Below are 57,671 nucleotides of genomic sequence, written 5' to 3' on the forward strand. Positions count from 1 at the left end.
GGTGTTCCATGCTCCCGGGCATGACCAGCGCCGGTTCCTGGAACTGTTCAAACGCGATCTGGAACCGCGGCTGCGCAAGCTAGCGTGATGCCGGTGCCGCTGGTGGCGGTCAGCCGCACCCGGTCGGCCCGGAACAGGTCATAGGCGTATTCGAATGGCCTGCCGGATTCGGCGCGGGCCAGCCGGGTGATCGCCAGCAGTGGCTTGCGGTGCGCGATGTCGAGGCATTGCGCCTCCCGCGGGCTCGCGCTGACCACCTCGATGGTCTCGGTCGTGGTGGCCGGAGCCAGCCCGTAGCGGGTTTTGAACAGCTCATAGAGCGAACCGCCCAGCGGCTGCTCCAGCAGGTCGGGCGCCTGCTCGGCAACGAAGCAGGACTGGTCCACCGACAGTGGCACCCCATCGGCGTAGCGCAACCGGCGGATGACGAACACCGCCGCGTCCGGAGCGATCTCCAAAGCGACGGACTCGGCAGCGGTCGCCGGCCGGCTGTCGGTCGCCAGCACCTTCGTGTAACTGCTGTGCCCGCCGCTGTGCAGCAGCGCCGGCAGCCCGGCCTGCTCGGCGGCGTTGCGCTGCACCATGTCCGCGCGCACGAAGGTCCCACCTGCACGGCCGGTGCGGCGCTCGAGGACGCCGGCCTGGCTCAACGGCAGCAACGCACTGCGCAGCGTCGCCCTCGACACGCCGAACTGTTCGGCCATCTCACGTTCGGTGCCCAGCCGCGAACCCGGCCGCAGCGCACCGCTGGACAACATGGACAGAATCCGGCGGCGCACATCCTCGGCGACCGCTCCCCCCGCGGTTTCCTCCACGATCAGGTGGCCATTGCGTCCAGTGACTCGGGCAGGACCTGCCCACCGTCGACGGCGATGGCCTGCCCGGTGATGTAGGCGGCCTCCCGGGTGGCCAGGAACGCCGCCAGGTGACCGATATCCTCCGGGGTGCCCAGCGCGCCGGCCGGGATGGACCGCGCCATGCTGGCCAGATAATCCTCACCGTTGTCGAGCAGCCCCTCGGTGAGGATGTTTCCCGGCAGGATCGCGTTGACGGTGATGCCTTTCGGTGCGAGTTCGATTGCGGCAGTACGCATGAAGCCCAACTGCGCAGCCTTGGTGGCACCGTAGTGCGACCACCCGGGATAACCGGTGATGGGCCCGGTGATCGACGAGGTCAGCACGACCCGGCCGGAGCCCGAGGCGATCAGCGCGTCCAGGCAGGCCTGCACCGCGTAGAAGGTGCCGTTGACGTTGACGCCCATGATCTCGTTGAGCTGCTCCGGGGTCATGGTGGCCAGCGGTGCGTCGGGAAAGATCCCGGCGTTGGCGCACAACACATCCAGACCGCCGAACGTGTCGATCGCGGCCGCGGCCATCTCCGCGCAGGACTGCCGGTCGCTCACGTCGACACGTACCCCGAGCACCTTGCCGTCACCGAGTCCGTCGAGGGCGGCCACGGCCTCGTCCAACCCGGCCGCCGACCGGGCCGCAATCGCCACGTTGGCGCCCGCCTTGGCGAACACCGAGGCGATACCGCGGCCGATTCCCTTACTGCCGCCGGTCACCAGCACCGAGCGGGACTGCAGGTCGAACATCTGTCTCCTTAACGTAGCCAGGTCTGATCATGGAGGTACCGCTCGGCGAGCCGAGCGGTACCGAGCGCATATCCGGGACCGATCGCGATGGCGGCGTCGGCGTCGGCATGTGAGGCGATCCAGGCGGTCAGCTGGATACGCCGCAGCATCACGAAGGTAGGGATGAGGGCCAGGTGCTCATCGGACAGTGCCCGCACCTTCGTGTATCCGCGCAGCCACTCGGCCACGATGCGCTCGGCATCAGGGGTGTCCTCGATCCAGGACACCACCGCGCCGAGATCGGCCAGGTTCCAGCCCCATCCGGCATCGTCGAAGTCGATCACGGTGATGCCCGCCGACGGTGCGGCCGGGTCGACCATCAGGTTGGACAACCGCAGATCGGCGTGGATCAGGCCGAATCGGTCGGGGCCGGTGCCGTATTCGGCCAGCTGCTCGGTGATCTGATGTGCGGCGCGCTGAACCCAGGTCCGGTCCTGCTCTGACAGACCTGGTGCCTCTCGCCAATCGCCCCACCGGGCGCCGGGGCCCAGGATGTCGTCCAGGTCCCACCGGAAACGGGTGAAGTCCGCCGGTGCCGCCCAGCCCAGCACGTGCTCGTGCATGATCGCCGTCAGTTCACCGAGCTGGGCGAAACCGACCGCGTGCGGCACCTCCTCGGCGGTGCACCCGGAGATCAAGGAGACGGCGTCGACGTGCAACTCGCGGTCGTCCACCGCGGCGCCGACGACGTCCTCGCCGGACTGCGAACGCACCAATTCCGGGGTCTGGACGGTGGTGTCGCGGCGCAGTGCGGCCATCCAGGCCAGCTCCGAACGGATCGCCTGCGCGGAGTGGTACCCAGGTCGGTGCACGCGCAGCACGATCGGGTCGTCGTCGCACACCAGGTAGGTGGCGTTCTCGGACAGGCTCAACAGCCGCAACGGGGTGTCGGGCGCACGGCCATAGGCGGATAGTGCCGCCCGGGCGAAGCGCTCATGATCGGAAGGCAGTCCCGGCATGACGGACAGTGTGGACCAATTGTCGGGGCAAAGCAGACCAAATCGCGGATTTTTACGTGGCTGTTGCAATATTCTCAGCTTCGAAACGTGCCCGAAACACAGCGGAATGTCAGTCGAATTTCCCAGTTGACCAAGCGATCTGAGCGGGGTAACAATTGCCGGCGTCGTTCTCTGTCATCGGCATCGAAGCCGGCGACGCTCCTAAAACCAGACCAAATAGTGGTCCGGAACATGCCCTCAGATTGGGATCCTATGAGTGAGACTATCCAGCGCCTCAAGCCGAATGCGGTCGGCTTGATGGGTGTGCTGTTCATGGCGGTCGCCACCGCCGCCCCCATCACCGCCATGGTCGGCAACGTGCCCATCGCCGTCGGCTTCGGCAACGGCGCGTACGCGCCCGCCGGCTATTTCGTCGCGACCATCGTGCTGACGCTGTTCGCCATCGGCTACGCGGCGATGAGCAAACACATCACCGCCACCGGCGCGTTCTACGGTTACATCTCGCACGGGCTGGGTCGCATCGTCGGACTGGGAGCCGGCTTCCTGACCGCGCTGGCCTACATGGTCTTCGAGGCATCGCTGATCGGCATCTTCTCGTTCTTCGGTACCGACCTGTTCTCCTCGCTGTTCGGCATCGACGTGCCGTGGCTGGTGTTCGCGCTCGTCATGCTGGCCGTCAACGCGCTGCTGACCTACTTCGACATCAACCTCGCGGCCAAGGTGCTCGGCGTCTTCCTGGTCACCGAGATCGTGATGCTCGCCGCGATGGCTCTGTCGGTGCTCTTCACCGGTGGCGGGCCGCAGGGCTGGTCATGGGGATCGCTCAACCCGCTCAACGGTTTTCAGAGCCTTTCCGGCGTGGTCGAGGGCGCCGACGGCGCCACCATGGCCGTCGTCGGATCGGCCGGTGTCGGCCTGTTCTTCGCGTTCTGGTCGTGGGTCGGTTTCGAATCCAGCGCCATGTACGGCGAGGAGTCGCGCAACCCCAAGAAGATCATCCCGATTGCCGTGGTGAGCTCCGTGATCGGTATCGGCGCGTTCTACGTCATCGTGTCCTGGCTGGCAATCGTGGGCACCGGACCGGAGAATGCCGTTGCGCTGGCCCAGGATTCGGCGACGGCCGGCAACATCTTCTTCAACCCGGTACATGACCACCTCGGGCAGTGGGCCGTCGACCTGTTCAAGATCCTGCTGATGACGGGTTCGTTCGCCTGCGGCATGGCCTTCCACAACTGCGCGGCTCGGTATCTCTACGCACTCGGCCGCGAGGACGTCATCCCGGGGCTGCGCAAGACCCTGGGCGCGACCCACGACAAGCACGGTTCCCCGCACATCGCCGGCTTCGTGCAGACCGGGTTCGCCCTCCTGGTCGTGCTGTTCTTCGAACTCACCCAGCGCGATCCCTACACCGGGCTGTACGGCCTGATGGCCCTGCTGGGTACCACCGCCATCATGATCGTGCAGGCGCTGGCGGCCTTCTCGGTGATCGCCTACTTCCATGTGCACAAACGGCATCCGGAGACCGCCAACTGGTTCACCACGTTCCTGGCCCCGCTGCTCGGTGGCCTCGGCATGATCTACGTCGTCTACCTGCTGGCCAAGAACGCCTCGTTCGCAGCCGGTGCGGCGGCCACCGACTGGATATTCGCGGCCATCCCGTGGGTGGTGGGTATCGTCGGCATCGGCGGTGTGCTGCTGGCCGTGTTCCTCAAGTACAAGGACCCGCAGCGGTACGCCGAACTGGGCCGTACCGTGTTGGAAGAAGCCCACGAGCGCTGATTAAGGAATCATGCCTTTCTCCAACATCATGGACTCCAACAGCTATCAGGGTGGTCGGCTGGATGACCCCCTGATAGCTGCTCGGGGTCGTGTCCTGGGCCCGGCGTACCGGTTGTTCTACGACGAACCGGTTCATCTGGTGCGCGGTCAGGGCACCCGGCTCTACGACGCCGACGGGCAGGTCTACCTGGACGCCTACAACAACGTCGCCAGCGTCGGACACTGCCACCCGCACGTGATCGACGCGGTGACAAGGCAATTGAGCACGCTCAACACTCACACCAGGTACCTGCACGAGGGAATCGTGGAGTACTCGCAGCGGCTGTTGGCGACCTTCCCAGAGCCGCAGCAGGCCGGTGCCTACCAAATCATGTACGCCTGCACCGGCAGCGAGGTCAACGATCTGGCGTTGCGGGTGGCCGGTATGTACACCGGCGCCCGCGGCGTCATCGTCACCACCGAGGCATATCACGGAAACACCGAAGCGGTGACGGCCATTTCGCCGTCACTCGGCGGTGCGGCCACACTGGGTCCGCACGTACGCACCGTCGAACCGGACCTCAAGGGTCTGCCGGCGGCCATCGCCGATCTGCAGGCGTCCGGGCACGGTGTGAGCGCCCTGATCGTGGACACCATCTTCTCCTCCGACGGCATCTACCCCGATCCGACTGTCCTGGCACCGGCCGCCGAGCTGGTGCGGGCGGCCGGCGGGGTGCTGATCGCCGACGAGGTGCAGCCCGGTTTCGGGCGCACCGGGGCGGGCATGTGGGGATTCAGCCGGCACGGTGTGGTCCCCGAGCTGGTGACCACCGGCAAACCGATGGCCAATGGTATGCCGGTGGCGGCGATGGCCGCTCGCAGCGAGGTACTGGCACCGTTCGCCGAGACCGTGCCCTACTTCAATACGTTCGGCGGAAACCCGGTGTCCATGGCGGCCGCGTCGGCGGTGCTCGACATCATCGAGGACGAGAAGCTGATCGCCAACGCGGCAAGTGTCGGTGCCGCGCTGCGCTCGGCGGTGTGCAACCTGGCCGACCCGCGCATCGGTGCGGTGCGGGGCGTCGGTCTCTACCTCGGGGTGGAACTGCCCGACCGGGAATTCGCCCGTCGGGTGGTCAACGGCATGCGGGCGCGGCGGGTGCTGATCTCGGTGTGTGGGGCCGGGGGCAACGTCCTCAAGATCAGGCCGCCGATGGTGTTCTCGCTCTCGGACGTGGACTGGTTCATTGCCGAATTCGCGGAGGTACTGGCAAGCTTGGCGGAGTGACCGCGCCCGCAGCTTCGGCCATCTACATCGCCTCACCCGAGGGTGACACCGGAAAATCGACCATCGCGCTGGGCATACTGCACCGGTTGGCGGCCACCGTGGCACGTGTCGCGGTGTTCCGGCCCATCACCCGCCAGGGCGATCGTGACTACATCCTGGAATTGCTGTTGGCCCACACCACCGCGGGCCTGAGCTACGACGAGTGCGTCGGCGTCGGGTATCAACAGCTGCACGAGGATCCCGAGGCGGCCATCGCCGAGATCGTCGAGCGGTTCCACCATGTCGCCGAACGCGCCGACGCGGTGCTGATCGTCGGCAGCGACTACACCGATGTGGCGACGCCGAGTGAACTGAGCGTGAACGCCCGTATCGCGGTCAATCTCGGCGCGCCGGTGGTGCTCGCGGTCAAGGCCCAGGACCGGACCCCCGACGAGGTCGTCCAGGTGGTCGAACTGTGCCTGGCCGAGCTGGCCGCCCAGCACGCCCACACCGCCGCCGTGGTGGCCAACCGCTGTGACCCGGCACAGCTCGGCGCGGTGGCTGCGGCCCTGGGCGAGTTGGTCCCCACCAGCTACGTGCTGCCGGAGGAACCGCTGCTGGTGGCGCCGTCGGTGGCCGAACTGCGCGCGGCCGTGCACGGCGAACTCACCGGCGGCGACGAGGAATTGCTGGGCCGCGAGGCGCTGAGCGTGCTGGTCGCGGGGATGACCGCCGAGCACGTGTTGGAGCGGTTGCGGGACGGGATGGCCGTCATCACCCCCGGTGACCGCTCCGATGTGGTGATGGCGGTGATGGGAGCGCATGCGGCAGCGGGCTTTCCCTCGTTGGCCTGCGTCGTGCTCAACGGTGGACTGGCGTTGCATCCCGAGATCGCGCGGCTGGTCGACGGTCTCGGATCACGGCTGCCGATCATCAGCACCGACCTGGGCACCTATGACACCGCGCGGGCGGTGGCCAACACCCGCGGCCGGGTCACCGTGCACACCCAGCGCAAGATCGACACCGCGCTGGCGCTCATGGAGGAACACGTCGACACCGGCGATCTCATTGCGCGGCTGTCCATCCCGATCCCCAGCGTGGTCACCCCGCAGATGTTCACCTATCAGCTCATCGATCAGGCCCGCGCCGACGCCCAACGGATCGTGCTGCCCGAGGGCGACGATGACCGCATCCTGCGGGCGGCCGGCCGGCTGCTGGCACACCGGGTCGCCGAGCTGACGATCCTGGGCGACGAGCCGGTGGTCCGGGCCAGGGCGGCCGAGCTCGGTGTCGACCTGTCCGCGGCGACGGTGCTGAATCCGAAGACCAGCGAGCTGTGCGATCAATTCGCCGAGCAGTACGCCGAGCTGCGCAAGCACAAGGGCGTCACGGTCGACCAGGCCCGCGAGATCATCCACGACGTCTCGTATTTCGGCACCATGCTGGTGCACAACGACATGGTCGACGGCATGGTGTCCGGCGCCCGGCACACCACCGCGCACACCGTGCGGCCGTCCTTCGAGATCATCAAGACGCTGCCGGGGGTCTCGACGGTGAGCAGCATCTTCCTGATGTGTCTGGAGGACCGGGTACTGGCCTACGGCGACTGCGCCATCGTGCCGGACCCGACGTCGGAACAGCTCGCCGATATCGCGATCTCCTCGGCGCGGACGGCCGCTCAGTTCGGCATCGATCCGCGGGTGGCCATGCTGTCCTATTCCACCGGTACATCCGGTACCGGTGCCGATGTCGACAAGGTCCGCGCGGCAACCGAACTGGTCCGCGAGCGCGAGCCGGACCTGCTGGTGGAGGGGCCGATCCAGTACGACGCCGCGGTGGACCCGGCGACCGCGAAGACCAAGATGCCCGACTCGCCGGTGGCCGGCCGGGCCACCGTGCTGATCTTCCCGGACCTCAACACCGGCAACAACACCTACAAGGCGGTGCAGCGCAGCGCCGGTGCCATCGCGATCGGGCCGGTGCTGCAGGGGTTGAACAAACCGGTCAACGATCTGTCCCGCGGTGCACTGGTGGAGGACATCGTCAACACCGTGGCCATCACCGCCATCCAGGCGGCCCGCCGATGACCGCGCGTTCGGTGCTGGTCCTCAACAGCGGCTCCTCCTCGGTGAAATACGAACTGCTGGAACCCGAATCGGGCACGTCGCTGGCCGACGGCATCGTCGAGCGGGTGACCGACTACAGCAAGGCACTGGCCGAGGTGTTCGACGCGCTGCCCAGCCTGGACGGGCTGGTCGCGGTCGGGCACCGGGTGGTGCACGGTGGCGACAGGCTCTACCGGCCCACTCTCATCGACGATCAGACCATCGCGACCATCAAGGAACTGGCCCCGCTCGCGCCGCTGCACAATCCGCCGGCCCTGCTCGGCATCACCGAGGCCCGCAAGGCACTGCCGGACCTGCCGCACATCGCCGTGTTCGACACCGCGTTCTTCCACGATCTGCCCGCCGCCGCGGCCGAATACGCCATCGACCGCGACATCGCCGAGCAGTGGCACATCCGCCGCTACGGCTTCCACGGCACCTCGCACCGCTACGTCAGCGAGCAGGCCGCACTCTTCCTGGGCCGCCCGGTCGGGGACCTGAATCAGATTGTGCTGCATCTGGGTAACGGTGCCTCGGCATCGGCCATCCGGGGTGGCCGCGCGGTGGACACCTCGATGGGCCTGACACCGATGGAGGGCCTGGTGATGGGCACCCGCGGCGGTGACATCGACCCGGGCATCATCATGTATCTGTGGCGGACGGCGCAGATGAGCGTCGAGGACATCGAGACGATGCTCAACCGACGCTCGGGCGTGTACGGGCTCGGCGGCGAGGTCGACTTCCGGGAGCTGCACAAGAAGATCGATGCCGGTGACGCGGCGGCCCGGTCGGCCTACGCGGTCTACATCCACCGGCTGCGCAAGTACGTCGGCGCATACCTGGCCGTCCTGGGCGGCACCGATGTCATCACGTTCACGGCCGGGGTGGGCGAGAACGACGCCGCGGTGCGCCGCGACGCGCTGACCGGGCTGCAGAGCCTGGGCATCGAGCTCGACGAGGACCGCAACATCGCCAAAGACCGTGCTGCCCGCCGGATCTCGGCCGATGACTCGCCGATCAGCGTGCTGGTGATCCCGACGAACGAGGAACTGGCGATCGCGCGATCCTGTCTTGCCGTGCTCGACGCTCGGTGATGCCCAGCGCGATCAGCACATCGGCCGCGGTGATCACCAGTCCCCACCAGTACATCCACTTCATGTCGTGGTTCGGGGTGGCGCCGAAGTAGATGAGCAGGAAGATCGGACCGACGATGCCGTACACGAACAGCTGGCCCTGGATCTTCAGATAGATCTTGAGGGTGTCCACGTCAGAAGGTGCTCATCGGGCGCACGCTGTTGGCCAGGTCGACCAGGGCATACCGATGCTCCTGGGTCGGCGCGACACGTGCCAGCTGACGCAGGGCGGCCTCCACACCCAGTTGCAGACCGTGCTGGGTGAACGGGAAACCGAGGATGTGGTTGGTGCTGGCGGTGTTGTCGGCCAGCCAGTCCATCGCGGTGCCCAACACCAGTGCCCGGATCTGCAGCACCCGCGGCTCGGTGTCCGGCAGCGCCTCCACCCGCCGCGCGGCGCTGCGGATCTGTTGTTCGGTGACCTCGTTTGCGGAGCGTCCGGACAACAGCGTCACCGAGCTCGTCAGTCGCGCCGTGGTGAAATGCCTTGAGGTCGGCGGAACTTGGTCCAGGGTGCGCACCGCGTCATCGCGCTCACCGGCCGCCGACTGCGCGCGGGCCAGTCCGAAACCGGCCGAGATCACGCCGTTGTCGGTGCGCCACACCGTCTGGTAGAAGCGGCGCTCGTCGGAGGTCCCGGCCAGTTCGGCGGTCGCGGCCAAGGCCAGCTTGGGCGCCAGCTCGCCGGGCAGGGTGTCCAGTACCTCGGTGAAATACTTTGTCGCCGTGTCGTAGTCGGCGGTCAACATGGCGGCCACACCGCGGAACCAGGCCAGCCGCCAGCGCCAGCCGACGCGTTCGGCCAGCTCGTCGAGCTTGCGGGTGGCCTTGGTGACATCGCCGAGGTCCAACAGGGCGCGGGCCTCCATCAGCGGCAGCTCGACCGAGTCGGACAGGTCGACCCCCTCGGAGTCCAGCGTGCCGTGCCGGGCCGCGCGCAACGAATCCAGCGTCTGCACCGGCTGGCTCAGCACGGTCGCCGACAGGATGGGTGCGCCCACGTCGGCGGGATCGACCAGCGGGACCTGCAGTGCTTTGACGATTTCGGCGGCGGTGAGCTTCTCCGAGTGCACCTGTCCGTCGAGGTACACGTCGGTGTGTGCCACCAGCAGGTCCACCCCGAACGTCGAGCGCGGCGGGCTGAACACCGTGGACAGACCGGACCGGGCCACCCCGGTGTCCTGGGCGACGACCTCGCGCAGCACGCCCAGCAGCTGCCCGGACATCTCCTCGGCGCTGGCGAAGCGTCGCAGCGGGTCGGGGTCGATGGCGCGGCGCAGCAGCCGGCCGAACGAATCGTATTTGGCCAGCACCGGATCATCCTCGGGCAATCCGTCGACATACCGGCCCTTGCGGGTGCGCAGGTTCAGCGTCAGCGCCGCCAGCGTACGGCCCACGGTGTAGATGTCGGTCTGCACCGTGGGGCCGGTGCGCACGATCTCGGGCGCCTGGTATCCCGGTGTGCCGTAGAGGAATCCGAACGAGTTGATCCGCGAGACCGCGCCCAGGTCGATGAGCTTGAGCTGCTCCTCGGTGACCATGATGTTCTCCGGCTTGAGGTCGTTGTAGACCAGGCCGAGCGAATGCAGGTAGCCGAGGGCGGGCAGGATCTCCAGCATGTACGCGATGGCTTGTGCCACTGGCAGTTTGACGCCCTTTGCCTGCTTGAGCGAGGTGCCCCCGACGTACTCCATGACGATGTAGCCGACCGGTTCGCCGTGCTTGTCGTCATGTTCGACGAAGTTGAAGATCTTGACGATGGCCGGGTGGGTCACCTCGGCCAGGAACTGCCGCTCGGCCATCGCGGTGGCCTGGGCCTCGGCGTCACCGGAGTGCACCAGGCCCTTGAGAACCACCGGCCGCTCGTTGACGTTGGTGTCGTAGGCCAGATACACCCACCCCAGGCCGCCGTGCGCGATGCAGCCCTTGATCTGGTACTGGCCCACCACCATGTCGCCGGGACTCAACTGGGGCAGGAACGAATACGGGCTGCCGCAGTGCGGGCAGGTCCCTTCCGAGCGAGCCGGGCCGTCGGCGGTGGCGCGGCCGACGCGCTTTCCGCAGTTCCAACAGAACCGTTTGGACTCGGCCACCACCGGGTTGGTCATCAACGCGGTCAGCGGGTCCCGCTCGAAGACCCGCGGCACCTCGACCAGCCCGCCACCCAACCTGCGGACGCGGGACCGCGGCCGGGTCAGTACGCCGAGGGTGGTCGCGGACGGCTCGGTCGACGCGGTGGTGGTGCGGTCGGTGTCGTCGAAGTCGGGGCGGTAGACCGCCTGGGTGGCCATCGGCCGCACGGTGGCCACGGACTCGTCGTCGAGATCATCGAGATCGGCCAGGCTGGCCGGCTGGGTGCCCGGGTCCTCACTCATCCGGAGTACCTCGCCACCGGCGGTGCGGGCGTGGGACCCAGCACCGTCAACCACTTGCGGTACAGCGTGTTCCAGGTGCCGTCGCGGCGGATCCGTTCCAGGGTGCCGTTGACGAACCTGACCAGAGGCTCGTTGTCCTTGTTGATCCCGATGCCGTAGGGCTCCTGATTCATGCTGGGCCCGACGATGTGCAGGTACGGATCCTGGCTGACCAGTCCGGCCAGGATCGAGTCGTCGGTGCTGACCGCGTCGACCTGCCGCTGCTGCAAAGCGACCAGGCAGTCCGCCCAGGTGATCACGTCGACCAGGTTGACCGGCGGCTGGATCTGCTGCACCCGCTTGCGGGAGGTGGTGCCCTTCACCGCACAGACGCGCTTGCCGGACAGGTCCGAGGCCTGCCGGATCCGCGAGTCGCGGGCGGCCAGGATGCGCTGGTTGGCCGACAGGTATTCGGTCGAGAACGCCACCCGCTCGCGCCGCTCGCAGGTCATGCTCATGGTCTTCACCACGATGTCGACCTGGTTGTTCTCCAGCGCCTCGATGCGATCGGCCGAGGACAGGATCCGGTACTCCATCTGCGACGGGGTGCCGAAGATGTCGCGGGCCACCTCACCGGCGATGTCGACGTCGAACCCGGTGATCTCGCCGGTGATGGGATCGCGGAAGGAGAACAGATTGCTGCCGATGTCCAACCCGACGATCAGTCGACCACGGTTGCGGATGTTCTCGACGGCCTCGTCGGCATCGGCCCGGTTGGGGAACGGGCGCAGGCTCGCGGTGCGATCGCAGTCGTCGTTGTCCGGTAGTTCGGGGGCCGGTTCGGGCGGCGCGGTCTCCATCCCGGCCGGCGTCGGTGGGGCCAGCGTCACCTCAGGGATCGGTTCCACCGGCGTGCTCTGCTGGCAGCCGGCCAGCACGAGGGTGACGGCCAAAGCGCTGAGGATCTTCTTCACTAGCGGTACTCGCTCAGCCTCGGCCACAGGCCCAGCGTCACCGCGAACGCGGCGATGATGGACAGCGCGGCGGCGCCGACGGTCGTGCCGGAGAGCACTCGGCGGGCGTTCACGATGTCGGTGCGCAACTGGCTGCGGCTCTCCTCGATGGCCTGCGACAGTGCGGCATCCAGTGTCCCGAACGCCGGGGTGGAATCGTCCTCACCAGTGCCCAGCGCCACCTGTGTCGCGGCCTGGTAATCACCCACCGAGATGTAGGCGTTGATCCGGTCGTTGGACGCCCGCCACTTGCGCAACAGGTCGTCGGCACCGGCCAGGTCGCCCTTGTCGATGTCGTTGTCGGCGCCCAGATAGGCGGCCAGCTGCTGCTGGATGGTCTCGATGCGCTGGTAGTAGGACTGCTTGCGGACGTCTTCGTCGCCGCGGCGCACCAGCGCCAGGGTCTCGTCGGCGCGGGCCTGCTGCGCGGTGATCTGCATCGTCGTCACCGTCTTGAGCGACTGCGCCGCAGTGTTTTTCGCACTGCGGCTGTCCGCGGTGGAGATAACCAGTGCAGTGCCCACCCAGACCACCATAATCAGCACCGCCAGTCCGCCCGCCACGAAACCCATGTTGATCCGGCGCCGTGTCCGCTTGCTCAGCCAGCGGTTGGCGAACAGGCCGAACATGATGGTGGCCAGCACCACCAGGATCACCGGGGCGGGGATGCGGGTGGATGCGGTGGTCTCGGTGTCCACCCGCGCCGAGGTGGCCTCGTAGAGCCGCTGCGCCTCGGGCAGGATCTTGCTCTGCATCAGGGCCGAGGCCTCGGACAGGTACGACGAGCCCACCGGGTTGCCCGCCCGGTTGTTGGTCCGGGCCGTCTCCACCAGACCGGTGTAGACGGCCAGCTCGGCGTTGACCCGGCCGAGCAGTTCGATCATCGGTTCGGTGGTCAGGCCGGCCGATGCCCGGGTGACGGCCACCGACGCGTCGGTGATGGCCTGCTCGTAGCGTTCGCGAACATCCTGCGGTTCCGCGCCGGCGATGAAGGCGGTGGCCGCGGCGGCGTCGGCGACCGACAGGGTGGTGTAGAGCTGCCCGGCCGCGAAGGCCAGCGGCTCGCTGTGGTCGAGCACCGTGGTCAGCGCTTCCTGCCGATCGGTGATCGTCGTCGACGTCGCGAAGGCACAGGCCATCACCAGTGCCGACAGCACGACGCCGATGGTGAGGATCCGGCCCGGGGTGGTCCACAGGAACCACCACCGCGGGTGTACGGGATTGGTCGGCGAACGTGACGCCAACGGTTCGGTCGACGGGTGCGCCAACTCCACGGTCACGTGTCCGCGAACCTCCTCCCGTTTCTAAGAAGTCTAAGAGACATTGGAGTGACGTGTGGGAATTCGCGAGCCCCTATTCTTGAACAGTGCGGGGAGACGGTGACGGTTGGGTGTTGTCGGACGGCGGTGCCCACTTCTGGGGCCGGCATGGAGCCGCCGGTCTGCTGCTGCGGGCACCTGACATCCACGGTAGCTTCGTGGTCCTGCTGCAGCATCGGGCGCCGTGGAGCCACCAAGGTGGCACCTGGGGTCTGCCCGGTGGAGCGCGCGACAGCCACGAGACGGTCGAGGAGGCCGCCGTCCGCGAGGCGGCCGAAGAGGCCGGTCTGGAGGCCGGGCAGCTGACCGTCCGCGTGTCCGTGGTCACCCACGAGGTGCCGGGCTGGAGCTACACCACGGTGATCGCCGACGCCGCCGAGCGACTGCCGACCGTCGCCAACCGGGAGAGCTCGGAGCTGCGCTGGGTGGCCGAGGACGAGGTCGCGTCCCTGCCGCTGCACCCGGGCTTCGCGGCCAGCTGGGACCGGCTGCGCGTGGTCACCGCCGAGTTGCCGCTCCGTCCCTGAGCGCGGCCTTCAGCATGCGCGCCGCCGCCGCCGGGTCCTCGGCCTCGGTGATCGCGCGTACCACCACGATGCGTGTCGCGCCGGCGTCGAGCACCTCGGGCAGTCGGTCGCCGTCGATGCCGCCGATGGCGAACCATGGCTTGGCCGGCGCCAGCGCCGCGGTGTGCCGCACCAGGTCCAGGCCCGGTGCGGGGCGGCCCGGTTTGGTCGGGGTGGGCCAGCACGGGCCGACGCAGAAGTAGTCGACGTCCTCCGCGACGGCGCGGGCCACCTGATCGGTGTCGTGCGTGGACCGGCCGATCAGTGCACCCGGGGCGACCGCGCGGGCGACATCCAGCGGCAGATCGTCCTGACCCAGATGCAGGACGTCCGAGTCGGCCGCCCGGGCGATGTCGGCGCGGTCGTTGACCGCGAGCAGTGCGCCGTGGCGCCGGGCGGCGTCGGCGAGCACCTCCAGTGCCTGGAGTTCCTGGCGGGCCTCCAGCCCCTTCTCGCGCAGTTGGATGATGTCCACCCCGCCGGACAGCGCCGCATCCACGAACTCCGCGAGGTCACCGCGTTCGGAGCGGGCATCGGTGCACAGGTAGAGCGAGGCGGATTCGAGTCGGGACACCCGAGTATCCTTTCAGCAGACACGGGAGTCCCGGGAGCGGGGACTGAGAGTGGGCGCGCACCTGCCCTGACCGTCGTACCTGATCCGGGTCATGCCGGCGAAGGGAGAGGAATGCGGAACAACATGTTGGCAGTCATCGGCGGCGGTGTCATCGGCCTGGCGGTCGCCCGGCGTGCCGCCGCCGACGGCTGGTCGGTGCGGGTGCACCGCACGGCGGAGCGCGGTGCGTCCTGGGTGGCCGGCGGCATGCTGGCCCCGCACAGTGAGGGCTGGCCGGGCGAGGAGGCCCAGCTCGCAATCGGACTGGAATCGCTGAAACTGTGGCGCACCGGCTTCCTGGAGGGCCTGCCCGAGGGCATCGTGACGGCCCGTCAGTCGCTGGTGGTGGCCGTCGACCGGGCCGATGTTGCCGATCTGCAGACGGTCGCGAAGTGGCTGTCCGCTCAGGGGCACCCGGTGACCCCGACCACCGCGGCGCGGGATCTGGAACCTCTTCTGGCCCAAGGTATCCGGCACGGCTTCACCGCCGACACCGAGCTCGCGGTCGACAATCGGGCACTTGTGGGTGCGCTGGAGCAGGCCTGCGAGGCCGCCGGCGTGCAGTGGGCGCCGCCGGTCACCGACCTGGCCGAGGTCGACGCCGATGTGCGGGTGATCGCCAACGGTATCGACGCGCCGACGCTGTGGCCCGGACTGGCGGTCCGTCCGGTCAAGGGCGAGGTGCTCCGGCTCCGTTGGCGTAAGGGTTGTATGCCCCTGCCGCAGAACGTTGTTCGGGCCCGGGTGCACGGCAGGCAGGTGTACCTGGTGCCGCGTCCGGACGGTGTCGTGGTGGGTGCCACCCAGTATGAGCACGGCCGCGACACCACTGTGGTGGTGACCGGTGTGCGGGATCTGCTGGACGACGCGTGCGCCGTGATGCCCGCCCTCGGTGAGTACGAGCTGGCGGAGTGTGCGGCAGGATTGCGCCCGATGACTCCTGACGGGCTGCCGCTGGTCGGTAGGCTCGACGAACGCACGCTGGTCGCCACCGGCCACGGGCGCAACGGATTTCTGCTGGCACCGTGGACCGCCGAGCAGATCGCCGCCGAGCTCAGAGGGACGAGATGATAGTGCTGGTCAACGGCGAGGATGCCGATGTTCCCGACGGCACCACGATCGAGGATCTGGTGACCCGACTGGGGTTTCCGGAGAAGGGGATCGCGGTGGCGGTCGACTGGGAGGTGTTGCCCAGGTCGTCCTGGCACACCGTGCTCACCGACGGCGCCCGCATCGAGGTCGTGACGGCGGTGCAGGGTGGCTGACTCGACACTCACGATTGCCGGTAGGGAGTTCGGCTCGCGGCTGATCATGGGGACCGGCGGGGCCGCCAACCTCGCCGTGCTGGAGGAGGCGCTGATCGCCTCGGGCACCGAGCTGACCACCGTGGCCATGCGGCGGGTGGATGCCGAGACCGGCACCGGTGTGCTGGACCTGCTGAACCGGCTCGGAATTGCGGCGCTACCCAACACCGCGGGCTGCCGAGGTGCCGCCGAGGCGGTGTTGACCGCGCAGCTGGCCCGCGAGGCATTGGGCACCGACTGGGTGAAGCTGGAGGTCATCGCCGACGAGCGCACCCTGCTACCGGATGCCATCGAATTGGTCAGGGCGGCAGAGCAACTGGTCGACGACGGCTTCATCGTGCTGCCGTACACCAATGACGACCCGGTGCTGGCGCGCCGCCTGGAGGACACCGGATGCGCCGCCGTCATGCCCCTCGGGTCACCGATCGGCACCGGCCTGGGGATCTCCAATCCGCATCACATCGAGATGATCGTCGACGCGGCGAACGTGCCGGTGATCCTCGACGCCGGTATCGGGACGGCCAGCGACGCCGCCCTGGCGATGGAACTGGGCTGCGACGCCGTGTTGCTGGCCACCGCGGTGACCCGCGCCGCCGACCCGGCCACCATGGCCGCCGCGATGGCCTCGGCGGTGACGGCGGGGCACCTGGCCCGGCAGGCCGGGCGCATCCCGAAACGCTTCTGGGCACAGGCATCCAGCCCGTCGCTGTAGGCCATCCATGACCCGATACGTGGCGCTCGGTTCGTCGATGGCCGCCGGCCCGGGGATTGCCCCGACGGCTGCCGGCGCACCGCGGCTGGCGATGCGCTCGCAGCGCAACTACCCGCACCTGGTCGCCGCACGCCTGGGGCTGGATCTGGTGGACGTGACCTATTCCGGGGCCACCACCGCCCACGTGCTGTGCGACTCCCAACACGGACAACCGCCACAGGTCGAAGCGCTGGACGGTACCGAGGCGCTGGTCACGGTGACCATCGGCGGTAACGACGTCGGCTATGTCCCGATGCTGTCGGTGGCCGCACTGCCCGCGCCGTTGCGTGGGCTCCCGCCGTTGCGCGGGCTGCGCGACGCCGGACAGCGCCGCCAGGCACTGGCGGAGGTCGCCGACAGCCTCGTCGCGGTGGGCCGCGAGATCCGGCGCCGCACGCCCGACGCGCGGGTGCTCTTCGTCGACTATCTGACGTTGCTTCCGCCCGCCGGATCGGCGCCGCCGCTGTCGGACCGCGACACCGACCTGGGCCGGGAGATCGCCGCCGAACTGGCCCGGCTGACCGCGGACGCGGCGGCCGCGACCGGCGCGAGTCTGGTCGGGGCGGCGGCGGCCAGCGGGCAGCACCACGCGTGGTCTTCACGGCCGTGGACGACGCGCCCCAGCAGGTTCCCGCTGCCGATCCCCGGTCGCACCGCGCCGTTGCACCCCAACGCCGAGGGCATGCGCGCGGTCGCCGAACTGGTGGCCGCCGAGTTCGCATCATGATCGAACTCATCGGTCTGACAAAGACGTTCGGACGCACCCGTGCAGTCGACGAGCTGACATGCACCGTCGAACCGGGTGTGGTGACCGGCTTCCTCGGGCCCAACGGGGCCGGCAAATCGACGACCATGCGGATGATCGTCGGGCTGGATCGGCCGACCGGCGGGACCGTCACGGTGGCCGGACGCCGCTACCACGAGCACCCGCACCCGCTGCGCACGGTGGGTGCGCTGCTCGACGCCCGGCAGGTGCATCCGCACCGCTCCGCACGCGCGCACCTGCGCTGGATCGCCGCGACCAACCGGCTGGCGACGGCGCGGGTCGACCAGGTGCTCGACGAGGTCGGACTCGCCGAGGTCGCCGGTAGACGGGCGGGGTCCTATTCGCTGGGCATGCTGCAACGTCTCGGGATCGCTGCGGCGCTGCTCGGCGACCCGCAGGTGCTGCTGTTCGACGAACCGGTCAACGGACTGGACCCGGAGGGTATCCGCTGGATCCGGACGCTGATGCGCACGCTGGCCGCCGAGGGGCGAACGGTGTTCGTGTCCAGCCACCTACTGGCCGAGATGGCCAACACTGCCGATCGGCTGATCGTGATCGGGCGCGGCCGCCTCATCACCGCGACGACGATGGCCGACTTCCTCAGCCGCGCAGCATCGGTGCGGGTGCGCAGTCCCGAGCTCGAGCGACTGGCCGCATTGTTGCCGGGCGCCCAGCGCGACGGCGACGCCCTACTGGTGGACGGCAGCAGCACCGAGCAGGTCGGTGAGCTGGCCGCCGCCAACGGTATCGCCCTGCACGAACTCAGCACGCAGCGTGCGTCGTTGGAGGAGGCCTACATGACCCTCACCGACGCGGCCGTGCAGTACCGCGCAGGTGGTGCTGACGCATGATCTTCGGGGCCGTCGACGCCGAACGCATCAAGTTGCAGAGTGTCCGTTCGCCGCTGTGGCTGGCGCTCACGGTGGCGGTGCTGAGTCTGGGCTTCGCCGCCGTTCAGGCTGCCGCCGCTCTGCCCTACAGCACCCTGGGCCCCGAGCGTGCCGCGCTCGGTGTCGCGATGTTCGGTGTCCCGGTCCTGATGATCCTGGCGGCGCTGAGCGTCACCGGTGAGTACCGCACCGGGATGATCCGCACGACGTTCATGGCCACACCGCACCGGTGGCAGGTGCTGGTGGCCAAAGCGATTGTCGGCATCACGCTTTCCGGGGTTCTCGCCGCACTGATGTCGTTGGGTTCGATGATCCTGATCCAGGCGATGGTCGACGGGCGGCAGGGCGAGCAGCTCGCCCTCACCGAGTTCGGGGTGTGGCGTACCACCGGGGCGGTCGCCCTGTACGCGGGGTCGGCGGCACTGCTGGCGGTCGGCCTCGGCGCCCTGTTGCGACACAGCGCCGCGGTGATCGCCGTCTTGCTGTTGCTGCCATTCGTCGTCGAACCGCTGCTGGGAGCCACCCCGGGTGTCGGATCGAAGCTCGGCCCGCTGCTTCCCTTCGCAAACGCCAATGCATTCACCGGTATCCCGTGGCTGCAGAGCTTTTCCATGTTCTGGGGGCCCGTTGGGTCGGCTGTCTACTTTGCCGGGGTGTCCGCGGCGATGTTCGTGGCGGCGGTCATGGTGGTCGGGCGACGCGATCCCTAGCTGAGCAAACGTGTTCCGGAGCTTTTCCCGTACGTCTGAGAAGTTTGCTGGTGCTTATCGGCGAAGAATGGGCCGAAAAACGAATTTCTTGCAGTGTCAATTCCGGCGAGCGGATCTCCTACCCCACTGAACTGGCATTAACTGCTTTTGTGGCTGGTTTCACCGGCCCGTATTCGTTGCGTATGCAACGGAATGAAATTAACGTCACCGAAAGTCGGGTGTAGTCTCCGTTCCGGAATTACGTTGCTCTCCTGGGGAGCTGCCGACAGCTGGGGATCGGCAGGGGCAACGCGTCTCGGAGGCGGATACATGTGCGCGAATACGTCAAGGCACCGTGCAGAACGTCTCCGGGAGGGCTCCGGCGCGTCCGATATCTGGCACGCGAAGGAGTTGCTGACCGGTGCCCGCGGCCCGCGGCACGTCCGGCCTGTCGACACGACCTATGCGAAGTTCATCGGCCGCGTCGGTGCGTTGGCGGTATCCCTCGGTGTGGGCGTCGCGGTGGCGACCACACCCGGGGTTGCCTTCGCGACCACCGACGACGCCGGTGCGCAATCGGAGAGCCCGTCGAAGGCCGGTGAGTCTCCCGCCTCTGCCGGTGAATCCGCCGCGCAGGAGCCCGCGGCCGAGTCGGTGGCGGGAGAGGAGCCGACGGACGACGAAGGCGCCGAGGAAGAGGACGCCTCCGAGTCCGAGGAAGACGATGACCCGGAGCTGGAGGAGCCGGCCGAACTCGAGCCTCCGACGCCGTCCTCGCCGACATCGAACAACGACAATGATGATGCGGAACCCGTCGACACGGAGCTCGAGGTGGAGGCGGAGCAAGAGGTGTCTGCGCCGCAACAACTGTCGCCGGCGGTCGCGCCGGACCGGCCTGCCGACAACAGCTATGCCTCGGATGCGGGGCCCGCCCCGAGTGCTGTCGAGTCAGCCCCCGCCGTGCCCGAACCGCCACAGCCTGCCGAAACCGGCACGCTCGGCATCGAGGTGTCCGATCCGACGGCCGAACAGACGGCGGGCGTGTTGCCTGCAGCGTTCACCGCGGCACCGTCTCTGAACTCGACCGCGGTGAATCCTGTCGACGCCCTCCTGGCGGTGCCGCGCACCCTGGTCGGCATGCTGTCGGGGGCCATCTCGACCATCTTCTCGCCGTTTCTCCTGGCGGGCACCGCCGTGCCGGTGCAGACGCCGCTGTTGTGGACGGTGCTTGCCTGGGTGCGGCGCGAGATCGTGCACACCTTCTTCAACCGCACGCCCGAGGTCAACGTCGTCAAGGTCTTGCCCGATATCCCGGGTGTCGCGATCTTCGACCTCAACGAGAAAGACCCCAACTGCGATCCGCTCACCACGGTGATCACCGATCAGCCCGAATTCGGCACGGTGGTGAAGAATCCGGACGGCACGTTCACCTATACGGCCGATGTGGAACACCTGCTCTCCGGCGTCACCGACAGTTTCACGGTCACCATCACCGATTCGGTCGGCACTCACCTGCCGGGCGTGCTCGGACACATCCAGAACTTCTTCCACCGCATCGCGCAGTTCGTCGGGTTGGCGAAGCCGGACACCATTCAGGTGACCGTGCCGGTGACCATTCCGGGAGTGGGCGCCAACATGCCGCCCGTACTCGTGGTGTCGCCGGCCGCGGCGGTCGGGGTCGGTGAATCGGTGGTCCTGTCGCCGACGGTGCTCCTCACTGATGCGGACTCCTCGCAGCTCTCGGGTGCGACGGTCACCATCACCGGTGCCGACCCCGGCGATCAACTGACGTTCACCGGTTCCAACGGGATCACCGGCGCGTACGCCGACGGCGTCCTGACGCTGACCGGCAACGCCTCGGCCGCGGCGTACCGGGCTGTCCTGCAGTCGGTGTCGTTCTCCACGGACGCTACCGGTCTCCTCGGACTCCGCACGGTCACCTGGTCGGTCACGGATGACGAGGGCGCGAGCAGCTCGCCAGGGGTGACCGAGGTCGTGGTCCTCGGTGAGCTCAACGCACCGCCCACGGTGGTGTCGACGCCTGTAGGTGTGGTGACGGCGGGCCAGTCGACGGTGGTGTCGCCGATCATTGTGATTGTCAATGAACCGGGTGAGCTGTTGTCCGGCGCGACGGTGACGATCACGTCGCCCGGTGGCAGCGATGAGCTGACGTTTGTTGGGTCCGGTGGGATTACGGGTTCTTACGCCAACGGCGTGTTGACGTTGACCGGTGACGCGTCCGCTGCGGCGTATCAGGCTGTGCTGCAGTCGGTGTCATTCTCCACGGGTGCTGCGGGCCTGGTGGGCGTGCGTACCATCGAGTTCTCGGTGACCGACGCGGTGGGTCAGGATTCGGTGGCCCCGGGAGTGACGCTGCTGACGGTGATCGGTGCGCTCAACGCGCCCCCATCGGTGGTGGCCACCCCCGTTGGAACGGTCACCACAGGGGGCTCGACGGTGGTGTCGCCGGTCATCGTGATTGTCAACGAGCCCGGCGAGTTGTTGTCCGGGGCGACGGTGACGATCACGGTGCCTGATGGCAGTGACGAGCTGACGTTTGTTGGTTCCGGTGGGATTACGGGTTCGTACGCCGATGGTGTGTTGACGTTGACCGGTGACGCGTCGGCTGCGGCGTATCGTGCTGTGCTGCAGTCAGTGTCGTTCTCCACTGATGTGGCGGGTGTGCGGACGATCGAGTTCTCGGTGACGGACGCGGTCGGCCAGGATTCGGTGGTCCCCGGGGTGACGCTGCTGACGGTCGTCTCCGGATTGAACGGTGCGCCGACGATTGTGGCGACGCCGGTGGGGGTGGGGTCGACCGGTCAATCGACCGTCGTGTCGCCGATCATTGTGATCGTCAACGAGCCCGGGGAGCTGCTGTCCGGGGCGACGGTGACGATCACGTCGCCGGATGGCAGTGATGAGCTGACGTTCACCGGGTCCGGTGGGATTACGGGTTCGTACGCCAACGGTGTCCTGACCTTGACGGGGGACGCGACAGCTTCTGCTTATCAGGCAGTTCTGCAATCAGTGGCCTTGTCCACTGATGCGGCCGGCGTGCGGACGATCGAGTTCGCGGTCACTGATGCGGCCGGCCAGGATTCGGTGTTGCCTGGTGTCACGCTGTTGACCGTCACTCCGGCGTTGAATGGCGCGCCGACGATCGTGGCGACGCCGGTGGGTGTGGGGTCGACCGGTCAGTCGACGACGGTGTCGCCGATCATTGTGATCGTCAATGAACCCGGTGAGTTGTTGTCCGGTGCGACGGTGACGATCACGGTGCCCGATGGCAGTGACGAGTTGACCTTCACCGGGTCCGGTGGGATCACGGGTTCATACCTGAATGGCGTGCTGACGCTGACGGGCGATGCCTCGGCTGCGGCCTATCAGGCTGTGTTGCAATCAGTTTCGCTGAGCACCGATGCGGCGGGTGTGCGGACGATCCAGTTCTCGGTGACCGATGCGGCGGGCCAGGAATCGGTGTTGCCTGGTGTCACGCTTTTGACCGTCACTCCGGTGTTGAATGGTGCGCCGACGATCGTTACGACGCCGGTGGGGGTGGGGTCGACGGGGCAGTCGACGGTGGTGTCGCCGATCATTGTGATTGTCAACGAACCGAGCGAGTTGTTGTCCGGGGCGACGGTGACGATCACGGTGCCTGATGGCAGTGACGAGCTGACGTTCGTTGGTTCTGGCGGGATTACCGGTTCGTACGCCAATGGGGTTCTGACGTTGACCGGGGACGCGACAGCGTCTGCTTATCAAGCAGTTCTGCAATCAGTGGCCTTGTCCACTGATGCGGCCGGCGTGCGGACGATTCAGTTCGCGGTCACTGATGCGGCCGGCCAGGACTCAGTGCTGCCTGGAGTCACGTTGCTGACCGTCACACCCACGCTGAATGGTGCGCCGACCATTGTGACCACGCCGGTCGGGGTCGGGTCGACGGGGCAATCGACGACCGTCTCGCCGGTCATTGTGATCGTCAACGAACCGAGCGAGTTGTTGTCCGGGGCGACGGTGACGATCACGGTGCCTGATGGCAGTGATGAGCTGACCTTCACCGGGTCCGGTGGGATCACGGGCTCATATGTGAATGGCGTGTTGACGTTAACCGGTGATGCCTCGGCTGCGGCCTATCAGGCGGTTTTGCAGTCAGTCGCTTTGAGCACTGATGCGGCGGGTGTGCGGACGATCCAGTTCTCGGTGACCGATGCGGCTGGTCAGGTGTCCGCCCTTCCGGGCGTGACCTTGTTTACGGTGACACCCGCTTTGAACGGTGCCCCGACGATTGTGGCGACGCCGGTCGGGGTGGGGTCGACTGGGCAGTCGACGACCGTCTCGCCGGTCATTGTGATCGTCAATGAACCGGGTGAGTTGTTGTCCGGGGCGACGGTGACGATCACCTCGCCGGATGGCAGTGACGAGCTGACCTTTGTTGGTTCTGGCGGGATTACCGGTTCGTACGCCAATGGGGTTCTGACGTTGACCGGGGACGCGACAGCTTCTGCTTATCAAGCAGTTCTGCAATCAGTGGCCTTGTCCACTGATGCGGCCGGCGTGCGAACGATCGAGTTCGCGGTCACTGATGCGGCCGGCCAGGATTCGGTGTTGCCTGGTGTCACGCTTTTGACCGTCACTCCGGCGTTGAATGGCGCGCCGACGATTGTGGCGACGCCGGTGGGGGTGGGGTCGACGGGTCAGTCGACCGTCGTGTCGCCGATCATTGTGATTGTCAACGAGCCTGGGGAACTCCTCTCCGGTGCGACGGTGACGATCACCTCGCCGGATGGCAGTGATGAGCTGACGTTTGTTGAATCCGGTGGGATTACCGGTTCGTACTCCGGTGGGGTCCTGACGTTGACGGGGGATGCGTCGGCGGCGGCGTATCAGACGGTTTTGCAGTCAGTCTCATTGAGCGCTGACGTTGCGGGTGTGCGGACGATTGAGTTCGCGGTCACGGACGCGGCTGGCCAGGAGTCCGCACTTCCGGGCGTGACACTCCTGACCGTCACTCCAGTGTTGAATGGTGCGCCGACGATCGTTACGACGCCGGTGGGAGTGGGGTCGACGGGTCAGTCGACGGTGGTGTCGCCGATCGTTGTGATCGTCAACGAGCCGGGTGAGTTGTTGTCCGGGGCGACGGTGACGATCACGTCGCCGGATGGCAGCGACGAGCTGACGTTCACCGAGTCCGGCGGGATTACCGGTTCGTATGTGAATGGCGTGTTGACCCTCACGGGCGACGCCTCGGCTGCGGCGTACCAGACGGTTTTGCAGTCAGTCGCATTGAGCACTGACGTTGCGGGTGTGCGGACGATTCAGTTCGCGGTGACCGATGCGGCTGGTCAGGAGTCGGTGTTGCCCGGCGTGACCTTGCTTGCGGTCACTCCGGTGTTGAATGGCGCCCCGACCATTGTGACCACGCCGGTCGGGGTGGGGTCGACGGGTCAGTCGACGACGGTGTCGCCGCTCATTGTGATCGTCAATGAACCGAGCGAGCTGTTGTCCGGGGCGACGGTGACGATCACGGTCCCTGATAGCAGTGACGAGCTGACGTTTGTTGGTTCTGGCGGAATTACGGGTTCGTACGCCAACGGTGTCCTGACCTTGACGGGGGACGCGACAGCTTCTGCTTATCAGGCAGTTCTGCAATCAGTGGCCTTGTCCACTGATGCGGCCGGCGTGCGGACGATCGAGTTCGCGGTCACTGATGCGGCTGGTCAGGAGTCGGTGTTGCCTGGTGTCACGCTGTTGACCGTCACTCCGGCGTTGAATGGCGCGCCGACGATTGTCACGACGCCGGTGGGCGTGGGGTCGACGGGGCAGTCGACGGTGGTGTCGCCGCTCATTGTGATCGTCAACGAGCCGAGCGAGTTGCTGTCGGGTGCGACGGTGACGATCACGGTCCCTGATAGCAGTGATGAGCTGACGTTTGTTGGTTCCGGTGGTATTACCGGCACGTACTCGGGCGGAGTGCTCACCCTCACCGGTGATGCGTCGGCGGCTGCTTACCAGGCTGTGTTGCAATCCGTTTCGCTGAGCACTGATGCGGCGGGTGTGCGCACGATCCAGTTCTCGGTGACCGATGCTGCCGGCCAGGCATCCGCCCTTCCGGGCGTGACCTTGTATACGGTGACACCCGCATTGAACGGTGCGCCGACCATTGTGGCCACGCCGGTCGGGGTCGGGTCGACGGGGCAGTCGAACGTCGTGTCGCCGATCATTGTGATCGTCAACGAACCGGGTGAGCTGCTGTCCGGGGCGACGGTCACCATCACGATGCCGGACGGCAGTGATGAGTTGACCTTCACCGAGTCCGGTGGGATTACGGGCTCATATGTGAATGGCGTGTTGACGCTGACGGGCGATGCGTCGGCAGCGGCCTATCAGACGGTTTTGCAGTCGGTTTCGCTGAGCACCAATGTGGCCGGTGTGCGAGCGATTGAGTTCGCGGTGACGGACGCGGCGGGCCAGGAGTCCGTCCTGCCGGGCGTGACCTTGTTTACGGTCACACCGGCATTGAATGGTGCGCCGACGATCGTCACGACGCCGGTCGGGGTCGGGTCGACGGGGCAGTCGACGACGGTGTCGCCGATCATCGTGATCGTCAACGAGCCCGGTGAGCTGCTGTCCGGGGCGACAGTGACGATCACCGAGCCGGACGGCAGCGATGAGCTGACCTTCACCGGCTCCGGTGGGATCACGGGCTCATATGTGAATGGCGTACTGACCTTGACCGGGGATGCGTCGGCAGCGGCCTATCAGGCTGTGTTGCAATCCGTTTCGCTGAGCACCGATGCGGCCGGCGTGCGGACGATTCAGTTCGCGGTGACCGATGCGGCAGGCCAGGATTCGGTGTCGCCCGGCGTCACGCTCTTGACCGTCACACCCACGCTGAACGGTGCGCCGACCATTGTGGCCACGCCGGTCGGGGTCGGGTCGACGGGGCAGTCGAACGTCGTGTCGCCGATCATCCTGGTTGTCAACGAACCGAGCGAGTTGCTGTCCGGGGCGACAGTGACCATCACCGCGCCCGATGGCAGCGATGAGCTGACGTTCACCGAGTCCGGCGGAATCACCGGTTCGTACTCCGGTGGTGTCCTGACGCTGACGGGGGATGCCTCAGCTGCGGCGTACCAGGCTGTGTTGCAGTCCGTCTCACTGAGCACCGATGTCGCCGGTGTGCGGACGATTCAGTTCGCGGTCACGGACGCGGCTGGTCAGGTGTCCGCCCTTCCGGGCGTGACCTTGTTTACGGTGACACCCGCACTGAACGGTGCGCCGACCATCGTGGCCACGCCGGTCGGGGTCGGGTCGACCGGTCAGTCGAACGTCGTGTCGCCGATCATTGTGATCGTCAACGAGCCCGGTGAGCTCCTGTCCGGGGCGACGGTGACGATCACGGTTCTGGATGGCAGCGACGAGTTGACGTTTGTTGGGTCCGGTGAGATCACGGGTTCGTACTCCGGTGGGGTTCTGACCCTCACCGGCGACGCCTCAGCTGCGGCGTATCAGGCCGTTTTACAGTCGGTTTCGCTGAGCACTGACATTGCGGGTGTGCGGACGATCGAGTTCTCGGTCACGGACGCGGCTGGCCAGGAGTCCGCCCTTCCGGGCGTGACCCTGTTTACGGTCACACCGGCATTGAATGGTGCGCCGACGATCGTCACGACGCCGGTCGCGGTCGGGTCGACTGGGCAGTCGACGACCGTCTCGCCGGTCATTGTGATTGTCAACGAGCCGGGTGAGCTGCTGTCCGGGGCGACGGTGACGATCACGGTTCCGGATGGCAGCGACGAGTTGACCTTTAATGAGTCCGGTGGGATCACCGGTTCGTACTCCGGTGGCATGTTGACGCTGACCGGGGATGCGTCGGCTGCGGCGTATCAGACCGTTTTGCAGTCGGTTTCGCTGAGCACTGATGCCGCCGGTGTGCGGACGATCGAGTTCTCGGTCACGGACGCGGCCGGCCAGAGTTCGGTACTGCCGGGCCTGACAACGCTGACCGTCGTCGCCGTACTGAACGCGCCGCCGACCGTCGTTGCGACGCCGGTCGGGGTCGGCACGGCAGGCCAGCCCACGACCGTCTCGCCGATCATCACCATCGTCAACGACCCCGGCGAACAACTCTCCGGGGCGACGGTCACCATCACCAACGCCGAGGGCACCGATGAGCTCACCTTCACCGGGTCCAACGGCATCACGGGCACCTATTCCAACGGTGTCCTCGCCCTGACCGGGAACGCCTCGGCGACGGCCTACCAAACCGTCCTGCAGTCGGTGTCCTTCACCGGTGACGTTGCCGGCCTGCGCACCATCGAGTTCTCCGTGACCGATATCGGTGGGCAGCCGAGCCTGCTGCCGGGCGTCACCGCACTGACGGTCGTCGGTGTCCTGAACACCGCGCCGACCATCGTTGCGACACCCGTCGGAGCCACCGCGGTCGGTCAGTCGACCACCGTGTCGCCGATCATTGTGATCGTGAACGACCTCGGCGAAAATCTGACCGGCGCAACGGTCACCATCACCAACGCCGAGGGCACCGATGAGCTCACCTTCACCGGTTCCAACGGCATCACGGGCACCTATGCCGACGGCGTCCTGGAACTGACCGGGAACGCCTCGGCGGCGGCCTACCAAACCGTCCTGCAGTCGGTGTCGTTCACCGCCGACACCGCCGGTGTGCGAAGCATCGAATTCCAGGTCATCGACGCGGCCGGGCAGGAGGCCGTCATCGCCGGAGTAACGCTGGTGACCGTGGTGGGCCTGCCCAGCATGTCCCCGACCGTCGTCGCCACTCCGGTCGCCACCACCACCGTGGGCCAATCGACCACGGTGTCGCCCGTCGTCACGATCGTCAACGACTCCGGGGAGAACCTGTCCGGTGCGACGGTGACCATCACCGTCGGGCTCGACGGCAGCGACGAGCTGACCTTCACCGGGGCGGGTGGCATCACCGGCAGCTACAGCAACGGTGTGCTGACGTTGTCCGGTGACGCATCCGCTACCGCTTATCAGACGGTGTTGCAATCGGTGTCGTTCAGCACCGACATCGCCGGCGTCCGCACGATCAGTTTCCAGGTGACCGATGTCGCCGGGCAGCAGGCGCTACTGCCGGGCAGCACCGTGGTGACGGTGCTCGCGGCGCTCAATGCCCCGCCGACGGTGCTGACCCTGCCCGCCGGGGTCGCCACCACCGGCCAGCAGACGACGGTGTCGCCCGTCGTGACAATCGTCAACGACCCGACCGAGAACCTGTCCGGTGCGACGGTCACCATCACCGCCGGGCTCGACGGCAGTGACGCACTGACTTTCACCGGGTCGGGCGGCATCACCGGCAGCTACAGCAACGGTGCGCTGACCCTGTCCGGCAACGCCACCGCCGCGGCGTATCAGACCGTGTTGCAGTCGGTGTCGTTCACCACCGGCGTTGCCGGCCTGCGGACCATCGAGTTCCAGGTCATCGACGCCGCCGGGCAACAGGCGCTGTTGCCGGGCGTCACCGCGGTCACCGCTGTCGCACCGGTCAATGCCGTGCCGACGGTCGTTGCCCTGCCGGTCGGCGTGGTGACCGCCGGTCAATCGACCACGGTGTCGCCGATCGTGACGATCGTCAACGACCCGACCGAGAACCTGACGGGGGCCACCGTCACCATCACCGCCGGGGCCGGCGGATCCGATGTACTGACCTTCACCGGGTCGGGTGGCATCACCGGCAGCTACAGCAACGGTGTGCTGACCCTGTCCGGCAACGCCACGGCAGCCGCGTATCAAACTGTGCTGCAGTCGGTCTCGTTCACCACAAACACCGCCGGTGTTCGTATCATCGAATTCTCGGTGACCGATACCGCCGGGCAGAGCCCCCTGCTGCCCGGGCTGACGACACTGACAGTGGTCGCGGCGATCAACGCGGCGCCCACCATCCTGGCCACCCCGGTCGCGGCAGTGACCGCCGGCCAGACCACGACGGTGTCGCCGGTCGTCACCATCGTCAACGACCCGGGCCAGAACCTGTCGGGGGCGACGGTCACCATCGGCGCCGGCCGCGACGCCGTCGATGTGCTGACCTTCACCCCCTCCGGCGGCATCACCGGCAGCTTCGCCGACGGTGTGCTGACCCTGTCCGGAAACGCTTCCTTGGCGGCCTATCAGACCGTGCTGCAGTCGGTGCAGTTCACCACCGGGTCGGGAGCGCTGATCGGGGTCCGCACCATCGAGTTCGCGGTGACCGACGTGCAGGGGGCCACCACAGCGCTGCCGGGTGTGACCGCTCTGACGGTGTCGGCGGTCAACCTGCCACCCACGGTGCTCACCTCGATCGTGGGAAATCTGGTGTACAACTCGGGCAGCCCGGCCATCACCGTCGACCCGCTGATCACGGTCTCGGACCCGACGTCGTCGAAGCTGTCCAGCGTCACGCTGGCGATCACCGTCGGGCACGACACCGACGACGTGCTGACCTACACCAAGCCGGCCGGCAGCCCGATCAACGGCAGCTACAACTCGGCGACGGGCGTCCTCACCCTCACCGGAGACGGCACCCCGGCCCAGTACCAGGAGGCCCTGCGCGCGGTGAAGTTCTCCACACCGCAGCTCCTCCTCGCAAGCACGCGGACGTTCACGGTCTTCGCCACCGACAACGGGGGCCTGTCCAGCCTGCCGCTGCTGATCGCGCTGGTGATCCTGCTGTAGACGGTTGCGGGTCGGCTAACGTGGGATTCCATGCAGCGCACCTCACGGTCCCTGGTGGCCATGCTGGCCCTGACGGCCCTCGTCGCGGGATGCGGTACCGACACCGCAGCGCCGCCGACCCCGCAGGCCGACGTCGACGCCGCCGGGTACGCCGAGGAGATCAGCCAGCGCCTGCAGACCGACGCCATGATGGCGCACCTGACCCGGCTGCAGGAGATCGCCGACCAACACGACGGTAACCGGGCGCTGGGCACCGCCGGCTACCAGGCCAGCGTCGACTACGTCGTGAATGCGCTGCGTGACAAGGGTTTCGACGTTCAGACCCCTGAGTTCGAGGTGCGAATCCCGTTCGCCGAGGAACCGACCGTCGAGGTGGCCGGCGCCAGGGTCGCCGCCTTGCCGATGAGCTTCACCGTCGGCACCCCGGCCGACGGCGTGCGCGGACCACTGGTCGCGGCGCCTGTCGACGACACCCCGGGCTGCGCCGACGCGGACTATGCGGGCCTGCCGGTGCAGGGTGCGGTGGTGCTCGTCGACCGCGGCTCCTGCCCGTTCAGTGACAAGCAGGCCATCGCCGCCAAGCGCGGCGCGGTCGCCCTGCTGGTGGCCGACAACGTCGAGCGGCCCGTTGAGGAGTTCGGCGGCACACTGGGTAGCGGCACCGATGTGAAGATTCCGGTGCTCGGCATCACCAAGGGTGAGGGAGCCCGGCTGCGTTCCGCACCGGGCGAGGCGTCGATCCGGCTGGAGGCCGGGGTGAACGTCGAGCGTAGCCAGAACATCATCGCGCAGACCAGCACCGGGGCAACGGACAACGTCGTGATGATCGGTGCCCACCTGGACAGTGTGCCGGAAGGCCCTGGTATCAACGACAATGGTTCCGGGGTGGCGGCGGTGCTGGAGACGGCCCTGCAGATGGGCAGCGCGCCCGAGGTGCGCAACGCCGTCCGCTTCGGGTTCTGGGGTGCCGAGGAGGTCGGCCTGGTGGGTTCGGATCGCTACGTCTCCTCGTTGGACATCGAGGCGCTCAAAGACATTGCGCTGTACCTGAATTTCGACATGATCGGCTCACCCAATCCGGGATACTTCACCTATGACGGCAATCAGTCGGCACCGCCGGCCGCCGACGGCAGCGTGCCGCGGGTTCCGGAGGGTTCGGCAGGTATCGAACGGATGCTGGTTGCGTACCTGGACGCCGCCGGAAAGCCGGCCCAGGACACCGGCTTCAACGGTCGGTCCGACTACGACGCCTTCACCAAGGCCGGAATCCCCTCGGGCGGAACATTTTCAGGGGCCGAGGAGAATATGACGGCCGAGCAGGCGCAGCTCTGGGGTGGGCAGGCCGACCAACCGTTCGACCCGAACTACCACAAGGCGACCGACACCTTGGACCGCATCGACGAGACCGCCATGGAGATTCTGGGCCGCGGCGTCGCCTACGCCGCGGCGCTTTATTCCCAGGACATCGGCGGCCGCAACGGGGTGCCGGTGCGCGAGGACCGCACCCGTCACGTGCTCTCCGGCTCATGAGGAAGCTGCTGGCGGCCATCGCCGCGGCGCTGCTGCTGGCGTCGTGCACCTCGGCACCCGAGCCCGAGCCGCTCGATCCGAAGGAGTTGGCCGGCGCGGTGACCGCCGATGCGATCTTCGCTCATCTGGAACGGCTCAACGGTATCGCCGACGCGAACGACGGCAGCCGGGCCGTCGGCACGTCGGGATACGATGCGACCGTCGATTATATCTCGGAAGTGCTGCGCGACAACGGGTTCGAGATCACCACCCCGGAATACGAATGGCTCAAGATGGGTGATCCGGGTAAGCCGACACTGGAGGTTGCCGGTCGCAGCTATCCGGTCACCCAGGCGTCGCCGCTGGCGTCCACTCCCCGTGGGGGAGTCCGCGGGTTGTCCCTGCGACCACGCGATCCGGCCGGTTGCAAGGCCGCCGACTACGGCAACATCCGCGGCGCGCTCGCGATCGTGGACGACACCGGGTGCTCGGTGGTCGTCAAGCAGAACGCCGCGGTGGCCAAGGGAGCGGTCGGCCTGCTGGTGGTCAGCGCCGGTGGCACCAAAGGACTCTTCGAGCCCGGCTACTACCAGAAGCTGACCCTGCCGGTCGCCGTCATCGACCGCACCATCGATGCCGCGCTGCGGCGCACCAACGATCCGGTGCGCTTGATACTCGATGCTCAGGCCAGCGTGGCCCGTAGCAAGAGTGTCATCGCGCAGACCTCCACGGGAGACAGCACCGATATCGTGGTCGCGGGCGCACACCTGGACAGCGCACCGCGCAGTCCCGGCGTCAACGACAACGGATCCGGGGTCGCGGCGCTGCTGGCCATCGCCGACGCGATGGGCTCGGCGCCCAAGATCGACAATGCCGTGCGGTTCGCGTTCTGGGGCTCGCAGCGCCTCGGCGCCGCGGGGAAGTACCTGGCCGGTCTGGATGACGGTGGCCTCGACGACATCGCGGCCTATCTCGATGCCACCATGATCGGCTCGCCCAATCCCGGTTACTTCACCCTCGACGGCGATCAATCCGGACAGCCGAACCCGGCGATTGCCGCGGACACCGTGCCGGAGGGGTCGGCCGGGATCGAGCGCACGCTGGCCGGGTATCTGAACGGCGCCGGGGTCCGGCCGGCCGACATGCCACTGGACATGGCCGGCGACTACGGACCGTTCCTGGCCGCAGGCGTGCCCGTGGGCGGTCTGACCACCGGTGCCAAACAACAGAAGACACCGGTGCAGGCGCGGTTGTGGGGCGGCCGCGCCGGCGCGCCCTTCGACCCGAACGCCGGTGGGCCGCGGGACGGGATGGACAACGTCGACCACCGGGCACTGTCGATCACCGGCCCGGCGATGGCGTTCACCATCGGCACCTACGCCCGCTCCATCGAGGGTGTCAACGGCCTCCCACCACGGGACAGCCGCAACCGACGCGGATAGGACGGGCCGCAGATCCCGAGTGGCAGCAGAGGCTGGCCGCCGCGCCGGCCTACGCACGTCGAGGTGCAGACCACCTGGCGGCGTCCATCGGGCACCATGTTCGGGTGAACAACCCCGGCGTACTCGAACGCCTCGCCCGCCAGGCCATGGCGACGCCCCGGCGGATCCTCGCGGCCACTGCGCTGATCGCCGTTGCTGCAGCAATTTTCGGGGTGCCGGTCACCGGGGAACTGAGTGCCGGCGGCTTCGCCGATCCGGATGCCGAGTCCTCCCGGGCCGCCGAGTTGCTGGCCGGGAAATTCGACCAGGGCGATATGCAGCTGCTGATCATCGTCTCCGATCCCGCCGGCGTGATGAGCCCGGCCGCCCGCCGGGTGGGCACCGAGATCGACACGGCACTGCGCGAATCCGACCACGTGGCCCGGGTGAGCTCCGCGTGGACCGCGCCCGAGCCGGCAGTCGCCCAATTGGTCAGCAGGGACGGTACCGCCGGGCTCGTCGTCGCCGGTATCACCGGCGGCGAGCAGCACGCCCAGGAACACGCCGAGGAGCTCACCGACCGACTGGTCCACGACCGCGACGGGGTGCGCGTACAGGCCGGTGGCGTCGCCATGGTCAACACCCAGATCACCGAGCAGTCCCAGCGCGACCTACTGGTCATGGAATCCATCGCCATCCCCTTCAGCTTCCTGGTGCTGGTATGGGTGTTCGGCGGCCTGCTGGCCGCGGCGGTGCCCGTGGTGGTCGGCGTGCTGGCGATCCTGGGTTCGCTGGCGGTGCTGCGACTGGTCACCCTCGCCACCGATGTCTCGGTGTTCGCGCTCAACCTGTGTATGGCGATGGGGCTCGCGCTGGCAATCGATTACACGTTGCTGATGGTCAGCCGCTACCGCGACGAACTGGCCGAGGGGGCCGCCGCCGAGGACGCCCTGGTGCGAACCATGGGGACGGCCGGTCGGACCGTGGTCTTCTCGGCGACGACGGTCGCGCTGCCGATGTCGACGCTGGTGCTGTTCCCGATGTACTTCCTGAAGTCCTTCGCCTATGCCGGCGTGGCAACGGTGGTCTTCGCCGCGGTCTCCGCCCTGGTCATCACCCCGGCGGCGTTGGTGCTGCTCGGAGATCGCGTCCGCGGACGCCGCAGCAAGGCTCCCAAGCCGGTGCAGCAACAGTTCTGGTATCGCTCGACGAAGTTCGTGCTGCGCCGGGCGATGCCGATCGGGCTCGCCGTGGTGGCGCTGTTGATCCTGCTGGGGCTGCCGTTCACCGGCGTGAAGTGGGGATTCCCCGACGACCGGGTGCTGCCGAGGTCGGCGTCGGCGCATCAGGTCGGCGACCGGTTGCGCGAGGATTTCGCCGACAACTCCGCCACCGAGATCAATATCGTCATCCCCGACTCGGTGGGCATTCCGGTCACCGAGCTGGACCGGTTCGTGGCGGAGTTGGCCGCCGCACCAGAGGTTTCGGGCGTCGCCCCGCCGGTCGAGCGCGACGGCAGCCTGTTCATCCGGGTGTCCAGTTCGGCGCCGCTGTTCTCCGAGGGCTCTGCGTCGCAACTGGACCGCCTGCACGCGATCCGGGGTCCCGACGACCGGCAGGTGCTCCTCGGTGGGGTCGCCCAGACCGATCGCGACAGCGTGGCCGCCATCGGCGCAAGGCTGCCGCTGGTGCTGGGGCTGATCGCGGGCATCACCTTCTGCCTGCTGTTCCTGCTGACCGGCAGCGTCGTGCTGCCCGCGAAGGCGTTGGTGCTCAACATCTTGTCACTGTCTGCCGCGTTCGGCGCGATGGTGTGGATCTTCCAGGACGGGCACCTGGGCGCCTTCGGCACCACCGCCACCGGGACGCTGGTGGCCAACATCCCGGTGCTGCTGTTCTGCATCGCCTTCGGCCTGTCGATGGACTACGAGGTGTTCCTGCTCGCGCGCATCCGCGAGTACTGGCTGGAATCGGGGCGTACCGCGGCCGATGTCGGCCAGAGTGTGGCACTCGGGTTGGCCCGTACCGGCCGGGTGGTAACCGCTGCGGCGCTGGTGATGTCGATATCGTTTGCGGCGCTGATCGCCGCCAACGTCTCCTTCATGCGGATGTTCGGCCTCGGCCTGACATTGGCGGTGCTGATGGACGCCACACTCGTGCGGATGGTGTTGGTGCCCGCCTTCATGCAACTGATGGGTCGGTGGAACTGGTGGGCACCCGCGCCGCTGGCCCGGCTGCATCGGCGAATCGGCCTGAATCATTGAACCGGACGGGGTAGCACCCCGTATCAGTGATATGTCAACTAATCTCGCCGAAATGCCCAGTTTCAGCACGATCGCCGGCGTGCACGGCGTTCTGCCCCCGCATCGCTACACCCAGGACGAGATCACCGAGGCGATCCTCGCGCTGCCCGGGTATGAGGGCGCCGAGGATGCGGTCCGCAAGCTGCACAAGAGCGCGAAGGTGCAGAGCAGGTATCTGGTCCGTCCACTCGAAGAGTATTCGCGGCTCACCGATTTCGGGGAGACGAACAACCTGTTCATCGAGCACGCCACCGACCTCGGCGCGTCGGCACTGCAGGGCGCGCTCGACGAGGCGGGCCTGCGACCGCAGGACGTCGACCTGATCATCACCACCACGGTGACCGGCGCCGCCGTTCCCTCATTGGACGCGCGAATCGCCGGCCGGCTCGGCCTGCGCCCGGACGTGCGCCGGATCCCGGTTTTCGGCCTGGGCTGCGTCGCCGGGGCCGCCGGCATCGCCCGTCTGCACGATTACCTGCGCGGTGCCCCCGACCAGGTGGCCGTGCTGGTCTCTGTCGAGTTGTGCTCGCTGACCCGCAAACATCATCCGTCGATGCCCACGGTGGTGGCCGGCGCACTGTTCGGCGACGGTGCCTCGGCCGTGGTCGCCGTCGGTGCCGAGCGTGCCGAACAACTCGCCCCGACCGGTCCGGACGTCCTCGACTCGCGCAGCCACCTGTACCCGGACTCGCTGGGCACGATGGGCTGGGACATCGGCTCCAAGGGGTTCGAGATTGTGCTCAGTGCCGAGGTGCCCACCTTCGTCGGTCGCTACCTCGGCGCCGATGTCACCGAATTCCTTGCCGCACACGACCTCACCGTCGCGGACATAAGCACCTGGGTGAGCCACCCCGGCGGCCCCAAGGTGATCGAGGCCATCATCGAGACGTTGTCGCTGCCCGCGGACGCGCTGGACCTGACCTGGCAGTCGCTGGCCGAGGTCGGCAACATGTCCTCGTCCTCGGTGCTGCACGTACTGCGCGACACCATCCGCAAACGACCGGCAGCGGGCAGCCCGGGCGTACTGATGGCGATGGGCCCAGGATTCTGCTCCGAACTCGTGCTGCTGCGGTGGCGCTGACATGCGTGCCTTCCTGACGCTGATCCTGCTGGTGGCCGTCGAACGCGTCGCCGAATTGGTGGTCTCCCGGCGCAACCTGGAATGGTCCAAAGCGCACGGCGGCAGGGAATTCGGGGCCGGTCACTATCCGGTGATGGTGGCGCTGCACACCGGGTTGCTGGTCGGCGCCGTCGCCGAGGCACGGATCCGCAAGCGGTGGATCTGGCCGGCATTCTGGGTCGTCGTCGCCGCCCAGTTGCTGCGCTGGTGGTGCATCACCACGCTGGGCAAGCAGTGGAACACCCGGGTGGTGGTCGTGCCCGGGGTGCCGCGGGTGACCGGCGGTCCGTACGGCGTTGTGCCGCATCCCAACTACGTTGCCGTCGTACTGGAGGGTGCCGCGCTGCCGCTGGCCGGCGGAGCCTGGGTCACCGCGGCCCTGTTCTCGGTGGCGAATGCGCTGTTGCTGCGCACCCGGATCCGGGTGGAAGACGAAGCGTTGCAGAGCCTCGCGTGATCGATCTGCTGGTCGCCGGCGGCGGACCGGCGGGCCTGGCCACCGCGCTGCACGCCGCGCGCGCGGGACTGGAGGTCGTCGTCGTGGAGCAGCGGCGCGGACCCATCGACAAGGCGTGCGGTGAAGGTCTGATGCCGCACTCGCTGGCGCATCTGGAGCGACTCGGCGTCGACCCCGGCGGGCATTCCTTCGGCGGTATCCGCTATCTCGACGGCCGGCGCACCGCCGAGGCCAGGTTCAGCCACGGGCCGGGCCGAGGCGTGCGGCGAACGGTCCTGCATGCCGCGCTGACCGACGCCGCCGAAGCTGCCGGGGTGACCGTCGTCCGCGGCGAGGTGGGGGAGGTCGGCCACGGCGCGACATCGGTGTGTGCGGCCGGATTCCGGGCGCGGTACCTGGCCGCCGCCGACGGTCTGCACTCACCGATCCGGCGCGCGCTGGGCCTGGCGGCGGGGGAGTCCAATCGACGCAGATGGGGGATCCGCAGGCACATTCAGATCGCGCCGTGGTCGGATTGCGTCGAGGTGTACTGGGGCCGCGACACCGAGGCCTACATCACCCCGGTGTCCGACGACTGCGTCGGGGTGGCGATCCTGACATCGTCGAAGGGCGGCTTCGAGCAACACCTGCAACAGTTTCCGGCCCTGATGGACCGGCTGCACGGTCGGCCGCACGGGCCGGACCGCGCCGCCGGACCACTACGGCAACGGGTGCGCCACCGCACCGCCGGCCGGGTGCTACTCGTCGGTGACGCCGCCGGATACGTCGATGCGCTGACCGGCGAGGGCATGGGGCTGGCCTTCGGGGCCGCCGAACTGCTGGTGGACTGCGTCCGCACCGACACGACGGCGCAGTACGACCGGCGGTGGCGACAATTGACCCGCCGTTACCGCTTCCTGACCGCCGCCCTGTTGCACGCCACCGCGATCCGTCCCGTGCGGGCGGCCATCACTCCGGCGTCGGCGGCGCTGCCCGCGGTGTTCGGCCGGGTGGTCAACGCACTCGGCGAGTAGCGCCCAACAGGTTCATCCCGTGAAACACCAGCAGTGCTGCGATGGACCCCAGCGCGATACCGGTGAACGTCAACGACCCTGCCTGCCAGGTGAAGTCGGCGATACCGATGATCAGCGGGATGGCGGCCGTCATCTGGTTGACCGGTTTGGCGAAGTCGACGTGATTGGTCAGCCAGATCCGGATGCCGAGCACACCGACCAGTCCGTACAGCACGATCGTCGCGCCGCCGAGAACGCCGGGTGGGATGGCCGAGATCGTCGCACCCACCTTGGGGCACAACGCCAGCAGGATCGCCACCACCGCCGCGACCCAGTACGCAGCGGTCGAGTAGATGCGCGTCGCGGCCATCACCCCGATGTTCTCGGCATAGGTCGTGGTGGCCGAGCCCCCACCGGCGCCGGCGAGCACGGTGGCCACCCCGTCGGCGGCCAGCGCGCGACCCATCAGCGGATCCAGGTCCCGGCCGGTCATCTGGCCGACCGATTTCACGTGGCCGATGTTCTCTGCCACCAGCGCGATCACCGCGGGAATGAACATCGGCAGCACCGCGAGGCTGAAGGCCGGCGTCTGGAAGTCGGGCAACCCGATCCACGCGGCCTGCGCGATCCCGGAGGTATCGACCTCGCCGAGCGCCAAGGCCAACAGGTAACCGAACACCACCGCCAGGAAGATGGCCAGTCGGCCGATGAGCCCCTTGAAGAATGCCAGAGCACCGACCAACAGCACCAGCGTCACGAGGCCCACCAGCGGGCCCTGCTCGAAGTTGTTCTTGGCCGCCGGTGCCAGGTTGAAGCCGATGAGCGCCACGATGGCTCCCGTGACCACCGGCGGTAGTGCCACATCCAACCAGTGCGTGCCGACCAGGTGCACGACGCCGCCGATGACGATGAGCAGCAGCCCGACGGCGATCAATCCGCCGAGCGCGCTGCCGGTGCCCTGCGCGGCGACGGCCGCCGTGACCGGGGCGATCACCGAGAAACTCGATCCGAGATAACTCGGAAGTCGATTGCCGGTGATGATCAGGAACAGGATGGTCCCGACACCGGAGAACAGCAGCGTGGTCGCCGGCGGGAACCCGGTGAGCACCGGAACCAAGAAGGTGGCACCGAACATGGCCACCACGTGCTGGGCACCGATACCCAGGGTGCGGGGCCAGCTCAGCCGCTCATCCGGTGCGACGACATCGGCATCGGGGCCGACATGTTTCCAGCGCAGGATCGTCATCAGGACACGGTAAACCGTCGCGCGGCGTACAGCGCGGCGCCGACGGCTATGACCCCGGATCCGACGAGTACCGATGTCAGCGGCAGCGTGAACGCGAGGACCAGACAGCCCAGCAGCCCGAGCGCCGGGATGATCCGCCGGGCTGGTTGCAGAGTCCACGCGCAGGCATTGGCGATTGCGTAGTACACCAGTACCGCGAACGACGAAAAGCCGATCGCCCCACGGACATCGACGAACGCGGCCAGCACCGCGACGGTCAGCCCGACCGCCACTTCGGCACGGTGCGGCCCGCCGAAGCGGGGGTGGACCGCGGCCAGCGCCGGCGGCAGATGGCGGTCCCGGGCCATTGCCAGCGTTGTCCGCGACACCCCCAGCACCAGTGACAACAGCGCACCCAGCGCCGCGACCGCGGCCGCCGCCCGCACCACCGGTGCGAGATCGCGGTGTCCGGCCGCGGTCACGGCATCGGCCAGCGGCGCGGTGGCGGTGGCCAGCCCGCCCCCGCCGAGAACCGCGAGCACCGCCACGGCGACCACGGCGTACACCGCCAGCGCGATACCGAGCGCGATCGGGATGGCACGCGGGATGGTGCGGGCCGGATCGCGAACCTCCTCGCCCAAGGTGGCGATGCGGGCGTACCCGGCGAACGCGAAGAACAACAGCCCGGCTGCCTGCAGTACACCCCAGAAGCCGGCATCCGCGCCGATGTCGAGTCTGGTGGCCTCAGCCGCCCCGGCCAACAGCACGACCACCGCGGCGAGCACCGCCAGCACGACCGCGACGATCACCCGGGTGAGCAACGCCGACTTCTGCACGCCCGCGTAGTTCACCGCCGTCAGTGCGACCACCGCGCCGACCGCCACGGCGTGCGCGTGCTGCGGCCAGGCGTACACCCCGACGGTCAGCGCCATGGCGGCGCAGGAGGCGGTCTTACCGACGATGAAACACCACCCCGCGGTGTGACCCCAGAAGGGGCCCAACCGTTCCCGGCCGTAGACGTAGCTGCCACCGGATTGCGGGTAGATCGCGGCCAGCCGCGCCGTGGAGGTCGCGTTGCAGTAGGCGACGGCCGCGGCGACGGCCAGGCCGATCAGCAGCCCGGAGCCGGCGGCTGCCGCGGCCGGACCGAGGGCGACGAAGATGCCGGCCCCGACCATCGAGCCCAGCCCGATGACGACGGCGTCCAGCGTGCCCAGCCGCCTCTGCATGTGCACGGGCAAAAGTGTAGAGCGGCTACCTGTTCCGTGCAGCGTTGGCGCCCAGGTACGCCACGTACCCGAGAGCGCCGATGACCGCCAGCTTGCGGGTTTTGGGAACCAGCAGGCCGACGCCGATGGCGGTTTCGATGCTGCCGTTGATCTTGATGTGCCGGGCGGTGTCCCGCGGGAAGGCGGGTTTGGTGATCGGCTCGAACAGCTGCGGTGCGACGAAGTGGGCCAGTCCGGCACCCACCAGGGACACCCCTGCGACGGTGGCGCCCGGCGAACTCTTCTTGTCGGTCAACGGATTTCCTCTCGGCTGCTAACTGATCGAGTAGTCGCTCAGGGGGAACTCGGAAGCCTCCCTGATCGCGGTGTCGGTGGTGGTGGGCCGCAGCAGGGTGGGCTCACCGGCCGGGTTGTAGTAATAAGACCGCGCGCTGGCGCAATTGCCCAGGGTGAACAGCGAATTGCCGAGCAGCTCGGTCATCCTGTCCAGGTAGCGGCTGTTGGCCTCCTCGGTGACCTCGAAGGTGCTCGCGCCGCGGCGCTGCACCTCCGAGAACAGCCGGTCCATCAGCCGCATCTGGTACTCCATGGTGTTGAAGAAGTTCAGGCCCAGGAAGGCGTACGGGCTGGCCAGGCTCAGATAGTTCGGGAAGTAGGGCATGGACACGCCCTGGTAGGCCTGGAAACGCGTTTCGCGCCACCACTTCCCCAGGTTGCGGCCATCCCGTCCGATGACCTCGATGGCCGGGAAGTTGGCCTCCCACAGGTCGAACCCGGTGGCCAGCACCAGCGTGTCGACCCGGTTCTTGGTGCCGTCCTTGGCGACGATGCCGTCGCTTTGGATGTGGTCGATGCCGACATCCTGCAGATGGACGTTGTCCCTGGTGAACGCGCGGTAGTAGCCGTTGCTGAATGTCGGCCGTTTGCAACCGAAGTCGTAATCGGGGGTGAGCCGGCGGCGCAGATCCTTGTCCCGGATGGTGATGAAGCGGTGCAGCTTGGACAGGTCGGCGGCGGAGATGTTGCCGCGCCCCCGGAAGGTCTTGTAGTAGACGACCCCGATGGTCACCATCCACTCGTAGATGGAATCGGTGAGCCAGCGCAGCGCGCGCTGGGTGGCCGGGACGCGCGCGAAGAGCCGCTTGGTTCGCGGACCGAACCGCAGGTCGATCTTGGGCACCACCCAGATGGGGGTGCGCTGGTACACCGTGAGATCCGCGGCCGCCTTCGCCAGCTCCGGGATGAGCTGCACGGCGGTGGCGCCGGTGCCGATGATCGCGATCCGCCGGCCGGCGGGGTCGAAGTCGTCATCCCATTCGGCGGTGTGTACGACCTTGCCGGCAAAGCTGTCGATGCCGGGGATGTCGGGAAGCTTGGGCTGCGACAGGAAGCCGGTCGCGGTGATCAGATAGCGGGCGGTCAGCGTCTCACTCGTCGTTCCCTGGGAGGTGACGCTCACCTGCCACGCCTTGGCATCGTCATCCCAGCGGGCGCCCCCCACCACGGTGTTGAACCGGATGTGGCGGCGGACGTCGTATTTGTCGGCGACGTCGTCGGCGTAGCGCTTGATCTCCGGGCCGGTCGAGAACAGACGTGACCAGTTCGGGTTCGGCTCGAAGTAATAGGAGTACGTGGTGGTCGGGACGTCGACGGCCAGCCCGGGGTAGTGGTTCACATACCAGGTGCCACCCAGATCGTCCTCCCGGTCCAGCAGGACGATGTTGTCGATTCCCAACCGCTTGAGCTGGATCGCGGCGCCGATACCGGCGAATCCCGCGCCCACGATGACGGCGTCGAACATGGTTGAACGGTACCCCGCTACTCCTGCAGCGATCCGGTGCGTGGGACGTCGGTGGTGGCGATGCAGGTCACGGCGCGGTCGCCGCGCTTCCAGGAGTCCTCGGTCGGGTAGAGCACGAACATCCCGACCTCGGGGTCGGCCATCGCGGTCGGGGAGAACTCCTCCAGGGCCGGCTGGCAGCGGTCCTGGTAGTCGATGATGGCGGCCTGACCGGGGAAGTCCCCGCCCGGGACGTCGACGACGAAGTACACCTCACCCTTGTGCGGTTCGGCGCAGTTCACCGTCTTGACCGAGGCGACCAGACTGGCGTCCGACGGGATCTCCGAGAGGCAGTCGCCCAGGCCGATATCGGCGGCGTTGACCGAGTTGGGGTCGAAGATGTCGGCGAAATCACTGTCGGCGATCTTGTCCTTGTTCGCGGCGAACAGCGCGAACACCGCGATCAGGCCGATCACCCACAGCGCCGAGAGCACCAGACCCGCGATGGCCATCCCGCGCCCGCCCTGGCCCTGCTTGGCCTTGTTCAGGCCGACGATGCCCGCGATCACGCTGATCAGCACGCCGCCGATGACACCGAAGATCAGCGAGACGACGGCCCACCAGTTGGTGCCCTGCGGCTGCGGCGGTGGATAGGGCTGGCCGTACTGGTCGGTGTAGGGCAGCGGTGGGGGCGGCGGCGGGAGGTGTCCGGCCGGCGGCACGGGGTAGTGCCCCGTCGGAGGAGGGGGCGGCTGGTAGCCCTGCGGGTACTCCGGCGGCTGTGTCATGCAAGAAAGATAACCGCGGCGGACACCGCTAGCACCGGCACGTCCAAAGTCTTCGACACAAGATCATGACGGGCCCCGGTGATCTCCACGATCTCGGTCCGGCCGGCGACCAGCTCGGCCGCTGCGCGGATCTCGTCGATGGTGCCGAAGGGGTCGGCGGTGCCGTGCGTGAAGACGGTCGGCACCCCGATGTCGGGCAGATGCTCGGTGCGGGCGCGCTCGGGTTTTCCGGGTGGGTGCAGCGGATAGGAGGACAGCGCCAGCACGTCGGGGCCGTCGGATGTGGCGGCGACCATCGACGTCATCCTGCCACCGTAGGAATGGCCGCCGGCGATGACGGGTCCGGCGGTCTGTGTGCGCGCCAAGGCGATGGCCTCGGCGATCCCCTCCTGATCGGTCTTGGCGGAGTTCGACGGCGGGCCCTTGGGCCGGCGGCGTCGGTAGGGCAGGTTGTAGCGGATGGCCAGGTAACCGTGGCGGGCCCATTCCTCGCACAGGGCGATCAGCAGCGCGGAATCCCGGTTACCGCCCGCACCGTGGGTCAGCAGCGCGATGCCGCTGGGTGCGCCGTCCGGTTCGTGGGCTGTGCCATCCATACCGGCGATGTCCTGCAGCGTCATGCCTGCAGCCGGAACAGCGGGTTCACCGGGCCGTGCCCGTGGCCCAGTGGATAGGCGGCGCGGATGCACTCGGTGATCCAGGCTTTGCCGAAGGCGACCGCGTCGGGAACCGAGAAGCCATGTGCCAGAGCGGATGCGGTGGCGGCGGCCAGGGTGTCACCGGCACCGTGGTCATGGCCGGTATCGACGCGGGGCTCGCTGAACTCGTGGAACTCGGTCCCGTCGAAGAGCAGGTCGGGGCTGAGCTCGGAGGACCGCAGGTGCCCACCCTTGACCAGGGCCCACTGCGGTCCCAGCGCGTGCAGTGCCCGCGCGGCGTCCTTCTGGGTGGCGGTGTCCACCACGTCGATGCCGGTGATCAGGCGCACTTCGTCGAGGTTCGGGGTGACCAGGGTGGCCAGCGGGAACAGTTCGTTGCGCACCGAGTCCAGCGCCGACGGGTGCAGCAGCGGATCACCGTGCATGGAGGCGCACACGGGGTCGACCACCAACGGGACGGTGCCCGCCAGTCCCTCCGCCCGCCAGGTCTCGGCGACCACGCCGATGATCTCCGCCGACGCCAGCATCCCGGTCTTGGCCGCCTGGATGCCGATATCGGAGGCCACGGCGCTGATCTGGCCGGCGATGATGTCGAGTGGAATCTCGTGAAAGCCCTTGACGCCCACCGAGTTCTGTACGGTGACCGCGGCCAGCGCCACGGTGCCGTGGATGCCCAGCATGGCGAAGGTGCGCATGTCGGCCTGGATGCCTGCGCCGCCGCCGGAATCGGACCCGGCGATCGTCATCACCCGCAGGGGTGTCTGCCCGGGCTGGGGTAGCGGTAGGAAGTTCATGGCACCAAGGGTAGATAGACCTGATTTCCGCGTTCGGCGAACTCCGCCGATTTGTCCTTCATGGCCTCGCGGATGTCGGCGGTGATGCGCATCGAGCAGAACTTCGGGCCGCACATCGAGCAGAAATGCGCGGTCTTGGCGGGCTCGGCGGGCAGCGTCTCGTCGTGGAACTCGCGTGCGGTGTCGGGGTCCAGCGACAGGGCGAACTGGTCGGCCCAGCGGAATTCGAACCGGGCCTTGCTCAGTGCGTCGTCGCGCTGCTGGGCGCGGGGATGGCCCTTGGCCAGATCGGCCGCGTGCGCAGCGATCCGGTAGGCGATCACCCCGTCCTTGACGTCCTGGCGGTTGGGCAGGCCGAGGTGCTCCTTGGGGGTGACGTAGCACAGCATGGCGGTCCCGGCCTGGGCGATGATGGCCGCGCCGATCGCGCTGGTGATGTGGTCGTAGGCGGGGGCGATGTCGGTGGCCAGCGGGCCGAGGGTGTAGAACGGCGCCTCCTCGCACAGTTCCTCCTCCAGGCGCACGTTTTCCACGATCTTGTGCATCGGAACGTGACCGGGGCCCTCGATCATCACCTGAACGCCATGGGATTTCGCGATCTTGGTCAGTTCGCCGAGCGTCTCCAACTCGGCGAACTGGGCCGCGTCGTTGGCATCGGCGATGGAGCCGGGCCGCAGCCCGTCACCGAGGGAGAAGGTGACGTCATAGCGGGCGAGGATTTCGCAGAGCTCGTCGAAGTGGGTGTACAGGAACGACTCCTGGTGGTGGGCGAGCATCCAGGCGGCCATGATCGACCCGCCGCGGCTGACGATGCCGGTGACCCGGTCGACGGTCAGCGGGATATAGGCGAGCTTCACCCCGGCGTGCACCGTCATGTAGTCGACACCCTGCTCGCACTGCTCGATCACCGTGTCCCGGTAGGACTCCCACGTCATCTTGGTGGGATCGCCGTTGACCTTCTCCAACGCCTGATACATCGGCACCGTGCCGACCGGGACCGGTGAGTTGCGCAGGATCCACTCCCGTGTCAGGTGGATGTCGCGACCGGTGGACAGATCCATGATGGTGTCCGCACCCCAGCGGGTGGCCCACACCATCTTGTCGACCTCTTCGGCGATGGAACTGGTGACCGCCGAGTTGCCGATATTGGCGTTGACCTTCACGCCGAACGCCTTGCCGATGATCATCGGTTCGCTCTCGGGGTGGTTGTGATTGGCCGGGATGACGGCACGTCCACGCGCCACCTCGTCGCGAACCAGGTCCGGTGACACGCCCTCGCGTTCGGCGATGAACGCCATCTCGGCGGTGATCTCACCGTTGCGGGCACGCTGCAGCTGGGTACCACGGTCGCGAACGACGTTGCCGCGCTTGGGCAGACCGCGATGGAGGTCGATGACGGCGTGCTCATCGGTGTACGGGCCGGAGGTGTCATACAGGTCGAAGTGCTCCCCGGTGCTCAGCTGCACCCGGCGCGCCGGCACGCCGTTCGGGGAGTAGTGCTTGGAGCTACCCGCAATGGGCCCGGTGGTGACATCGGTGTTCGATGGACGGGGGTCGACAAATGCACTCATCACGCATCTCCCTACGCCGGCATTACCCGGTCAGGTTCGTACGGTCGACGGCCCTAGCCGTCCTCTCAGCGCGCTGGTGCGTGCTCCCGTGTGGACGCCGTCCAACGTAGCGCATGACGCTCGGATTGCCGAGCGATCGTTTGGATAGCTAATATATGTTTTTACCGATTCACGGGATTGAGTGGCGATGACCCTTGAACTTGAGCAGAACCGCGCACGGATGGACCACGAGCATCCGTTCTACAAGTGGGTGGTCCTGTCGAACACGACGCTGGGCATCCTGCTGGCGTCGATCAATGCGTCCATCGTGCTGATCTCGCTGCCGGCGATCTTCCGCGGTATCGGACTGAACCCGTTGGATTCAGGCAACATCAGCTATCTGCTGTGGATGCTGATGGGGTACCTGGTGGTCACCGCGGTGCTGGTGGTGCCGTTCGGTCGGCTCGGCGACATGTTCGGCCGGGTCCGCATCTACAACCTGGGCTTCGTGGTGTTCACGGTCGCCGCGGTGGCGCTGTCATTCGACCCCTTCCATCTCGACGGCGGGGCGATCTGGCTGATCGGGTGGCGGGTCATCCAGGGCATCGGCGGCGCCATGCTGATGGCCTCGTCCTCGGCGATCCTCACCGATGCGTTCCCGGCCAACCAGCGCGGCATGGCGCTCGGGGTGAACATGGTCGCCGCCGTCGCGGGCTCATTCCTCGGCCTGCTGATCGGCGGGTTCCTGTCCGAATGGCATTGGCAGGCGATCTTCTGGGTGGGCGTGCCGATCGGTGTGCTCGGCACGGTCTGGAGCCTGCGGTCGCTGGTAGAACTCGGAGTGCGCACCCCCGGCCGGCTCGACTGGGCGGGGACGCTGACCTTCGGCGTCGGTCTGACCGTGTTGTTGATCGGCATCACCTATGGCATTCAGCCGCATGGGGATTCGAGCACCGGCTGGACCAATCCCTGGGTGTACGGGTCGATCATCGCCGGGTTGGCCATCTTGGTCGCGTTCTGTCTGATCGAGCTGCGGGTGGCGCAGCCGATGGTGGACATCAGGCTGTTCCGGTCGGCGGCCTTCGGGATGGGGAACCTGGCCGGGTTGATGTCCTCGGTGGGTCGCGGCGGGCTGCAGTTCATGCTCATCATCTGGTTGCAGGGCATCTGGCTTCCGTTGCACGGCTACAGCTTCGAATCGACGCCGCTGTGGGCGGGCATCTACCTCTTGCCGGTCACGATCGGGTTTCTGATCGCGGCGCCGCTGGCGGGATCGCTGGCCGACCGCTTCGGCGCGCGGCCGTTGACCGTCGGCGGCATGCTGTTGATGGCGGTGTCTTTCATTGCGCTGCTGCTGATCCCGGTGAACTTCGACTACTGGGTGTTCGCGGTGCTGGTGTTCCTCAACGGTCTGGGCGGCGGTATCTTCACCGCGCCCAACACCGCGGCCATCATGTCCAGCGTGCCCGCCTCACAGCGCGGCGCGGCGTCGGGGGTGCGGGCCACCTTCTTCAACGCCGGATCGTCGTTGTCGATCGGCATCTTCTTCTCGCTGATGATCATCGGGTTGGCCAATGCCCTGCCGTCGGCGATGAGCAGTGGGTTGCAGGCCCAAGGTGTACCGGCCCAGGTGGCGCACGAGGTGGCCAACACGCCCCCGGTCGGCAGCCTGTTCGCGGCCTTCCTCGGTTACAACCCGATCGACGAGCTGTTGGGGCCCTCGGGAGCGCTGGAGAACCCGGCCGTCAACGCCGAGGTGCTGACCGGCAAGACTTTCTTCCCCGAGCTCATCACCGGCCCCTTCCATTCCGGGCTGACGGTCGTGTTCACAGCCGCCGCGGCGATGATGCTCATCGGGGCGGTGGCCTCCATGTTCAGCGCCGGTCGCTACGGCGCGGCCGCGCCCCGGGACGCGGTGTCGGCCGCCGAATGAGAGTCCGGGCGGCTCAGGTGGCCTGATCGGCGGGGGCGCCGGCCCTGATCCCGGCCAGCACCACCGCAACGATGCGCTCGGCATCGCGCCGCGTGAACGACCGGATGCCTCTGTTGACGATGAGGTGTACCGGGCCGGAGAGCATCTCGCCGAGGAAGCCGCTGTCGACCGGTGGGAGTTCTGCTCGCTCGACCGCGGCCTCCACCCGGCGCCGCATCGCCGTGACCCGTTCGTCGAGGATCTTCGTCAGCGCCTGCGCCGACGATCGATACAACTCCTGCTCCAGTGCGCGGCCGAACGGTGACTGCAGGGCCTGGGCCATGGCCTGCAGAAAATCGACCAGGTCGCGGTGGATGTCACCGGTGTCCGCGATGGCCGCGAGTTCGTCGGCGTGGTGCAGCACGGCCTCGATCACGAGATCCTCCCGGTCGGGCCAGTGCCGGTACACGCTGGCCCGGTGGACCCCGGCACGCTCGGCGACATCCTCGTATCGGAAACCGGCGGCGCCGTCGCGCGCGACGAGTTCGGCGGTGGCGGCCAGGATCTGCGACCGCACCCGGGCATTGCGCCCGCCGGGCCGCCGCGCGGGCGGGGAGCCGGCCGTCTCATCCGTCACCGGCGCCATTGTTCCAAAGTCCTGCTAGCCTCATGGCTAAAGCGACAAATAGTCGTTTTAAGGAGTGGAATGCTGCGCGCAGTGGTTCTGACACTGGCGAATGTCCTCGCCGACCTGGCCATCGGCTCGCCGGTGATGGTGCTGCCCCAGCTCATGGCCGACTTCGGCACCGGAGAAGCCGCCTGGCTGAACGCCGGGGCGCTGCTGGCCGGTGCGGTCTGGTCGCCGTTACTGGCCAAAAGCGCCGACCTCTACGGCAAGCGGCGCATCCTGCTGGCGATCCTGCTGCTGTCCTGTCTGGGCGCCGTGATCTGTTATCTGGCAACCAATGTGGTGATCTTCCTGATCGGTCGCTTCCTCCAGGGCGCCGCGTTCGCTGCCGTCTTCGTGACCGTCGCGCTGGCCGCCGAGATCTACTCCGCCGGTGTGGCGATGTCCGTCGTCGGGGTGGTGACCTCGGCGTCATCGCTGATCGGGATCGTCGAACCGTTCGTGATGACACCGATCATCGCGGCGTTCGGGCACCGCAGCGTGTTCCTCGTTGCGGCAGTGCTCGCGGGCCTTGCGGCACTGAGTGTCCAGCTGGCGATTCCGGAGTCGCCGATCCGCGCCACCGGCCGGGTGGATGTCCTTGGTGCGTTGCTGCTCGGCGGTGGACTGGCCGCCGTGCTGGCCTCGCTGACCGGTGCTCCGGTCGCGCTGCTGGTCGTCGGTGTGGGCGCATTGGGTGGCTGGCTTCTTCTGGCCTGGCGCGCCACCGATCCGATCATCGACATCCGCGCGCTGCACCGCCCGATCCTGCTGACGTTGCTCGCCGTGGTGCTGGCGGCCGGCGCCTTCCGCAGCATGCTGCATCTGGTCGGCATGACCGGCGGTGACGATGTCGCGGTGCTGCTGGCCGCGCCGAATCTGGGCATCGTGATCGGCGGCGCGGCGGCGGGGTGGGCCGCCGGGCGGTTCGGTCCGGCGCGGGCGCTGCTCGGCGGAATCGTGATCGGCACCGTGGCGACCGCGGGGATGTGGACCGGTGTCTCGGTGTTGTGGGTGGCCGTCGCGTGCGGCGTCTCGATCGGGGTCGCGGCGGGGGCGGTGGGCGCCTCCGGATACAACCTCGCGACCAGCATCGAGCCCCCGGAACGCCACGGCACGACGGCCGGCCTGGTGTCGGTGATGACGGCACTCGGCGCGGTCACGTTCACCTTCGCGGGCAACGAGGTGCTCACCACGATGGACGACGGTGTGCATCGCTATGTCCTGTTCGCCACCGCGGTGTTCGCGCTGGCACTCATCCCGGCACTGCGGCTCGTCCGATTTGCCGGCGCGCGGTAGGACACACTCCGGCCCGTCGCGGCTGCTGTTTCCCTACGCAGCGTGGGGAGTGGCGGCCGCGTCGTCCGGTGGTCGTCGGCCGGCATCATCCGGCGCCCACAACTGAATGTGGTGTGCATCACATCAAGATCGGGATGAATCGGCTGTTCTGAGGCGTGCCGAGATTTGCTAAAGGTTGCATTTACAAATCGCCGCGACGCGGTTTCAAGATCAGGTTCTTGCATTGCAAAATGACGTCTGGGCAAATGCGGAATCGGGCGCTCGACCATATTGATGAGATTTCCTGATGTGATCTTGAACAGCAACAATGTTCGTGATTTGTGCGACGAAAGGTTGTACAGTCGGGCTGGTCAGCAATTGCATTCCAGGGGGAGTCGCAGCATGAGGAAAATACTGGCCGGGGCAATTGCCGGAGCGTTTGCCATCGGGGCACTGGCCGGTGCCGGTGCGGCGCAGGCCGCGCCGTTCGAGTACGTCGACAACCCGAGTCCGTTCGTGGCGCCAGGCCCGAACAACACCGTGATCGACACCAATCCGAGCCCGTGGGACTTCACCGGCGATGTGATCCGGTTCCTCGGCTTCGAGACCCAGTTCATCAGCGACGGCACCGTGTTCGGCCCCGGCTACCAGGGCGTCAAGGGGCCACGCGGCGCAGATCTCACGGGCCCCCGGCAGGCCGGTCGCCCCGGGGGCTAGAGGGGTGCCCCGCTGAGCGTCGCCCAGGCTCCGGCGCCGGGGCCGCGCCTACACTCGGGACGGTGACCACGATCCAGCGCCGCGCCTTCAACGATGCGATCACCAGGTTCTGGAGCTTCGCTGCTCCGGCCTATGACTCGGCCTGCCTGCAACGGTTGGTGTACCAGCCGGCTCAGAACGAGGTCATCGAGCAGCTGCGGCAGCGCGGATCCACCCAGATCGCCGATATCGCCTGCGGCACCGGGATCCTCGCCGACCGCATCCAGCGCGAACTGCGGCCCGAGGAGGTTTACGGACTCGACATGTCCGACGGCATGCTGGCCCAGGCCCGCAAACGCTCCGACCGCATCCGCTGGATGTCCGCGCCGGCCGAGCAGCTCCCGTTCGAAGACGAGTTCCTGGACGCCGTCGTCACCACGTCGGCCTTCCACTTCTTCGACCAGCCCGCCGCACTGCGGGAGTTCCACCGGGTGTTGCGCCCGGGTGGCGTGGTGGCCGTCACGACGATGAGCCCGCGGCAGTCCTTCCCGCCGCTGCACGCGCTGTCGGCCGGCCTGGGCGCCCCCGCGCATGCGCCGACACCGGATGCGATGCGCATCCTGTTCACCGACGCCGGTTTCGAGATCGCCGATCAGCACCGGGTCCGGCGGCCGGTGTGGACGCCGATATCGGATCTGATCACCGTGGGTGTGAAGCCTTCGTGAGCCACTTCTGGCCGGCCTTGGCCGCCCGGTGCAGGGCGCCGTACTCGCCGAGGTAGGCGGCAACCGCGCCGACGACGGGGAGCATCCCGACGTAGCGGAACACTGCCCGCGGATGCGGTCGCTTGCCCAGCTCCCCGCCGATGGCGTTGAGGATCCCGGCCAGATGCCACACCTTGGCCACGATATTGTCCGGCCACGGCTCATCGTTGTCGGGCAGCGGCGGGTCGGGGATCTCGCGCCCACACAGCACCGAGGCCAGCATGCGCACCGTGTCCCGGCGGTCGGTCACCCCGTACTCGCGGGCCACCGCGCACAGGATCAGCGTCTGCGAGGCGAACCCGAGCAGATCCTGGATCGGTAGCCGGCTGGCGAGTGCCCCCAACGCGCCCGGCCAGGCCACCGCGACGGTGTCCAGCGCGCCGACCCGCCATATCCACCAGCCGATCCGCTCGTCGCGGGTCTTCTGCTCCCACGCGTCGGAACCCGGCACCTCCAGGAACTCCAGGTGCCGGCGCACGCCCAGTGGATCGAACCCGGCGAGCACATCGAGGATCAGATCGGACAGTGCGACCGCACGGGCGAGCACGTCGGCGACATCATTGTCCGAGATATCGACCTTGGGTAGCAGATCCATCACGTCAACTCCACGAGTACGGGCGCATGATCACTGGGGGCCTTGCCTTTTCGTTCCTCCCGGACGATCTCGGCGTGGGTCACCCGCTGCGCGAAGTCGGCTGATCCAAGGATGAAGTCGATGCGCATGCCCTGGCGCTTCGGGAACCTCAACTGGGTGTAGTCCCAGTAGGTGTACACCCCCGGGCCGGGAGTATAGGGCCGCACGACGTCGGAGTAACCGGCATCGATCACGGCCTGGAACGCCGCGCGCTCGGGCGCGGACACGTGCGTGGACCCCTCGAACACCGCCGGATCCCAGACGTCCTCGTCGGTGGGTGCGATGTTCCAGTCGCCGACCAGGGCCACCGGACCCGTCCAGGATGACGCGGCATCACGAAGGGCGGCAAGCCATTCCAACTTGTACGGGTAGTGCGGGTCGGCCAACGTCCGGCCGTTGGGCACATACAGGCTCCACACCCGCACCCCGCCGCAGGTGGCCCCGATGGCGCGCGCCTCGGCGATGTCCTGCCAGGACGGTGCACCGTCGAATCCGATCTGCACGTCCTCCAGGCCGACGCGGGAGGCGATCGCCACCCCGTTCCACTGGTTGTGCCCCACATGCGCGATCTCATAGCCCAGCGCCGCGAACGGCATCGTCGGGAATTGGGCGTCTTTGCACTTGGTCTCCTGCATGGCCAGCACATCGACATCGGCCCGCGCGAGCCAGTCGGTCACCCGGTCCACCCGGGTGCGGATCGAGTTGACGTTCCAGGTGGCGATACGCATCAAACGGGCTCCGGGACCTTGAGTTCGCGTTTCAGTGCCGTGAAATCACTGATGGTCTTGGTGGTGACGTGGGCGACCGGGCGGGCATTACGGCCGCTGGCCTCGGTCTTGGACACCATCACCACACCGTCGATGTAGGGCTGGATGGTGGTGGCGTTCTGCACGGTGGCGACGATGACGAGCTGGAAGCCGAACTTGCGGAACGCCTGGAGAGCCTGCTGGGCGAACTGGGGGTCGGATTTGGAGAACGCCTCGTCGAGCATCAGCTGAGCAAAAACCGGCTTGTTGTCCCCACTTTCGGGGTTCGCGAGGTTGAAGCTCAACGCACCGGCCAGGCAGAACGCCATCAGCTTCTCCTGCTCGCCACCGGAGTTGTCGCCGGCGTTGCTGTGCGTGCGGATCAACTCCTCGGTCCGCACGTCCCATTCGGCGCAGTCGAAGGTGAACCGGTTGCGCACGTCGAGCGCGTCACGGGTCCACACCCGATCCTCGGGGGTGTTGCCGGCCAACCGGTTCCGCAATCGCAGGATGTCGGCGTACTGCTCCAGGATGGCCTTCTTGTCGCCGAGACCGACCTCGGCGATGCGTCGCGAGATGGCCTTGACGATCTCGGTCAGCTCCGTCACCGCCGTCAGGCTGCGGGGGGTGGCCCGCAGCGTCAACCGGGTGCCACGGTTGAACTCCACCGCGCCCAGACCGGTGTTCACCCGATCGATCTGCTCGGCAATCCGCCGGGCCTCCTGCTCGGCGACCCGGTGCAGCGTCAGGATGGCATCCGGGGCCTGCTCGGTGATCAGGCGCATCATCCGCTCGTAGGCATCGGGGAGTTCACGCTCGTCGATGTGGCGGCACACCGCCACATAGTCGTGCACCCGCTCGTCGAGATCGTCGGAGTCGTTGGGGATCGCGTCCGGGAACGACGAGTCATAGGTGGCGATGATGCGGGCCAACTCGTCGTGGGAACGCCTGCGGCTCTCGGTGAGTCGATCCCGTTCCCGCCGGATCGCGGCGAACAGCGCCTCCCGGTAGGGCTCGGGGTTGAGCAACTCCAGGCTCACCGGGATCTGCGTCGAGTACCGGTTCAGCAGCTCGGTCGCCGGCTCGGACACCGCGGCCGGCGCGAGTCGGTCCTGCAGGTCCAGCAACCGGGTGCGACGCGAGTCCAGATCGTCGCGCCGGGTCTGGATCGCGCCGCGCCGGGTCATCAGGACCTGGATGTCGTTCCAGCATTCCTCGGCCCGCGTGCTCAACGCCTCGACGTCGGGATTGTCGGCCAGCAGCAGGTCGTACTGTTCGCGCAGGCGTTCGGCGTGCCCATCGGCGGTTTCGGTGTCGATGTGGCTCCACTGCGGGAACTGCTCGCAGATCGCCTTGCAGGCCGCCGCCTGGTCCCGCCACCGCTGCCGGCCGGCGGCGATCTCGTCGGCCGCGCTGCGCGCGGTGGCGAACACTTCCTCGGCCTCGGCCAGCTCGGCGGTCAACGCGTCCAGTTTGGCGGTGATGTCACCCTGGTAGATGTATTCCGACGGTTTGAGCGGGCGCCGGTCATCCTTGATGGCCAACCGGTCGGAGTCCTTGTAGAGACCCGTGTCGGTGACCGCACGGCGGAACCGGGCGAACAGATCCGGGCTGTCGACGCAGATGTGATCACCGGCAGCGGTCAGCACATCCAGCGCCTCGGCCGCGCACGGGTGGCCGGGATCGACCACGAACAGCTTGCCCGCCAACGTGTTGGGCTCCGGGCGACGGTCGGGGGCGTTGACCCGCACCTGGTGCAACGCCAGCCGGCCCCGCATGTTGTTCTCGTTGACGAAGCGCAACACCTTGGCGTAGTGCTGATCCGGTACCAGCAGGCGGAGCCCGACCGACCGCAGCACCTTCTCCACCGCGCCGCGCCAGCGGGTCTCCTCGGGACGCAGGTCCATCAGCTCGGCGACATACGGCAACGCGCTGGGGTCGATTCCCAAAGCGGTGCAGATGTGTTCGCGCATGGTCACGGCGAACTCGGGTAGCGCCGAGCCGACCTGCTCCACCCGCTTGAGTTCCTTGGCGGCATGATCGCGCGCCATCCGGGCCGCCTTCTGGGCGTACTCGGCGTCGGTGGAGGACTCCCGGCCGCGGTCCAGTTGCACGGCGAGCCCGGCGGCCTGCTTGGACAGATCCTCCCGCAGATTCCAGAACTCGTCGGCGGTCTCGGGGACCTCGACACCGTGCGCCGCCACCATCTCGGAGTAGGCGGCGTACCGGCGGGTGACCTCCTCGGCCTGCGCCTCCGCGGCGGCGACCTGCGACTGCAGCGGTCCGATGCTGGCGCTGGCGCCGCTGATCTGCGCGTTGAGGGCATCTCCTTCGGCCTTGGCGAGGTTGAGCTGGCGGGTGATGTCGCCGTACTCGTTCTCCAGCTGATCGATGGTGCCGTCCAACGATTCGATCTGCGCCGGGGCCTGCTGCAGGCGTTGATGATCGGTGTGCGCGCGGACCATCGGCATATCGACCAGGTCGATGATGCCGAGGTCGGAGGATTCCGAGGCATAACGCAGCTGGATGGCCTCGATATCGCCGAGCACCTTGCGCTTTCGCTGGGCCACCGCCAGCAGCTCGCGGGCCTCCACCAGCGGGTCGATCTGCTTGAGCGCCTCGGGAAGCCGTGCCAGACTGTCCGGCTCGTCGAGCATGAAGTCGCGGACGAACTGTTCCAGACCGCCGACACTCTTGAGCGACTTGGCCTTCCCGAGCAGCTGCTGGGCGGCTTCGGAGGCGCGGATGCCGATGGAGGCGTACAGCTGGGCCAGGTACTGCGATTCGACCTTGGTGGAGAACCGCCAACCCTCGGTGAAGACCTTGCTGTCGAAACGCCCGGCCGCCCAACGGTTGCAGACACCCTCGATGTCCAGATCACCGTCGCCGAGCACGAACCGGCTCGACGAGTCCGAACGGGATTCGCCGGTGAGCCATTTCAACACCAGGCCGGTGATGGTGCGCCCGGTGTTGGAGGTGTACGTGACCGCCACCGCCGACCAGGTGGTGCCGTCACCGCGCAGGTACATGACCTGGCTGGTGCCGCCGTCGCTGCGCTGTCCCCATGCGCCGCGGACGTACTTGTCGACGGTGCGTCGACCGGCGCTGGAACCCGCGGCGGTGTTGTCGCCGGAGGCGTTGAAGTTGCGCCGGTTGAACGGCAGGAAACCCAATGAGATCGCGTCCAGCAGTGAGGATTTCCCGCTACCGGAGGAGCCGGCGATCAGCGAGCCGCCGGCATTGATGGGGATGGAGTGATACCCGTCGAAGACGCCCCAGTTGATGACCTGCAGGCGGGACAGGTGGAACTGCTCGCTCATTCGGCACCACCTTTCACCAGCTGTTCGAACTGCTGCTGCAGTTCGGTGATCACCGAGGCCGTCATGATGGCGGTGATGACGGGTGAGACCGTGTAGGAGTCCTCGTCATCGCGGGTGCGGCGCAGGATGTCCAGGCCGGCGAGCCGGGCGATGGCGGCGTCGATGCGCGCGGTGAAGGTGACGGTGTCGCGATCGGTGTCGTTGAGCACCCCGGCGAACAGGCCGTGCACCTCGTCGCGCGTGATCAGGAAGCTCACGTCACCACCCGCGCGCATCATCTGCGCCAGGTGCAGCGCCAGGATCGAGTCGTAGGTTCCCAGCGGTTCGCGGCGCAGCAACTTCGCACCGCGGGTCGGTTCGTAGCGGGCCTGTTCGATGTAGGCGATGTCGACCTGTGCCGAAATCTGCAGCTGCAGATCGAGTTCGGAGAGCCGCACGGCAAGATCGTTGCGATACTCCAGGATCCAGCTGTAGACATCCGGATCGGATTCGCTGCTGATGTAGCGTCGCGTCAGCAGATGCTGCAGAGCCCAGCAGGCGCGGTCCGGCAGTACGCTGACGTCACCGTCGAAGCGCGGTTTGCGACTCCCGGTGCTGCGCCCCGAGCGGTCCACCTCGGGTAACGAGGCGAAGTCGATGTCGGCGTCGGTCATGAGGCAACCTCGGTGACGGGTTCGGTGAACATCAGGTGCGGGACCTCCATCTCGCGGTCATGGCCGTCCAGCGAGTGGAAGCGCACGGTCACCGATCCGGCGGTGGCCGGGGCCGGTTGTTTGAGCGCCCAGGACCACAGCACGATGACGTGGCCCAGGTAGGGCGAGTCCAGCATCGACAGCGCGTCCGGAAGGGACACCGGCAGTGCGGCATTGAGCATCTCGGTGAGCGCGGGCGCATCGACCTGTGTGGTGAGGGCGGAGAAGGTGGTCAGATCCACCTCGCCCTGGGCGATCTCGGCCGGTTTCGGTGAGGACAGGTCGTTGATCCGGAAGCTCAGTGCGCCGACGGAGGTGATGGCGTGCCGGGCCAGTGGCACCTCGATGGCGAGGCGGGAGTCGGTCAGCGACTCCTTGAGCAGGGCGCGGGCGGCCCCGATGGCCTCGTTGAGCTGGCGGGCCACGCCGCGACTCTGCTCGAGGGTGCCGAACGCCGTGAAGCGCTTCACCCGCTGGGCGCAGCGCTGCTGAATGCGCTCCACCTCATCGATCTGGTGTCCGACGAGTTCGAAGAAGTTGGCCATCACCTTGCGCAGCGCCGGGTCGAGCTCGGGCAATTGCGCAGCGACGGTGGCGATATCGGCCTCGAACTCGGCGCGCTGCTGCGGGTCGTTGATCATGTGCAGGAACGCACGGTGCGAGTCGCGGCCGGCGGAGTCCCAGGCCGCCTGGTAGTCGGCGTACATCCGGCGCTGCCGGTCGCGGTACTCGAGGTTGGTGTCGATCGGGTCGTCCAGTGCGGCCGTCGCCTGCTCGATCATGTTGCCGTACAGACCGATATCGGTGATCAGCCGTTCCATCTGCATGGCGATGGCACGTGCCTCGTCGTACATGGCCGTGACATCCGGTTCGGGTCGGGTGCCTGCGTCGAGCTCATCGAGCTCTGCGTGCAGCGCGGCGATCTCGGCCTCGATGCCGGCGCGGATCCGGTCGGGATCGTCGCCGGCGCGGGTGGCGACCTGCTTGAGCCGTGCGGCGATCCCGTGCATGGACCCGCCGGTGGCGATGGTGTCGTTGCGACGCACACCGCGGACGAAGTCCAGGGCGCGCCGGGCATCCTGGGTCAGGTAACAGACGTTGCGTTCAGCCCCGGCATGTTGGCTGGCCACCCGGTGCAGCCAGCCCTGGCTGGCCCAGGACTTGATCAGGGCCAGCCCGGACTGTTCGCCGGCCTCGTGCAGGGCGTCCAGATCGCGCTCCAGCCGGACGACCAGGTCGGTCTCGCCGACCAGCCCGTCGAACAGGTGGCGTTCCATCAGGGTGGCGTAGACCGCGAGGTTCGACGTCGCCAGCAGTCGCAGC

Annotated in this window: 45 protein-coding genes and 1 riboswitch (1 of these 46 running past the window's edge); of the genes, 23 read left to right on the plus strand and 22 right to left on the minus strand. The window is 67.6% G+C overall.

From position 1 onward, the window contains the following. Nucleotides 1-47: 47 nt before the first annotated feature. From BST17_RS17935 to BST17_RS17945, 3 genes are read right to left on the minus strand one after another with little or no spacing between them, the layout of a single operon-like run. Complete coding sequence (locus BST17_RS17935) at nt 48-815, minus strand: GntR family transcriptional regulator (protein WP_083060254.1); 768 nt, start codon at nt 813-815, stop codon at nt 48-50. A gap of 2 nt (nt 816-817) precedes the next feature. Further along, complete coding sequence (gene fabG, locus BST17_RS17940; RefSeq protein ID WP_083060255.1) at nt 818-1,594, minus strand: 3-oxoacyl-ACP reductase FabG; 777 nt, start codon at nt 1,592-1,594, stop codon at nt 818-820. Between the two features lie 8 nt (nt 1,595-1,602). Beyond that, nucleotides 1,603-2,592, minus strand: coding sequence for a phosphotransferase enzyme family protein (locus BST17_RS17945; RefSeq protein ID WP_083060256.1), 990 nt, complete (start codon nt 2,590-2,592; stop codon nt 1,603-1,605). 252 nt (nt 2,593-2,844) lie between these two features. On the opposite strand from BST17_RS17945, the gene BST17_RS17950 reads away from it, so the two are divergent. The 4 genes from BST17_RS17950 to BST17_RS17965 are packed head-to-tail and all read left to right on the plus strand — an operon-like array spanning nt 2,845 to nt 8,816. Next, the gene (locus tag BST17_RS17950; protein WP_234807720.1) at nt 2,845-4,371 is read left to right on the plus strand and encodes an APC family permease; all 1,527 of its coding nucleotides are present in this window, start codon (nt 2,845-2,847) and stop codon (nt 4,369-4,371) included. A 10-nt stretch (nt 4,372-4,381) separates the two neighbouring features. Beyond that, nucleotides 4,382-5,638: an aspartate aminotransferase family protein gene (locus BST17_RS17955; RefSeq protein ID WP_083060257.1), complete on the plus strand. Its 1,257-nt coding sequence runs from the start codon at nt 4,382-4,384 to the stop codon at nt 5,636-5,638. Then, entirely contained in the window at nt 5,635-7,704 is a 2,070-nt protein-coding gene (gene pta, locus BST17_RS17960) for a phosphate acetyltransferase (protein WP_083060258.1), read from the plus strand. Before BST17_RS17955 ends, pta begins: the two co-directional genes overlap by 4 nt. Continuing rightward, a complete protein-coding gene (locus BST17_RS17965) occupies nt 7,701-8,816 on the plus strand; it encodes an acetate kinase (RefSeq protein ID WP_083060259.1) in 1,116 nt (371 codons plus the stop codon). The genes pta and BST17_RS17965 overlap by 4 nt, the downstream gene beginning before the upstream one ends. Here the strand turns inward: BST17_RS17965 and BST17_RS17970 are convergent. The 4 genes from BST17_RS17970 to glnX are packed head-to-tail and all read right to left on the minus strand — an operon-like array spanning nt 8,740 to nt 13,502. Further along, entirely contained in the window at nt 8,740-8,988 is a 249-nt protein-coding gene (locus tag BST17_RS17970) for a hypothetical protein (protein ID WP_083060260.1), read from the minus strand. The two genes, BST17_RS17965 and BST17_RS17970, sit on opposite strands and share 77 nt — an antisense overlap. A 1-nt stretch (nt 8,989) precedes the next feature. Then, complete coding sequence (locus BST17_RS17975; RefSeq protein ID WP_083060261.1) at nt 8,990-11,230, minus strand: serine/threonine-protein kinase PknG; 2,241 nt, start codon at nt 11,228-11,230, stop codon at nt 8,990-8,992. Further along, complete coding sequence (locus BST17_RS17980; RefSeq protein ID WP_083060262.1) at nt 11,227-12,183, minus strand: glutamate ABC transporter substrate-binding protein; 957 nt, start codon at nt 12,181-12,183, stop codon at nt 11,227-11,229. The genes BST17_RS17975 and BST17_RS17980 overlap by 4 nt, the downstream gene beginning before the upstream one ends. Continuing rightward, nucleotides 12,183-13,502: a protein kinase G-activating protein GlnX gene (gene glnX / locus BST17_RS17985; protein ID WP_083060263.1), complete on the minus strand. Its 1,320-nt coding sequence runs from the start codon at nt 13,500-13,502 to the stop codon at nt 12,183-12,185. The genes BST17_RS17980 and glnX overlap by 1 nt, the downstream gene beginning before the upstream one ends. A gap of 86 nt (nt 13,503-13,588) precedes the next feature. Between glnX and BST17_RS17990 the strand changes: the two genes are divergently transcribed. After that, entirely contained in the window at nt 13,589-14,068 is a 480-nt protein-coding gene (locus BST17_RS17990) for an NUDIX domain-containing protein (protein WP_083060264.1), read from the plus strand. On the opposite strand, the gene thiE is transcribed toward BST17_RS17990, so the two are convergent. Further along, nucleotides 14,040-14,681: a thiamine phosphate synthase gene (gene thiE, locus BST17_RS17995; RefSeq protein ID WP_083060265.1), complete on the minus strand. Its 642-nt coding sequence runs from the start codon at nt 14,679-14,681 to the stop codon at nt 14,040-14,042. The two genes, BST17_RS17990 and thiE, sit on opposite strands and share 29 nt — an antisense overlap. 111 nt (nt 14,682-14,792) lie before the next feature. Here thiE and thiO point away from each other — a divergent pair, with 111 nt between their 5' ends. The 14 genes from thiO (at nt 14,793) to BST17_RS18060 (ending at nt 37,635) form a co-directional block, all read left to right on the plus strand. Beyond that, the gene (thiO, locus tag BST17_RS18000; RefSeq protein WP_083060266.1) at nt 14,793-15,791 is read left to right on the plus strand and encodes a glycine oxidase ThiO; all 999 of its coding nucleotides are present in this window, start codon (nt 14,793-14,795) and stop codon (nt 15,789-15,791) included. After that, a complete protein-coding gene (gene thiS, locus BST17_RS18005; protein ID WP_083060267.1) occupies nt 15,788-15,985 on the plus strand; it encodes a sulfur carrier protein ThiS in 198 nt (65 codons plus the stop codon). Before thiO ends, thiS begins: the two co-directional genes overlap by 4 nt. Further along, a complete protein-coding gene (gene thiG / locus BST17_RS18010; RefSeq protein ID WP_083060268.1) occupies nt 15,978-16,736 on the plus strand; it encodes a thiazole synthase in 759 nt (252 codons plus the stop codon). The genes thiS and thiG overlap by 8 nt, the downstream gene beginning before the upstream one ends. Nucleotides 16,737-16,743: 7 nt before the next feature. Further along, on the plus strand, nt 16,744-17,502 hold the full coding sequence (locus BST17_RS18015; protein ID WP_083060269.1) for an SGNH/GDSL hydrolase family protein: 759 nt from the start codon (nt 16,744-16,746) through the stop codon (nt 17,500-17,502). Further along, nucleotides 17,499-18,392 (plus strand): ABC transporter ATP-binding protein, encoded by an 894-nt coding sequence (locus tag BST17_RS18020; RefSeq protein WP_083060270.1) that lies wholly within the window; start codon nt 17,499-17,501, stop codon nt 18,390-18,392. The genes BST17_RS18015 and BST17_RS18020 overlap by 4 nt, the downstream gene beginning before the upstream one ends. Next, the gene (locus BST17_RS18025) at nt 18,389-19,141 is read left to right on the plus strand and encodes an ABC transporter permease subunit (protein WP_083060271.1); all 753 of its coding nucleotides are present in this window, start codon (nt 18,389-18,391) and stop codon (nt 19,139-19,141) included. The genes BST17_RS18020 and BST17_RS18025 overlap by 4 nt, the downstream gene beginning before the upstream one ends. Before the next feature lie 50 nt (nt 19,142-19,191). Continuing rightward, nucleotides 19,192-19,365: a hypothetical protein gene (locus tag BST17_RS29325; RefSeq protein WP_165762297.1), complete on the plus strand. Its 174-nt coding sequence runs from the start codon at nt 19,192-19,194 to the stop codon at nt 19,363-19,365. A 166-nt stretch (nt 19,366-19,531) separates the two neighbouring features. Further along, nucleotides 19,532-29,812, plus strand: a complete 10,281-nt coding sequence (locus BST17_RS18030) for an Ig-like domain-containing protein (protein ID WP_083060272.1) — start codon at nt 19,532-19,534, stop codon at nt 29,810-29,812. 30 nt (nt 29,813-29,842) lie between these two features. Continuing rightward, nucleotides 29,843-31,342: a M28 family metallopeptidase gene (locus tag BST17_RS18035; RefSeq protein WP_083060273.1), complete on the plus strand. Its 1,500-nt coding sequence runs from the start codon at nt 29,843-29,845 to the stop codon at nt 31,340-31,342. Further along, entirely contained in the window at nt 31,339-32,763 is a 1,425-nt protein-coding gene (locus tag BST17_RS18040) for a M28 family peptidase (RefSeq protein WP_083060274.1), read from the plus strand. Before BST17_RS18035 ends, BST17_RS18040 begins: the two co-directional genes overlap by 4 nt. A 146-nt stretch (nt 32,764-32,909) precedes the next feature. Continuing rightward, a complete protein-coding gene (locus tag BST17_RS18045) occupies nt 32,910-35,006 on the plus strand; it encodes an MMPL family transporter (RefSeq protein WP_083060351.1) in 2,097 nt (698 codons plus the stop codon). Between the two features lie 52 nt (nt 35,007-35,058). Then, nucleotides 35,059-36,126, plus strand: a complete 1,068-nt coding sequence (locus BST17_RS18050) for a type III polyketide synthase (protein WP_207573667.1) — start codon at nt 35,059-35,061, stop codon at nt 36,124-36,126. 1 nt (nt 36,127) lies between these two features. Beyond that, a complete protein-coding gene (locus BST17_RS18055; RefSeq protein WP_083060276.1) occupies nt 36,128-36,622 on the plus strand; it encodes an isoprenylcysteine carboxyl methyltransferase family protein in 495 nt (164 codons plus the stop codon). Continuing rightward, nucleotides 36,619-37,635 carry an NAD(P)/FAD-dependent oxidoreductase gene (locus tag BST17_RS18060; RefSeq protein WP_083060277.1) on the plus strand — a complete coding sequence of 339 codons (1,017 nt, stop codon included), beginning with the start codon at nt 36,619-36,621 and terminating at the stop codon, nt 37,633-37,635. Before BST17_RS18055 ends, BST17_RS18060 begins: the two co-directional genes overlap by 4 nt. Here BST17_RS18060 and BST17_RS18065 read toward each other — a convergent pair. From BST17_RS18065 to thiC, 8 genes are all read right to left on the minus strand, one after another. After that, entirely contained in the window at nt 37,616-38,860 is a 1,245-nt protein-coding gene (locus BST17_RS18065) for a uracil-xanthine permease family protein (protein ID WP_083060278.1), read from the minus strand. The genes BST17_RS18060 and BST17_RS18065 overlap by 20 nt on opposite strands. Beyond that, nucleotides 38,860-40,068, minus strand: a complete 1,209-nt coding sequence (locus BST17_RS18070) for an APC family permease (RefSeq protein ID WP_083060279.1) — start codon at nt 40,066-40,068, stop codon at nt 38,860-38,862. Before BST17_RS18070 ends, BST17_RS18065 begins: the two co-directional genes overlap by 1 nt. Before the next feature lie 25 nt (nt 40,069-40,093). Beyond that, the gene (locus tag BST17_RS18075) at nt 40,094-40,363 is read right to left on the minus strand and encodes a DoxX-related protein (protein WP_083060280.1); all 270 of its coding nucleotides are present in this window, start codon (nt 40,361-40,363) and stop codon (nt 40,094-40,096) included. An 18-nt stretch (nt 40,364-40,381) separates the two neighbouring features. Further along, on the minus strand, nt 40,382-41,869 hold the full coding sequence (locus BST17_RS18080) for a flavin-containing monooxygenase (protein ID WP_083060281.1): 1,488 nt from the start codon (nt 41,867-41,869) through the stop codon (nt 40,382-40,384). 17 nt (nt 41,870-41,886) lie between these two features. Beyond that, nucleotides 41,887-42,636 carry a DUF4190 domain-containing protein gene (locus BST17_RS18085; RefSeq protein ID WP_083060282.1) on the minus strand — a complete coding sequence of 250 codons (750 nt, stop codon included), beginning with the start codon at nt 42,634-42,636 and terminating at the stop codon, nt 41,887-41,889. Then, nucleotides 42,633-43,256 (minus strand): alpha/beta hydrolase family protein, encoded by a 624-nt coding sequence (locus BST17_RS18090; RefSeq protein ID WP_083060283.1) that lies wholly within the window; start codon nt 43,254-43,256, stop codon nt 42,633-42,635. The genes BST17_RS18085 and BST17_RS18090 overlap by 4 nt, the downstream gene beginning before the upstream one ends. Further along, nucleotides 43,253-44,089: a bifunctional hydroxymethylpyrimidine kinase/phosphomethylpyrimidine kinase gene (gene thiD / locus BST17_RS18095; RefSeq protein WP_083060284.1), complete on the minus strand. Its 837-nt coding sequence runs from the start codon at nt 44,087-44,089 to the stop codon at nt 43,253-43,255. Before thiD ends, BST17_RS18090 begins: the two co-directional genes overlap by 4 nt. Continuing rightward, nucleotides 44,086-45,660 (minus strand): phosphomethylpyrimidine synthase ThiC, encoded by a 1,575-nt coding sequence (gene thiC, locus BST17_RS18100; RefSeq protein WP_083060285.1) that lies wholly within the window; start codon nt 45,658-45,660, stop codon nt 44,086-44,088. Before thiC ends, thiD begins: the two co-directional genes overlap by 4 nt. Then, a riboswitch (TPP riboswitch) is annotated at nt 45,652-45,760 on the minus strand. Its footprint overlaps the gene before it by 9 nt. Nucleotides 45,761-45,847: 87 nt before the next feature. Here thiC and BST17_RS18105 point away from each other — a divergent pair. Next, nucleotides 45,848-47,572 (plus strand): MFS transporter, encoded by a 1,725-nt coding sequence (locus BST17_RS18105; protein ID WP_083060286.1) that lies wholly within the window; start codon nt 45,848-45,850, stop codon nt 47,570-47,572. Between the two features lie 13 nt (nt 47,573-47,585). On the opposite strand, the gene BST17_RS18110 is transcribed toward BST17_RS18105, so the two are convergent. Then, complete coding sequence (locus tag BST17_RS18110) at nt 47,586-48,197, minus strand: TetR/AcrR family transcriptional regulator (protein ID WP_234807721.1); 612 nt, start codon at nt 48,195-48,197, stop codon at nt 47,586-47,588. A gap of 60 nt (nt 48,198-48,257) precedes the next feature. On the opposite strand from BST17_RS18110, the gene BST17_RS18115 reads away from it, so the two are divergent. The 3 genes from BST17_RS18115 to BST17_RS18125 all read left to right on the plus strand — a co-directional run bounded on the left by BST17_RS18115 (nt 48,258) and on the right by BST17_RS18125 (nt 50,917). After that, nucleotides 48,258-49,517, plus strand: coding sequence for an MFS transporter (locus BST17_RS18115; protein ID WP_083060287.1), 1,260 nt, complete (start codon nt 48,258-48,260; stop codon nt 49,515-49,517). A gap of 381 nt (nt 49,518-49,898) precedes the next feature. Next, complete coding sequence (locus tag BST17_RS18120) at nt 49,899-50,213, plus strand: hypothetical protein (RefSeq protein WP_083060288.1); 315 nt, start codon at nt 49,899-49,901, stop codon at nt 50,211-50,213. 62 nt (nt 50,214-50,275) lie between these two features. Beyond that, complete coding sequence (locus BST17_RS18125) at nt 50,276-50,917, plus strand: class I SAM-dependent methyltransferase (RefSeq protein ID WP_083060289.1); 642 nt, start codon at nt 50,276-50,278, stop codon at nt 50,915-50,917. Here BST17_RS18125 and BST17_RS18130 read toward each other — a convergent pair. The 5 genes in view from BST17_RS18130 to BST17_RS18150 are tightly spaced (each overlapping or abutting the next) and all read right to left on the minus strand, a layout consistent with a single transcriptional unit that may run on beyond the window. Next, nucleotides 50,892-51,551, minus strand: a complete 660-nt coding sequence (locus tag BST17_RS18130; RefSeq protein WP_083060290.1) for a hypothetical protein — start codon at nt 51,549-51,551, stop codon at nt 50,892-50,894. The two genes, BST17_RS18125 and BST17_RS18130, sit on opposite strands and share 26 nt — an antisense overlap. Next, entirely contained in the window at nt 51,551-52,318 is a 768-nt protein-coding gene (locus tag BST17_RS18135; protein ID WP_083060291.1) for an exodeoxyribonuclease III, read from the minus strand. Before BST17_RS18135 ends, BST17_RS18130 begins: the two co-directional genes overlap by 1 nt. Then, nucleotides 52,318-55,656, minus strand: a complete 3,339-nt coding sequence (locus tag BST17_RS18140; RefSeq protein WP_083060292.1) for an ATP-binding protein — start codon at nt 55,654-55,656, stop codon at nt 52,318-52,320. Before BST17_RS18140 ends, BST17_RS18135 begins: the two co-directional genes overlap by 1 nt. Further along, on the minus strand, nt 55,653-56,309 hold the full coding sequence (locus BST17_RS18145; RefSeq protein WP_083060293.1) for a DUF4194 domain-containing protein: 657 nt from the start codon (nt 56,307-56,309) through the stop codon (nt 55,653-55,655). The genes BST17_RS18140 and BST17_RS18145 overlap by 4 nt, the downstream gene beginning before the upstream one ends. Further along, nucleotides 56,306-57,671: the 3' portion of a DUF3375 domain-containing protein gene (locus BST17_RS18150; RefSeq protein ID WP_207573668.1), read on the minus strand. It continues 47 nt past the right edge of the window; only the last 1,366 of its 1,413 coding nucleotides appear in the window; its start codon lies off the right edge, out of view; its stop codon occupies nt 56,306-56,308. The genes BST17_RS18145 and BST17_RS18150 overlap by 4 nt, the downstream gene beginning before the upstream one ends.

Source organism: Mycolicibacterium bacteremicum, from assembly GCF_002086115.1.
In the GTDB taxonomy this organism is placed as follows: Bacteria; Actinomycetota; Actinomycetes; order Mycobacteriales; family Mycobacteriaceae; genus Mycobacterium; species Mycobacterium bacteremicum.

Excerpts from the sequence above, each read along its gene's own strand:
- fabG (WP_083060255.1), bottom strand. The coding sequence starts at position 1,594 with ATGTTCGACCTGCAGTCCCGCTCGGTGCTGGTGACCGGCGGCAGTAAG.
- BST17_RS17945 (WP_083060256.1), bottom strand. The coding sequence starts at position 2,592 with ATGCCGGGACTGCCTTCCGATCATGAGCGCTTCGCCCGGGCGGCACTA.
- BST17_RS17950 (WP_234807720.1), top strand. The coding sequence starts at position 2,845 with ATGAGTGAGACTATCCAGCGCCTCAAGCCGAATGCGGTCGGCTTGATG.
- BST17_RS17955 (WP_083060257.1), top strand. The coding sequence starts at position 4,382 with ATGCCTTTCTCCAACATCATGGACTCCAACAGCTATCAGGGTGGTCGG.
- BST17_RS17965 (WP_083060259.1), top strand. The coding sequence starts at position 7,701 with ATGACCGCGCGTTCGGTGCTGGTCCTCAACAGCGGCTCCTCCTCGGTG.
- BST17_RS17975 (WP_083060261.1), bottom strand. The coding sequence starts at position 11,230 with ATGAGTGAGGACCCGGGCACCCAGCCGGCCAGCCTGGCCGATCTCGAT.
- thiO (WP_083060266.1), top strand. The coding sequence starts at position 14,793 with ATGCGGAACAACATGTTGGCAGTCATCGGCGGCGGTGTCATCGGCCTG.
- thiS (WP_083060267.1), top strand. The coding sequence starts at position 15,788 with ATGATAGTGCTGGTCAACGGCGAGGATGCCGATGTTCCCGACGGCACC.
- BST17_RS18015 (WP_083060269.1), top strand. The coding sequence starts at position 16,744 with ATGACCCGATACGTGGCGCTCGGTTCGTCGATGGCCGCCGGCCCGGGG.
- BST17_RS18020 (WP_083060270.1), top strand. The coding sequence starts at position 17,499 with ATGATCGAACTCATCGGTCTGACAAAGACGTTCGGACGCACCCGTGCA.
- BST17_RS18025 (WP_083060271.1), top strand. The coding sequence starts at position 18,389 with ATGATCTTCGGGGCCGTCGACGCCGAACGCATCAAGTTGCAGAGTGTC.
- BST17_RS18035 (WP_083060273.1), top strand. The coding sequence starts at position 29,843 with ATGCAGCGCACCTCACGGTCCCTGGTGGCCATGCTGGCCCTGACGGCC.
- BST17_RS18040 (WP_083060274.1), top strand. The coding sequence starts at position 31,339 with ATGAGGAAGCTGCTGGCGGCCATCGCCGCGGCGCTGCTGCTGGCGTCG.
- BST17_RS18045 (WP_083060351.1), top strand. The coding sequence starts at position 32,910 with ATGGCGACGCCCCGGCGGATCCTCGCGGCCACTGCGCTGATCGCCGTT.
- BST17_RS18050 (WP_207573667.1), top strand. The coding sequence starts at position 35,059 with ATGCCCAGTTTCAGCACGATCGCCGGCGTGCACGGCGTTCTGCCCCCG.
- BST17_RS18055 (WP_083060276.1), top strand. The coding sequence starts at position 36,128 with ATGCGTGCCTTCCTGACGCTGATCCTGCTGGTGGCCGTCGAACGCGTC.
- BST17_RS18065 (WP_083060278.1), bottom strand. The coding sequence starts at position 38,860 with ATGACGATCCTGCGCTGGAAACATGTCGGCCCCGATGCCGATGTCGTC.
- BST17_RS18070 (WP_083060279.1), bottom strand. The coding sequence starts at position 40,068 with ATGCAGAGGCGGCTGGGCACGCTGGACGCCGTCGTCATCGGGCTGGGC.
- BST17_RS18080 (WP_083060281.1), bottom strand. The coding sequence starts at position 41,869 with ATGTTCGACGCCGTCATCGTGGGCGCGGGATTCGCCGGTATCGGCGCC.
- BST17_RS18085 (WP_083060282.1), bottom strand. The coding sequence starts at position 42,636 with ATGACACAGCCGCCGGAGTACCCGCAGGGCTACCAGCCGCCCCCTCCT.
- BST17_RS18090 (WP_083060283.1), bottom strand. The coding sequence starts at position 43,256 with ATGACGCTGCAGGACATCGCCGGTATGGATGGCACAGCCCACGAACCG.
- thiD (WP_083060284.1), bottom strand. The coding sequence starts at position 44,089 with ATGAACTTCCTACCGCTACCCCAGCCCGGGCAGACACCCCTGCGGGTG.
- thiC (WP_083060285.1), bottom strand. The coding sequence starts at position 45,660 with ATGAGTGCATTTGTCGACCCCCGTCCATCGAACACCGATGTCACCACC.
- BST17_RS18105 (WP_083060286.1), top strand. The coding sequence starts at position 45,848 with ATGACCCTTGAACTTGAGCAGAACCGCGCACGGATGGACCACGAGCAT.
- BST17_RS18110 (WP_234807721.1), bottom strand. The coding sequence starts at position 48,197 with ATGGCGCCGGTGACGGATGAGACGGCCGGCTCCCCGCCCGCGCGGCGG.
- BST17_RS18115 (WP_083060287.1), top strand. The coding sequence starts at position 48,258 with ATGCTGCGCGCAGTGGTTCTGACACTGGCGAATGTCCTCGCCGACCTG.
- BST17_RS18120 (WP_083060288.1), top strand. The coding sequence starts at position 49,899 with ATGAGGAAAATACTGGCCGGGGCAATTGCCGGAGCGTTTGCCATCGGG.
- BST17_RS18130 (WP_083060290.1), bottom strand. The coding sequence starts at position 51,551 with ATGGATCTGCTACCCAAGGTCGATATCTCGGACAATGATGTCGCCGAC.
- BST17_RS18135 (WP_083060291.1), bottom strand. The coding sequence starts at position 52,318 with ATGCGTATCGCCACCTGGAACGTCAACTCGATCCGCACCCGGGTGGAC.
- BST17_RS18140 (WP_083060292.1), bottom strand. The coding sequence starts at position 55,656 with ATGAGCGAGCAGTTCCACCTGTCCCGCCTGCAGGTCATCAACTGGGGC.
- BST17_RS18145 (WP_083060293.1), bottom strand. The coding sequence starts at position 56,309 with ATGACCGACGCCGACATCGACTTCGCCTCGTTACCCGAGGTGGACCGC.